Below are 57671 nucleotides of genomic sequence, written 5' to 3'. Positions count from 1 at the left end.
TTTTGCTTCGTCACAACCAGCAACATCGGCAAACGTCGTTTTAATCTGATCTTCGCTCATCAGCTTGGCTTTGCTCTTACCAAAGGACATAGCGCCTTTGCCACCGCCGCCTTGCATCTGGCGCATGAAGAAAATCCATACCCCGATAAGCAATAACATAGGGAACCAAGAGATGAAGATTTGGGTTAGGAACCCAGATTCTTCGGCTTCTTGGCCCTTCATGGTGATGCCTTTACGATCAAGATCATTAATTAAATCTTGGTCATATAACGGCATGATAGTCGTGAACTTTTCACCCGTTCGCTTAGCACCTTCAATAGTACGTTGGTCGCTTTTAACTTCAACAGTTGCGACCTGCCCATCACGGACATTATCTAAGAAGGTAGAATAATCCATCTTCTGCGATGACGAAGAAGAGGGGGAGTAACCCTGAAACACTGACATCAGCACAACGGCGATGACAACCCAGAGTATTAGATTTTTTGCCATGTCACTCAAATTACTAGACCTCATTAAGTCTTGCGATTATTAACGCTAGGTTACTACAACTTGTACCCAGTCGCCACAAGATAGACTTCACGGGAACGCGCTCGTGAAGAGTCTGGTTTACGTGTTTTAACGACTTTAAACACTGCTTTTACCGCTTTCATGTATTCGTCAAAGCCCTCCCCCTGAAAGACTTTTACCGCAAAACAGCCATTAGGAGCCAATACTTGATGGCACATATCTAACGCCAACTCCACTAAATACATGGCACGGGGTTGATCAACACTATCTGAACCACTCATGTTGGGCGCCATATCAGACAACACAACGTCAACCTTAGCATCACCGACGCGAGTAAGTAATGCTTGAAGGACTTTATCTTCACGAAAATCCCCTTGCAAAAAATCTACCCCGACGATGGGATCCATAGGCAAAATGTCACAGGCGATGACTTTACCTCTATCTCCCGCTAATTTAACTGCCACTTGAGACCAACCTCCTGGAGCAGCACCGAGATCAACCACAGTCATGCCTGGGCGAATCAGTTGATCCTTTTGCTGGATCTCCTCAAGCTTAAACGCAGCGCGAGATCGCAAGCCCATTTTTTGGGCGAGTTTGACATAGTGATCATCAAAGTGTTCTAGCATCCAGCGATTAGAACTGGCCGTACGTTTTATACCTGACATTTAAAATCCGCAACAATTGAGAGTTACACAAAGGCTATATAAGGGTAGAATAGCCGTTTTTCAACAGTAACTCAGCAAAAGTTGGTAGAAATGAACTTAACAACCAAACAAAAACAGCATTTAAAAGGTCTAGCGCATCCGCTAAAGCCAGTGGTGCTGCTTGGTGCCAATGGATTGACTGAAGGTGTACTCGCTGAAATTGAAAGCGCACTCGCTTATCATGAATTGATTAAAGTGAAAGTAGCCTCTGCCGACAGAGAGCTAAAAAATGCCATCGTTGATGCCATAGTACGTGAAACTCAATCCGCAAAAGTGCAACTTATTGGTCATATTCTGGTGATTTATCGTCAATCACCAGAAATGAAGATTGCTTTGCCAAAGGCAAAGTAATTTTTCTTGATTTTTATTGTGTTAACAAAGAGGCCACTCAATTGAGTGGCCTCTTTGTTTTTACTAAAAATTAAAATAAAGCACTAAGGCGTATCAGAAATCACTTGTTCCTTATAATGCTCAGGCGTTAAACCTAACAACTCAGGCAATGAGGTTCCAACAGAAATCGATGAGAATGTGCCGGTTAAAATACCGATAAACATCGCAATCGAGAATCCTTCCAGCGGCCCACCGCCCATGATCCACAGCGCACCGACCGTCATTAAGGTTGTCCCTGACGTCACCATAGTACGGGAGAATGTCGCCACAATCGCTTGGTTATTAATTTCTTGAATCGCAAGCTTTGGCTTAGCAATCAATAATTCACGAATACGGTCGGCAATAATGATCGAGTCATTTAACGAATAGCCTAAAATCGCCAGCACAGCCGCCAGTACCGTTAAATTAAACTCCATCTGCGTCAGTGCAAAAAACGCCAGTACGAACACAACGTCGTGTACCAGCGCAAACAAAGCGCCCGATGCGAGTCGCCACTCGAAGCGATAACTTAAATAGCCTAAAATACACAGCATAGCGACTAACAGCGCTAACCCGCCCTGCTCCGCCAGTTCTTGACCAATCTGCGGCCCAACAACGCTGCTGTTAAGGACTTGCACTTCAGAGTTAAGTGGCGCTAATGCCTGCTGAATATCGACATTACTTTGCTCAGTATCAGCACTCTTTATATCACCATAGCGCAGTACCCAACGGCCCGGCTCACTGGCCGAGATCACAGAGACTTCCTGCTGATAGGCAGCGTTAAGCAAAGGTTGTAACTCACTGCTGGTGATTTTTCTATCGAGCTGAACTTCAGTCACCACACCACCGGTAAAGTCTAGTCCCCAGTTAAAACCCTTTACACCTATGATGGCTAATGACGTTATCATCAATAAAATTGAGATAGCACTGGAGACATAACGCCATTTTGTTAGATTGATATTTTTCATGGTTATACCCTCACATGACGACTAGCATCACGTCCGTAAACTAAGTTAATCAAGGCTCTTGAAGCAAAGATACCGGTAAACATGCTGGTCAACAGACCTAGACCTAAGGTCAAGGCGAAACCTTGAATTGGGCCATTACCGATGGAATACAGCACGACAGCCGTGATCATAGTGGTGAAGTTAGCGTCGAAAATGGTCGAAAACGCACTATCAAACCCTGTATCAATTGCCAGCGCAAAACTGCGACCTTCTTTTAACTTGTCTTTTATTCGCTCAAAAATCAGCACGTTGGTATCGACAGCCATACCCACGGTTAACACTAGGCCAGCAATACCGGGTAAGGTCAGCACAGCACCAGGGATAAGCGCCAGTAGGCCAAACAAGATCACCATGTTAGAGATCAGCGCGATATTCGCTACCCAACCGAGACGACGATACCAAAGCGCCATGAACAACAAGGTAATCCCCATACCTAGACCAAGCGCAGCAAAACCGTTTTCAATGTTTTCAGCACCTAACGTCGGGCCAATAGTGCGCTCTTCTACAATCGTCACTGGCGCCGTCATAGAGCCCGCTCTCAGTAACAGGGCTAATTGTTGCGCTTCTTGATAGGTGCCCGCACCAGTAATGCGGAAGCGGTCTCCAAGCTGGGATTGAATGGTCGCAACGCTGATAATCTCTTGAGTTTGCTTAGCCTTACCTTGTTCATCGCGACTGTATTCGCTGTAAGACGTAGCCATAGGTTTGCCAATATTGGTTCGGGAAAACTCAGACATTTTCTGCCCGCCGATACGGTCGAGGTTAATGTTTACCTCGGCCATACCCATCTCACCTAAACTCGCTCTGGCATCGACAATGTGATCGCCACCCAGCACAGGCGTGCGGCTCACATAAATAGGCTTACCCGACTTATCGTTAAGCACCATGGCATTCACAGAGCCTGACTCTTTCACCTCGAAAAAAGCCAGACTCGCTGTAGCACCAATGACGTTTTTCGCGGCTGCAGGATCTTGCACGCCAGGCAACTCAATCCGAATTCGATGATCGCCTTGGCGCTGTACTAAGGCTTCTGTTATGCCAAGTTCTTCAATACGACTGCGCATAACTTGCAAGTTTTGCTGCACAGTCAAATTACGCAGTTTAGTTTGTTCCTCTTGACTCAACTTAATCTGTAAACCCGCGCCATCGGTATTGGATAATTGCCAATTTGGATAGGACTGTTTCATCATCTGACGCACGGCGGCGCGGGCGTCATTATCGGGCAGCGTCAGGTTTAACTGGTTAGTTTGGTCCAAATAGACGCTGGCACCACGGATCTTCTGCTCACGGATGAATTGACGTAGCGAATCAACTAACGCCTCACCCTGAGTTTGATACACAGGGTCAACATCCACATCGAGTAGAAACTGCACACCACCACGTAAGTCGAGCCCTAGTTTAATCGGCTGAAAACCTAAGTTTTGCAACCAACTCGGCGCGGCACTGGCAAGGGATAAGGTCAACTCTTTTGGCTCTGTCACCATAGACGAAACCAAGGTTTTGACTAAGGTTTGTTGGTTATCCGCATCGAGGACAATTAAGGTTTCACCATTTTTTTGGTCGATGCGTTTTACCGTCACGCCTTCAGCTTGCAGCTTATCTCTAAGGGCTACGGGCGTAAGTGTTAACCCAGCCTTAGCGCCCACTTGCACCGCGGCATTCTCACCATAAAATGTCGGCAAGGCACTGAATAACATCACTATGATGGTGACGATAAGAACTATATATTTCCAAGCTGAATAGTGATTTAGCAGCCGTTTATTGGGTTTTCTTTCCATGGGATTAACTCGCTATTTATCACCTAACTTTTAAGTCAAAAGCTAAGCGAACATATTGATATCAGTCCGAAACCTATCATTGAGTACCAGCAAATTTAGCCAGTTAGACTCAAGTCATCACAGCGAATATAGCCTCGATAGAGATGGTTTCGGTGAGAACAAAAATGCAATGGCATGCAAGTTCAACGGGAGTGGACTCCTGTCGATAGCACACCTAAATAGGTGGGTTAAGCGGCTTGTTGGCTAAATCGATATTGAAGATTTGAGACTTTCCAACCCGAAATTCGGGCGGGGGAAGATACAGCTGAAAGCGTCCAATCTGACGTGATATCCAGATCGGTCGGTTCAACGACATTGGGTGTCGGTTCGACGGTGAAGTCTAACGCGAGTAGATATACCGGTTTCACCTCACGCACATCGTGCTGGGCAAGACTGATAAAGCGCGGCGAATTTATTGGGGCAAAATTTAACTCGTCCGAATGACTCACGTAATCTGAGCTTGGACAAGGTATTGGCTGGGATGCTGAGTCTGAATTGACACGATTGGCATCATGACTATGCAATGAGCCGCAACTTTCAACGGTTTGCGCATCAGAATGTGAATGCGATTGAGCAATAGCATCGGGCAAACTTTGAGATTCAGCGCTTGGCTCTGCATCGGGAGTTGAACTATCAGGACTCACAGTGTGCATCTGGGCCGTTTGTTTTAGAGCCGTTTGCTTCAGAGCTGTGTGTTTCTGAGCATAATGGCGAGCGGCATCACTGCGTTGTTCTGAGGTTTTTGGCGTATAGCTAGCCGAGTGCGCAATCAGCATGATCGCCACGCAAACTAACATCAATCCCGTACGCCAGTGTTTTACCAAAGCGTGCCCTCTTATTAAAACGAAAAATAACCCCATTCATGCTTAGCATTTGCTATTTTACGTTAGGGTCTAAAATAAAAATCGCGCTAAATCAAACAACACTGAGTAATTACTGGTTAAGCTTGCTGATGAAGCTAGATTTGCAGCTTAAGTAAAAGTGCAGCAAGAGGCAAATTAATCTTTATCCATCTTTCGAGTTCCCCTCTGAAACGCGGTCTCTATCCATAGCTAAATCTTAAATCCATAGCTACATCTTAAATTCACATGCAAAACTCAATCTCTAAACATGCATGCCAACTGGATTTACAGATGACAAAAAAACCGCCCTAGGGCGGTTTTAGAACGAGCACAAATCATACTCTCGGCAAGACTTAGCAGACTCTGTAGCTAAATCGATTCGCTGATTATAAATACTGTACTGAGATGATTTCGTAATCTGTCATGCCACCAGGTGTGGTAATCGACACTTCATCACCTTCATTTTTACCCACTAAGCCACGGGCTATCGGTGAGTTCACTGAAATCAGGTTTTCTTTAATATTCGCTTCATCATCGCCGACTATGCGATAAGTCACTTCAACGTCAGTATCGAGATTTAAAATAGTCACAGTGGCGCCAAAAATAATACGACCGTTGTTCACCATCTTAGTGACGTCGATAATTTGCGCGTTAGATAACTTACCTTCAATATCACGGATACGTGCTTCACAAATACCTTGGTCTTCACGAGCCGCATGGTATTCCGCGTTTTCTTTCAGGTCGCCTAGCTCTCTCGCAGAGGCAATCGCTTCAGTGATCTTAGGGCGACGGTCAAACTTGAGAATATCTAACTCTTTACGCAGCTGTTCTGCACCGACAACTGTCATAGGAACCTTAGTCATAACTTCTTTCGTCTCCTTTAAAACAAAAGCAACCCGTGCCAACGCTAAGGTCAACACAGTCAAATGAGGGTGGAATTGCGCTATTCTAATCGTTATGCGCCTTTGATGCATCAAGAACAATGCATTGACGCAGCTTACCCAACCTTAAGCAGAGTTACCAGCAATGAAATCTAAATCCGCGAGCCAGATAGAATCATAGTTACTGCATTGATTAATAGCCGTATAGATAAAGGGTTTTGAATACAAAAATGCCCACTCGCCGTTTAGGTTGTGGGCATTTAACGGTGAACGTTACGTCATTTATAACGCTAAATCATTTATAACGAGTCACTTATAACGCTTACTCACTTGAGCGGAAGAGTGAATCCTATTCAAGTCCAGCTTCAAACGTAAGGAAAATCTCACTGACGGTTTTATCGGCAAGGGATGTGTCTGCATTCGGACGCTCAATAGATGCATGTAAAAGATAACGTCCCGCCGCAGGCAAGGTCATGGCCACTTTACCGTCTTTATCTGAGGTTAAAGCGATTTCTTCAGGCTTGTTTCGGTATAGGCTGCCGTCTTTCATAATCGCAACACTCACACCTGCAACGGGTTTGCCGTCATAAACAAACTGCAGTGTTGCAGGTTCGTTTTCAACGATATCGGCAGGATGGGTCACTGGGACTAGTTCCAAGTACTCACCCTTAGGAGCCAAAACCTTATCCGTCGGCTTATTTCGGGTTACGTAGGTTTCCACCCGCGACACATTTAAAGAACCTTCTAATTCAGAGGCGCCCTTTGGCATGACAGCGGCGGTCGCTTTTTTATCTAAACGACTGCGGACAAAGCCTTCTTTGCCTTTCACTTTATAGCGGGAGAAATAACGCGGCGTGACTTCTTTCTCGAACTTATAGGTGCCATCTTGCATTAACTGCACATCAAATACCGATTTACGGCCGCCGGTATAACTTGAGCTTGGAGAGCTTGAGTCGCCATTAGGCAGTAACACACGTACGTCACTGGCGCTGAAAGGTTTATCCATCATAAACACTTGATTACTAGCAGACACATCTGAAGTGATCCACACGGCCTCTAGGCTTTCGGCCGAAACGTTAAAGTGGCTAGGTAAGATCCATCTGTCGTGGCTGCTTGCCAACGGGCTAATACAAAGTGTGCTAAGTAATGCAATAAGACGTAATTTCATGCCTTTTCCTTAAGTTTAACGAGTAATGTACGGGCAATATGTTCATTTGAAGGCTCAGCGAGCCATGCCGCTTAAGCGTATGTCGATAACGCCGGTTTCGGTGGTGGCGGGTAACTGCACAGAGAAGTCCCCCGTGGTTAAATCGATATTTTGTCGCACGAGATCGCGACCACCATGCTCACGCACCACTTCAATAAACACAGTATAACGAGCGGGCTCAAGTGCTTTACCCGCCTCATCTTTTAAATCCCAATCGATTTTGTAATGACCCGCAGGGCGTGTGGCAGATGCAATTCCATCAACAAAACTCATATCGTCACGACCTGCTTTACGCCACCAACGGCGGATGTCTTTAAGCCATTTATGGCCTTCATCCCAAACCCAAAGGCTTAAGGTTTTTACCGGTTGTCCTTGGGCATCCTCAACCCATACCGCCACATAAGGTCTGTGATATTGGCCTTCGGTAATTTCCGGCAAGGTTAAATCGACTGTCATTTGTGGCACAGCAAACGCAGCTGAACTCACAAACAAAGCACTCACCGCAACAGTACGAATAAGATGACGCATACTCGGTCTACACTCCTTAGGGAACGAAATAAACATACACAAGTCCGCAACTACCGCTGACAAGTACCATGTATAACAATGACTTTTTGAGACGCTTGGTTTGAGGCAATAATAAGTAAGCCCCAGTAAGCGAAAATAAAATAATCAGTATGGCGCTAAGGTCGAGTATCCAAGCCCAAGCAATGCCTGTGTTGCGGCCCTTATGCAAATCATTCACTACGGCTACGACACCATAATCTAAGGTTTCGACATAGGCTTGGCCGTCGAGTAAGTCCAACGTCAGGCTTAGGTAAGTGCCGGGCCCTTTGCTGACTAAGCTAATTTCGTCTTCATCTATATCGGCAGTAGCCATATCCATAGCCCATTCACTTTTCAGCCAATGGCCCGTTGCCAAACGCCACTGCGCATCTTGAGTATCGACGGGTAATAAATAGGCAGGAATGGGCACTTGCTCCCGTTTAGGTTCCTGATCTGTTTGAGAAAACCAATTTGGGTGATTTAACGTTATGCCTGTCACCGCAAAAAACAGCATCAGCAGCAACAAGGCCATAGATACATATACATGGATAATTCGAGCAAAGGACAAAGACGACTTACTGACTCTTAATTTCAATGGTGCACTCTCAAAAGCAACCCGAAGAGAAATGCCTCCAGAATCGGCTTTCCCTATGCAGCCTAAGACTGAAATGAGCTGCATTAAACTAATTTAATGTGCGAGATTAAATGAGATCGATTATCAAATAGAACAAAGTTTACAAACTTTACATATTCAATACTGAAAAAGAAGCTGAAATATAGGATTGAAGAATAAGACTGAAAAATAAACCGCTTACAGGCAAATCTGCATTTAACACTCAAAAGCCATTATCTTTGATTAAATTAGCAGCAAGTTATTTACGGTATCATCTGTAAATATTCATTAGATTCATAGAGATAAAATCCAACATTCACGCTAACTTTTTGGCATAAAATTTACTTTACGCCCCCACTCGTTTACCTCATGCCAATCGGCTACAATCCGCCGCCGGCGACTTGCTGGTACTCCCAAGGAAATATTATCTTGAGTAAATCTCTGCTCAAAAAAATGCGCTGCCTGCATATTCTGTGGCTCGCGTTAATGCTCAACGCCTGTGTTGCTCCACTCTTATTAATGTCACCCCAAGGTCAACTAATGTGGGCCTTGCTCAAGCCCCTTGTCGGTTTAGATCCAAATGATGTCGGCTTATTCGAACAGCCACTCATTAAGAACCGTATGCAGGAATTGCTGGGTAAAAATTACGATACCACTCTATCGCTGCTCAAAACGGCCGATAAGATCCAGCAGGAAGGTCCACTTATTTATTTAGTGTCAACTTATACTCCTGTACCTGAAATGGCAGAAAAAGCCGGTCTGGTTTGGAACTCTGACACCAACCAAATGGCAGTCATGCTAATGAAAGGCGGCGCGCCCTCAGTGTTCTCTGAGCAATTTAGTAATCAAGCGCAAAAGCTGGTCCCAAGTTGGCCGAAGGAATTAGCCGACTATACCGATCCGCAGAAGTTACAACAAAAAGCCTTAGAAGCGGGCGCAAATCAAGTGCAGCAGCAGTTACCTAATCCCATTAAAGCAGTCGCCACCGGTGAGGTTAACGCGGCTCAAAGTGCCATCATTGAGAATACAGTATTACCGACTGCAATTACTGAAACGGCAGTAAAAATGGTCACACCTGCAATTCCAGCGGTTCCAGCAGAAATAAAATCGCTGCCTGTCGTGCCAGAAGTCAAAAAGCAATAACACAGATCACCACAGTGCCTAATCAACTGGCACTGTGGTATTCACTGTCGTCTTATAAAGTGCCAATTCCCCAGTTCGACATTCTGATCCAAGCCCAGCTTCTTATGCCTGCTATTATGCTAGTGCTTATGTTGGCTCTTATACTCACTCAAAGATTAGTTGTGCTTGCTAACTCTAAGCTTCACTCCACTCTCTGAATCCCAGAACTAAACAGATAAGGCTTATTCAGCTTGCTGACGACTTAAAATCCAATACATCATTATTGAGTTACCCAACCTATAAACGGCTTGATAAAAACAAACGACAGAAATTCAAGCCAGCTATAGCAAGGACATTGATAGAAAAGGGAAATGCTAAACGAAGAAAGCGAAAGAAACCAAACTGCGAATAATGCGAAAGCAGATAGAGAGTGAAAACGATTAGTAAGGATATAGTGAAAAACCAGAAAGCAAAAAGCCTGTCCGAAGACAGGCTTTTTAACTTTTGGCTGGGGTACAAGGATTCGAACCTTGGAATGCCGAGATCAAAACCCGGTGCCTTACCACTTGGCGATACCCCAATAAACTGTGTTTAATCTTCTTTCTGAAGATTGCATTTTGATGGTACGGGAAGAGAGACTTGAACTCTCACACCTCGCGGCACCAGAACCTAAATCTGGCGTGTCTACCAATTTCACCATTCCCGCATCAAAATGTACCAAAATTGTTTGTTCAACAGCTTTGGATTTTTCTCTGATAAATCACTTTAACAGAGTTAAATATGGTAGCAATGGCGGGACTTGAACCTGCGACCCCAGCATTATGAGTGCTGTGCTCTAACCAGCTGAGCTACATTGCCATGGCTGGGGTACAAGGATTCGAACCTTGGAATGCCGAGATCAAAACCCGGTGCCTTACCACTTGGCGATACCCCAATCAACTTGGAAACTGAGAAAAAATGGCTGGGGTACAAGGATTCGAACCTTGGAATGCCGAGATCAAAACCCGGTGCCTTACCACTTGGCGATACCCCAACTAACTCTGTTTCAAACATCCGCTATCGCCGATGTTTCTAAAAATGGTACGGGAAGAGAGACTTGAACTCTCACACCTTGCGGCACCAGAACCTAAATCTGGCGTGTCTACCAATTTCACCATTCCCGCACAGCTTCGTGTTTACATCTTGAAGAGATGCTAGCAATCAATGCTAGAGTAAAATCGCCGTCTATTTTATATAAGAATATGCTTCTTAAATAAAATGGTAGCAATGGCGGGACTTGAACCTGCGACCCCAGCATTATGAGTGCTGTGCTCTAACCAGCTGAGCTACATTGCCACTTCGATATTACGCGCCCCTCTCAGCGAGGAACGGGGCGTATTATGCTTATTCGAGGTATCGAGGTCAACAGCTTTTTTTCGCTATTTCCCTTAGGTTAAGCTGTTCGGCTATTACTTCACCAAACTGAGCAACAGATGTGCTAAATAACACACTGTTACTCGTACTTAGCTTAATTTATCAAGGTTTAGGGCTTGTCTAATCCTAGTTATACGTTAAACAAGAAATGCATCACATCGCCATCTTTAACGATATAGGTTTTGCCTTCCACACGTAACTTACCGGCTTCTTTCGCGCCCGCTTCACCTTTGTGAGCGATAAAGTCATCAAATGCCATCACTTGAGCACGGATAAAACCACGTTCAAAATCGGTGTGAATCACGCCTGCCGCTTGCGGGGCACTCGCACCGACTGGCACAGTCCAAGCACGCACTTCTTTCACGCCTGCGGTGAAATAGGTTTGCAAATTCAGTAATTGATAACCAGCACGGATAACGCGATCTAAACCAGGCTCTTCGATACCCAGATCAGCCATAAACTCATCGCGATCTGAGATGTCCATTTCAGCTAATTCAGATTCAATCGCGGCGCACACAGCAACAACGATAGCGTTTTCTGTCGCTGCAATAGCGCGAACAGCGTCTAAGTGTGGGTTATTCTCAAAACCATCTTCCGCCACGTTAGCAATATACATGGTCGGCTTTAAGGTTAAGAAGTTAAGGTAAGCAACGGCTTCCAGTTCTTCTTTAGATAATTCCATTGAACGCAGCATTTTCGCTTCGTCTAAAATTGGACGCATTTTTTCTAATACTTCCACTTCAAACTTAGCGTCTTTATCACCGCCTTTAGCACGTTTTTGCTGGCGTTGAACCGCGCGCTCTAAGCTGTCTAAGTCAGCTAAGGCTAATTCAGTGTTAATCACTTCGATATCGCCAGCGGGATCAACCTTGTTAGCAACGTGAACAATATTGTCATCATCGAAACAGCGTACTACGTGACCAATGGCATCGGTTTCACGGATGTTAGCAAGGAACTTGTTACCTAAACCTTCGCCTTTAGATGCACCAGCCACAAGACCCGCGATATCCACGAATTCCATAGTGGTCGGTAATATACGTTGTGGATTCACAATCGCAGCTAACGCATCCAGACGTGGATCCGGCACAGGTACAACACCCGTGTTAGGTTCAATGGTACAAAACGGGAAGTTAGCCGCTTCGATGCCAGCCTTAGTTAACGCATTAAAAAGCGTTGATTTACCAACGTTAGGAAGACCAACAATGCCGCATTTAAAACCCATATGCTTACCTTTCTCTCGATTATTGGCTAACGAGTCACACTCATCAGCGAGGTTTAGTCGTCCTGCCCTATGGCAGCACATTACTGAATAATTAAATCACTTTATACTTGGGTCTCGCCAAAGCAAAACCTACTCCGCTTTAAAGGAGTGTAATCTGTTCATGGCTTTCACCATGTCTTGCTTAAACAAAATCTCGGTACAACGCACAGCTTCATCTATCGCCGCATCGATAAGCTCTTGCTCTTTGGCAGGTGCTTTGCCTAGTACGTAACCACTGACTTGGTTTTTATCGCCGGGATGACCGATACCTAAGCGTAAACGGTAGAAATTTTTATCGTTAGCCAGTTTAGCAATAATATCTTTCAAACCATTGTGGCCGCCATGACCGCCACCGAGCTTGAACTTAGCCACACCGGGCGGCAGATCGAGTTCATCGTGAGCAACCAGAATCTCTTCCGGCGTGATACGAAAAAAATTTGCCAAAGCACCCACCGCTTTACCGCTTAAATTCATATAAGTGGTTGGGATCAATAAGCGGACATCTTTACCGTGTAATACGGCTCTGGCGGTAAAACCAAAATACTTACTGTCGGCGACTAAAGTCACACCGCAAATTCGTGCCAGCTCTAGAACGTACCAAGCCCCCGCGTTATGGCGAGTGTGTGCATATTCAGCACCTGGATTAGCCAGACCAACTATTAATTTTATTTCGCTCATGACACTCAATATCGTTATTTCGTCGATGGCAGCCGCGCAAAGTGCCGACTGAACTGACCATACCAGCTAAAAACGCGGCATTTTAGCACTCAAACCCCAAGTCAACAAATGCCACGTCATCGCACAGGAGCAGAACACAAGGTCAGAACACAGAACAACTCAGGATTAATTAAGCCCCATTGCATATTTTAGGACGGTCTTTTTGATCGGAGAATTGATGTTTGCCAACTTTAACGCGCCATTACGCAGCAGCTTAAGCGGCAAGATATCGTTGCTAAAACCGGCGTAAAACACATCCATCGCCGTCATCATCAGCTGGTTATCGCGATAACGTTTGTGCTGATATTGGGCCAGCACTTCATTCGACCACCAGGTATTATCTTGGGTTAATGCATCCTTGATGACCGCCAAAAATGCTTCGACATCCTTAAACCCAAGGTTCACCCCTTGACCGGCGAGCGGATTGATAGTGTGGGCGGCATCTCCTAAAATCACCACGTTCTGACTATAGTAGCGCTGGGCATGGCGACGAGTGAGGCCAAAACTGCCTTTATTCTCAACGGTGAAATCGGCATCTAAGCGCGCAGGGAAATGCAAACGTATCTGTTCGGCCAACTGTTTGTTGTTAAGCTGCATTAACTGTTTTATTCGATTGGCATCGTCGTACCACACCAGCGAAGCGTTATTACCGGGCAGAGGTAATAAGGAACGCGGTCCTTTAGGCGTAAACTGTTGCCAAGTGACATCTTGCTGGCCCTGTGCGGTGTTGATATTGATCAACATCGCCGATTGAGCATAATCCCACCCTGAAATACCAATCCCCGCCCATTGGCGTACCTGCGAGTGCGCACCATCGGCACCGACCAATAACTTAGCGTTAAGTTTACGATTCGATTGTAAGTGCACACTTACACCGTCGCTATCGCGGGAAAATGCCGCCACTTTATCGGGACAATATAAAGTGATGCCGGCCAATTGCGCCATCTGTTGCCACAGGGCAAGTTGGATTAATCGGTTTTCAACTATATGACCTAAATGACTGGCGCCAATTTGTGAACTGTGGAATTGAGTGATACAGCCATCGAGCTCCCAGGTTTCTAAACCAAGGTAAGGCACATTGCGCATTTTCAGCAGTGAGTCCAAGGCGCCAAGACGCTCAAGCAAACTTTCAGAAGCCACACTGATGGCCGAGACTCGAACATCTAACGGCTGCTCGGCTTGATAAGCCTCTGGCGCAAATGATTCAATCACCGCCACTTGCAAGCCCTGCTGGGCTAATCCAATTGCCGTCGCCGCACCGACCATACCGCCGCCGACGAGAATAATATCGAACTCAGCGTCTTCAACATGAATGCCTTTAACATGAGTGACGTCTGAATGAGTCACATCAACATAAGTGACGTCTGAATGAGTTGTATCGGATGTCATCGGTGCACTTGTTTCATCAATTTGGCTCATCTTACTTACCACCTTAGTTACCACCTTTATTGCCATGTTTATTGCCATGTTTATTGCTGCCCAAGCGACGTCTTTACACTATCTATGCGCCAGCTATTTTACCCAGACAGCATTGACCAAACCTATGCAGGAAAAAGCCACTCACTTTGTATCAAAAGTATGTCTCTTAGCACTCAAACGTGAGCAAATGTTGCTATCACCCCACCTGCTCACAGTTGCTTACAAAGACAAGACTTACCCGTTTCAACACTGACTAAACTCAAGTGGCACGGGCATCATAGCCAAAATCACTTAATCGCGATTTTGTGATTTGGCTGGCGTTATCCGTGCTGAACACTCTCACTTAACTAGCACCCAGCCCTAAGCCGTATTGGACGAGTTAACAAGTGAATCCACCGTATAAATTAGCGAGGATGTCATGAAAACACTGACTCTTTTACCCATAGCCAGCCGCTTATTAATTTGCAGCGCACTTACACTAGGCACAGCATTTACATTGGGCACAGCACTCACACTAGGTATTACACCGCTAGGCCAAGCCATGGAGGCTAACTCAGCAACTGACTCTGCCGCGAGCCCAAACATTGAAACCATCACAGTGACCTATCGCGACCCGCTCGATTATGCCTTATATCAACATACCACGGAAATGTTGAGCGCATTTCGACTCGAAATTCGTGAAGACATCGGCATTCAAGCACGCAATAGCTTGATGGAAATGGCCAAAGCTCAGCATGTTAACCGTCTTAACCTCGCCCAAGTACAAGCGAGTAATAAAAACCTAGCATTTGTATGGGTATCACCCTCGGCAAAAGCCAACAGGTAAAAGTGAGGACAAAGCTGGTCAGCAGCCATAACAGCAGGTAAAATGTCGCGCTATTTTTATTGGTCATCTTAGGGCGACACAACTGATGAGTAAGAAACTCCATATCAAGACTTGGGGCTGTCAAATGAATGAGTATGACTCATCCAAGATGGCTGATCTGTTAGGCGAATACCAAGGTTATACCTTGACTGAAGAAGCGTCTGAGGCAGACATTCTCCTGCTGAACACTTGTTCAATCCGTGAAAAAGCGCAGGAAAAAGTGTTCCATCAGCTAGGACGCTGGAAGACGCTTAAAGATAAAAATCCCAATTTGATTATTGGCGTGGGCGGCTGCGTTGCTTCACAAGAAGGCAAAGCGATTAAAGACAGAGCCCAATGTGTCGACATTATTTTTGGACCACAGACATTACACCGTCTGCCCGATATGATCGAGCAAGTACGCCGTGGTGACAAAGCGGTTATCGATATCAGCTTCCCTGAAATCGAAAAATTCGATCGCCTGCCAGAGCCACGCGCCGAAGGCCCAACGGCGTTCGTGTCTATCATGGAAGGTTGCAGCAAATACTGTTCATTCTGTGTGGTTCCTTATACGCGCGGCGAAGAAGTCAGCCGTCCATCGGACGACATCATCCTTGAGATCGCCCAATTGGCGGAGCAAGGTGTGCGTGAAGTGAACCTGCTTGGCCAAAACGTCAATGCCTATCGCGGCGCAACCCACGATGACGGCATCTGTACCTTTGCTGAATTACTGCGTTTTGTGGCAGCTATCGACGGTATCGATCGTATCCGCTTTACGACCAGTCACCCGATTGAATTTACACAGGATATTATCGACGTTTATGAAGATACCCCTGAGCTAGTGAGCTTCTTACACTTGCCAGTACAATCGGGTTCTGATCGTATTCTCACGGCGATGAAACGCGGTCACATGGCGATTGAATATAAGTCAATCATCCGCCGCCTGCGTAAAGCCCGTGAAGGCATTCAAATCAGCTCAGACTTTATCATTGGCTTCCCAGGCGAAACCAAAGAAGATTTTGCCGACACCATGAAGTTGATTGAAGACATAGGTTTCGACCACAGCTTTAGCTTTATTTATAGCGCGCGTCCGGGCACGCCAGCGGCGGATTTACCTGATGATGTTGATATGGAAGAGAAAAAGCAACGTCTCGCGATTCTGCAAGACCGCATCACCCAGCAAGCCATGCGCTACAGCCGCCATATGATGGGCACAGTGCAGCGTATTCTGGTTGAAGGTCCATCGGTTAAAAATCCAATGGAACTGCGTGGCCGTACCGAGAACAACCGTGTGGTGAACTTCGAAGGTCAGCCAAAACACATTGGCACCTTTGTGGATGTCGAAATCGTCGACGTTTACACTAACTCGCTGCGCGGTAAGTTTATCCGCGGTGAAGATGAAATGGATCTACGCCGTAGCCTACGTCCATCGGATATTTTGGCTAAGCACAAACAAGATGACGAACTGGGTGTGACGCAATTTAAGCCATAAGCTTTAAATCGGCTTAAACAGTACCTATATAGAGAAGGGCGACTTAGTCGCCCTTTTGCTTTAACGCACTTTTGTTTAAGTCTACCGAGGCAATTGTTATTTTCCGTTAGCAATTATCGGCTATGGCTCGTAAACTGAAATTATCTTGCAAGGGTTTAGCGACATCAACCTTGCTTTCTTATTCGCTATTGGGAGTGCTATTTGTCCAGTAAATTAACTACCATGAATCTGTATCTCGAACCCGCAGAAACCCGCCGTTTGGCTTCACTTTGCGGTCCATTCGATGACAATATCAAACAGATTGAGCGTCGCGTTGGCGTTGAAATCGTCCGTAAAAACAATCATTTTCAGATCACCGGACTGCCACGCAATTGTTTAAGCGCCAACAACTTACTCAAAGAGCTCTATATCGAGACCCAAACGGTCAAAGGCAGCACGCCCGATCTTGAGCCTGAGCAAGTCCATATCGCCATTCAAGAAGCCATCGCCCTAGAGCAAGAAGACGCGAGCGACGACAGCAGCATTAATATCAAAACCCGCCGCGGCGTCATTAAGCCACGCAATCCAAACCAAAGCCTATATGTGGCCAATATTGTGCGCCACGACATTACCTTTGGTATTGGTCCAGCGGGAACCGGCAAAACCTACCTTGCGGTGGCAGCGGCAGTGGATGCGTTAGAACGCCAAGAAGTGCGCCGTATTTTGCTGACTCGCCCAGCGGTAGAAGCGGGTGAAAAACTTGGTTTCTTACCCGGTGATTTAAGTCAAAAGGTCGACCCTTATTTACGTCCACTCTATGACGCACTATTCGAAATGCTCGGCTTTGAAAAAGTGGAACGCTTAATTGAGAAAAACGTCATCGAAGTGGCACCGCTTGCCTATATGCGCGGCCGTACCTTGAACGATGCTTTTATTATTCTCGATGAAAGTCAAAACACCACAATCGAGCAAATGAAGATGTTCCTTACCCGTATCGGTTTTAATTCCCGCGCGGTGATCACAGGCGACATCACCCAAACCGACTTGCCTAAACATCAAAAGTCCGGCCTACGCCACGCGATTGAAGTGTTAAGCCAAGTAGAAGAAATCAGCTTTAACTTTTTCGTCTCCCAAGACGTCGTGCGCCATCCTGTGGTTGCTCGTATCGTCGAAGCCTATGAGGCATTTGATTTAAAAGAGCAAACCTTAAAGGCTAAGAAAGAAAGCCAATACCAGAAACAACAGGAAGCCGCAGCACATGAGTCTTGATTTAGCCTTAGATATTCAACATGCCACCACCTGCGACTGGTTGCCAACGGACGAGCAATTCGCCCTTTGGGTCACGACCGCGATTGGTAATAGCATGGATGAAGCTGAATTAACCATACGTATAGTCGAAAGCCGCGAGAGTCAGATGCTCAATAGCACCTACCGCGGCAAAGACAAACCGACCAATGTGTTGTCATTTCCCTTTGAGGCACCGCCAGAAATTGAACTTCCTTTACTAGGAGATCTTGTCATTTGCGCGGCAGTCGTTGAAAATGAAGCCCGTGAGCAACAAAAAACCTTAGAAGCGCACTGGGCACACATGGTTGTACATGGTTGCTTGCATCTGCTAGGGTATGATCACATCGAAGATGAAGAAGCTGAAGAGATGGAGTCGTTAGAGACCCAACTCATTGAAGGCTTAGGCTTTACTGACCCATATAAGGAACAATAGTTAGCTAAGATAATCCCTATCAAAAGCTAATGAGAAAACTATGAGTGACGATATCCCCCCGAGTACGAACGCCCACAAGAAAGGTTGGTTTGATAGAGTAAGTCAGCTATTTCAGGGCGAACCTCAAAATCGCGAAGATTTAGTCGATGTGATTGATGGTGCAGAACAGCGCGATCTGATCACTCAAGACACCCGCGAGATGATAAAAGGTGTATTAGACGTTTCTGATATGCGTGTTCGGGATATCATGATCCCAAGAGCTCAAATTGTCGCCCTCCAGATAGACAACTCGGTCGAAGAATTACTCGCCACAGTGATTGGTTCAGGTCACTCGCGCTTCCCCGTCGTTAACGAAGATAAAGACCATATCGAAGGCATTTTGCTTGCTAAAGATTTGATCCCTTACGGTTTCTCCAACAGTGATGAGCCCTTCTCACTGGACCGCGTGATCCGTCCTGCTGTGGTTGTACCCGAAAGCAAACGCGTTGATGTATTGCTAAAAGAATTTCGCTCACAGCGCTACCATATGGCGATTGTGGTCGATGAATACGGCGGTGTGTCAGGTCTGGTGACTATCGAAGATATTTTGGAAGAAATTGTCGGTGAGATTGAAGACGAATTCGACCACGATAGCACAGAAGAAACCGAGATCCGCAAAGTCGGCAACACGGTTTATATGGTTAAGGCCTTGACGCCAATTGAAGATTTCAACGAAGAATTCAATACTGAATTCAGCGATGAAGAGTTTGATACCGTCGGTGGCTTAGTCTCACACGCCTTTGGCCATCTGCCAGAACGCAACGAGAGCATCATAATTGAAGGCATTGAATTTAAAGTTATCAATGCTGACACAAGGCGTTTAATCCAACTCAGAGTTAAACTCCCCGATCCTAATACTGGCGAAGACGTAGAATAATCACTCGTGCTAAAACAAATCCGGGCTTTTGCCCAACAAAAGTCCCGACCTAGTGCTTTGAGACTCGTACTGGCATTTGCCCTTGGCGCCAGTACGGCGCTTTCATTTGCGCCCTATTCCATTTGGATAATCTATCCGTTTGCCATGGCGATTGCCCTCTGGCATAGCCGAGCGCTTGACGCTAAGGCGAGCTTTTACTATTGGTTAAGCTTTGGGTTTGGCTGTTTTGCCGTAGGGATCAGTTGGGTACATGTGAGTATGGATACCTTTGGTGGTATGCCGCTCATCGCCTCTGTTGGCTTGATGGCCTTGTTGGCTTTGTACTTAGCCTTATATCCGGCACTAACAGGTTTAGCGCTGGCTTGGTTAACTAAAACACTCTGTAAAAATGGCGAAACCACGTTTAGCCTTTGGCGTAATCTCGCCCTGTTCCCCGCCCTGTGGACCTTGACCGAATGGGCTCGTGGCTGGGTGATGACAGGTTTCCCCTGGTTATGGGCAGGTTACTCGCAAACCCAAGGGCCGCTTAAACCCCTTGCCAGTATCATAGGCGCACTCGGGTTAAGCTTTGTGCTGGCCATGCTAGCTGGTGCATTAGCCCTTTGTTTTACTAAGCGTTATAAGAGTTTACTGCTTTTATTGCCACTCAGCATTCTGGCTGTTTGGGCTGCACCTAAGGTTTCCGACATTCATCCTACGGGTGAAAATGTTAAAGTGGCACTGGTGCAAGGCAATATTCCCCAAAGCATGAAGTGGGAACCCGACGCCCTGTGGCCGACCCTTTTAAAATACATGGATTTATCCCGCGAACATTTGGATGCCGATATCATTATTTGGCCAGAAGCGGCAGTTCCCGCGCCAGAATCTATGGTGCAGGACTTTTTAGATAACGCCAATAAAGTCGCCAATCTAAACCATACCTCAATCATCACTGGCATTATTAGCCATCAAAATAATGAGTTTTATAATTCATTGATTGTGCTTGGTAATCATAATCAGAAACAACAAGCTGGCCCTGACTATGAGGGCGATGGCAGCAATCAATTTAAGAAACATCATCTGTTGCCGATTGGCGAGTTTGTGCCGTTTGAAGCGCTACTTCGCCCGATTGCGCCTTTCTTTAATTTGCCTATGTCCTCCTTTGCCAGAGGCGAATACCAGCAGCCGAATCTAAGTGCCCTAGGCCATAAAATCGCGCCCGCCATTTGTTATGAAATTGCCTTCCCCGAGCAATTACGCGACAGCGTTAATCAAGGGACAGATATACTGTTAACTGTCTCAAATGACGCTTGGTTTGGTAGTTCAAACGGCCCATTACAGCATATGGAAATCGCCCAAATGCGCGCAGTTGAATTGGGGCGCCCTCTATTGCGGGCAACCAACAACGGCGTGACAGCGGTAGTCGATGAACAGGGCAATATCACCGCATCCTTACCCCAGTTTGAAACAGGTGTACTAAGCGCAACCATTCCCTTGGTGACAGGCCAAACTTGGTTCGCAATATTAGGCCAAACACCCCTGCTACTGCTCTGTGGTTTAATCGTTCTGCTTGGTCTTGCCCGACGTTTTAAAGCGCAATAGGATAGAGACCATGCATTACCCAATCAATAAACAAGATGCGGCTGGCTTTACCTTGATTGAACTGGTTGTGGTCATTATTGTGCTTGGGATCTTGGCTGTCATTGCCGCGCCTAAATTTATCGGTTTGAGTAAAGAAGCTCGGGTACAAACCTTGAGCCAATTACAGGCCAGCGTAAAAACTGCCAACACGCTGGCCTACTCAAAAAACCAAATGCCCAGCCTGCGAAGCCAAGCCGTTGCAGGCCGCGATGATATTATTGATATCGACCTCAATGGTGATGGCACGCCCGATACCAGATTGAAATGGGGTTACCTCGATAATACCGATGTGGAAAACTGGATCACCTCAGATGATAAGCTCATCATTCAATATCAAGGCGTTGATATCACTTACATAGGTTACGATCTTAACAACAATACCTTAGTAAATGACGATCAATGCTATTTCCGCTACACCCAAGCCAGCGATGCCAACACCCCGCCGCTATATGATATCAACACCCAAGGTTGTTAGGCTGACACTCAATTAACCTGTGTTATCCCGCAAATGTCTGCGAATACATTAGGCTGATTGCGCGTTCCACGTTAAGGTGAACGATTAGACGTGGCCTTATACCAATCATAGTTACTGTTACTGTTACTGTTGCTGTTACTGTTGCTGTGCCTGCATAGCCAATAGATTGGTACCATTACCTCGTTCCTTAACCAAGGTACACATCAAGGCAACTCTATGGCACTGCTTCGCGTGCGCTACCAAACCCACGAGTTTGGCGATCTCGATATTCATGTCAGAACCCTAAGAGACAATCAGGAATTTGAAGACATCGATGGCGAAGCCGAAAAGCTCGGTATTTCCTCCGCAACTTGGCCGTTATTTGGCATAGTCTGGCCATCGAGCCAAGTGCTCTCGCACCACATGGCAGACTACAAGATTGGCAATAAGCGGATTCTTGAGGTGGGCTGCGGTATTGGGCTCGCGAGTCTAGTGCTTAACCATAGGCACGCCGATATCACAGCAACCGACTATCACCCAGAATCAGAGAATTTCCTTAAGCAAAATGTCGATTTAAATCATGGCCGGGCGATCCCGTTTGTGCGCACTGGCTGGGCAGATGCAGAAACTAATTTAGGCTTATTTGATCTGATCATTGGTAGCGATCTTTTATATGAACAAGAGCATGCCGATCTGTTATCACAATTTATAGAACAGCATGCTAAACCAGTTTGCGATGTAGTCTTAGTCGATCCCGGCCGTGGTAATCATGCCAAATTCAGTAAACGCATGGTGGCATTAGGTTACGAGCATACACAACATAAACCCATTCACACTGAATTCTTATTGGCGCCTTTCGATGGCCAAATCCTCAGTTACTGTCGTACGAACAGTTGATATTGGCTGATTAACCGAGATAGCGGTGATTTCGGTTTAATTGAGCAAAAAAAACGACGCAGAAGCGTCGTTTTAATGGAATAGGATCATTAAGGCGTTAGCGGCTCGCGGGTAAATTCCTCGTGGTCACACTCTGGGCAGTCGGGTATAGGTCCCGGAAATTCAATACTCATTTCATTGCCACAGTTAGTGCATACCATGATGCCCTGATTCACTATGTCACCACTTTGATAGTAACCATGATGCTTAAAATCTTGCGCTAGCTCATGCCATTCAACTTGGCTGCGGTCGGTGATTTCACTCAGCCAATGCCAAAGTGTATTCTCCAAAGTAATCACTGTGGGGCTATGACTCAGACTATCTGCATTTTGTTCACGCAGAAAACTCGCTATATCACGCTTTAAGAATTGTTCGACTAAAGCGAGTTCATCTTCCCCTGCCTGTTGTTTAAGGCGTAAAAACTCCTTTCCTTGAGTGACAGATTTAAATAAATTCTTTGCAGTCAGCGTGTTATCTTCTGAAAATTGAGATTTAACTTCGGCAATTAAGGCTTGATACAGTCCTAGTAACACGTTACTTCTATCATTCATAATCAATACTCCTTCATACGAACCTTTTTAATGCATCGCTTCTAGTTTATTCTATGCAGATCTTACTCGCGCTGATATGGCGTTAGATCAAATAATAGGCGGCACTGCCGGAAATAGAGTGATGCAAGAGCAATATAATCCCTCAGAAATTGAAGCCTTAGTGCAAAAGCACTGGCATGACAACAAAACCTTCGAAGTCACTGAAGACGCAAACAAAGAAAAGTTTTATTGCCTTTCGATGTTTCCGTACCCTTCTGGCAGACTCCACATGGGACACGTACGCAACTATACCATAGGTGACGTAGTTGCACGCTTTCAACGTCTTCAAGGCAAAAACGTGCTCCAGCCTATCGGTTGGGACTCATTTGGCCTGCCCGCAGAAAATGCCGCGATTAACAACAAGACAGCGCCTGCGCCATGGACCTATGAAAACATAGAATACATGAAGAACCAGCTGAAACTGCTGGGTTTTGGTTACGATTGGAGCCGTGAAATCGCCACTTGTACCCCTGAATATTATCGCTGGGAACAATGGTTCTTCACTAAGTTGTACGAGAAAGGCCTAGTCTATAAAAAGACAGCTTCAGTCAACTGGTGTCCAAACGATGAAACCGTACTGGCGAACGAGCAAGTTCAAGACGGTTGCTGCTGGCGCTGTGATACCCCTGTGGAACAAAAAGAAATTCCACAGTGGTTTATTAAGATCACTGCCTATGCAGAAGAATTGTTAAACGATATCGATACCTTAGATGGCTGGCCTGAACAGGTTAAGACCATGCAACGCAACTGGATTGGCCGTAGCGAAGGTGTAGAAATGACCTTCGGCGTCGCAGGCCACGATAAAAGCTTCGATATCTATACCACACGTCCAGATACCTTAATGGGCGTAACCTATGTGGCGATTGCCGCAGGTCATCCATTAGCTGAAATCGCCGCGCACACCAATCCTGAGCTTGCCGCCTTTATCGATGAGTGCAAAAACAGCACAACATCTGAAGCCGAACTCGCGACTATGGAAAAACGCGGTGTCGCTACAGGGCTTTTCGCCATTCATCCGATCACTGGTAAGCAAGTCCCAATTTGGGCAGCTAACTTTGTGTTGATGAACTATGGCACAGGCGCTGTGATGTCAGTTCCAGGGCACGACCAACGTGACTTTGAATTTGCGAAAAAATACGGTCTAGCAATTGAGGCTGTGATCAAGCCAGTTGATGGCGACGTCGACATTAGCGAAGCCGCATATACCGAAAAAGGCGTACTGTTTAACTCGGGAGAGTTTGACGGTTTAGACTTTGAAGCAGGCTTTAATGCCATCGCTAACAAGTTAGTCGCCGAAGGTAAAGGCAAGCGCCAAGTCAACTATCGTCTGCGCGATTGGGGTGTTTCACGTCAGCGTTACTGGGGCGCACCTATTCCTATGGTGACCTTAGCCGACGGCACTGTGATCCCAACGCCAGCAGATCAACTGCCAGTATTACTGCCAGAAGATGTGGTGATGGACGGGATTCAAAGCCCAATCAAGGCCGATAAAGAATGGGCAAAAACCCAAGTCAACGGTCAAGATGCGCTGCGCGAAACCGATACCTTCGATACCTTTATGGAATCCTCTTGGTATTACGCCCGTTACTGTAGCCCGCATGCAGACGAAATGTTAGACCCCGCTAAAGCCAACTACTGGCTACCAGTGGATCAATACATTGGCGGTATCGAACACGCTTGTATGCATTTGTTATATTTCCGCTTCTTCCACAAGTTGCTGCGGGATGCGGGTCTGGTTAACTCTAACGAGCCAGCCAAACAATTGCTGACCCAAGGCATGGTGTTGGCCGATGCTTTCTACTACATCAACGAAAAAGGCGCCCGTGTATGGGTTTCTCCTTTAGATGTAGCGACCACAGAAAAAGACGACAAGGGCCGCATTACTAAGGCTATCGACAAAGACGGCAATGAGCTGGTTTATACCGGCATGAGCAAGATGTCTAAGTCGAAAAACAACGGTATCGATCCTCAAGTTATGGTCGAAAAATACGGCGCCGATACGGTTCGCCTATTTATGATGTTCGCCTCACCACCAGAATTAACTCTGGAATGGCAAGAGTCTGGCGTTGAAGGCGCACATCGCTTCATTAAACGTCTGTGGAAACTGGCAAACGAGCATGTGAACCAAGATAACAGCGAAGCCTTAGATGTCAGCACGTTAACAAGTGACCAAAAAGCGCTGCGCCGTGAAGTCCACAAGACTATTGCTAAAGTGACCGACGATATCGGCCGCCGTCAGATGTTCAACACTGCGGTTGCCGCCGTGATGGAACTGATGAACCATCTGCAAAAAGCGCCACAAACCACAGGTCAAGACAACGCCATTATCGGCGAAGCCTTATCCGCCATAGTACGTTTGCTGTACCCTATCATTCCGCATGTGAGCTTTAACCTGTGGAACGAGTTAGGCAACAGCAGCAACATCGAAGACAGCCAATGGCCAGTCGTTGATGAAGCGGCGCTCGTTGAAGACAGCAAACTCATCGTTGTGCAAGTTAACGGTAAAGTTCGCGCAAAAATCACAGTGGCCGCCGATGCTGATAAAGAATCAGTAGAAGCCTTAGGTATGGGTGATGAGCACGTGATCAAATACCTAGACGGCCTGACGGTGCGTAAAGTGATCTATGTGCCGGGCAAACTGCTTAGCATAGTTGCTAACTAACGGCTGCTAATAACTCGCTATACTCAAAGCTATTGAAGTTGCAGCATAGCTGCAACTTCAAGTCCGCAGGGTATACCACGAATAGGAAACCGCGAAATCTATGCTAATCAAACGCATATGCTTCGCAATCATGGCACTAGTGATTATGACTAGCGCCGGTTGCGGTTTTAAGCTTCAACGCAGTTATCAAATCCCCGATGTCCTCAATCATTTAAGTTTGAGCAGCGCGGATGAATACAGCGAACTCACCCGTTTAGTACGTGAACGCCTGCGCTTGAACAATATCCAAGTTGTCGACGCCGCCGATGACGTTCCAGTATTAAGGTTAATCACCGACTCTCTAGAACGCTCGACCTTATCTTTGTATCCCACGGGTAACGTCGCCGAGTATGAGCTGATTTATTTAGTCGAATTTGCTGTGGCATTGCCGGGCAAAGAAGCCCAGCCTTTCAAGGTTGAAATTCGCCGTGACTACTTAGACGATCCCCGTACCGCATTAGCAAAGAGTCGTGAAATGGAATTGCTGACGAAGGAAATGCGTATCCAAGCTGCGGATCGTATTCTGCAAGCGATGGCCAGTACTGAGGTGAATTAATGCGGGCCATCAATTCAATGCGGATAATCGACTAAATGAGAGTCTATCCCGATCAACTCTCCCGCCACCTTAACCAATTATTTCCTTGTTATCTGATTTTTGGTGATGATCCTTGGTTGATTGAAACCACCAAAGATCAGATCCGCCAATTCGCCAAGCGTCAGGGATTCGATGAAAAAGTCCAACTCATTCAAGAGACGGGCTTTAATTGGAACGACCTGACTCAGGAATGGCAGGCCATGAGCCTGTTTTCCAGTAAACGCTTAATTGAGCTAACGCTTCCCCAAGCTAAGCCCGGAGCCGAAGGTTCTAGCACACTGCAAGCCCTATTGCAGACGCCCAATCCCGATATGCTGTTGATTATCGAAGGGCCAAAGCTCGCCACAGAGCAAACCAACAGTAAATGGTTTAAGACCTTAGATGCCCATGGCATGTATCTGCCCTGCGCCACGCCTGAGGGCGATCAGTTTATGCGCTGGCTCGATGGCCGCATCAAGCACTTTAAGCTCAATCTGCAGCCGGATGCGCGTGCTATGCTGCATTCGCTGTATGAAGGCAATTTACTGGCTGCCGATCAAGCCATGCAGTTGCTGCAACTCCTAAGCCCAACAAATCCCGTCAGTGCCGATGAACTGAGCCACTATTTTGAAGATCAATCGCGCTTCACTGTATTTCAACTCACGGATGCATTACTGAATAATAAACAGGATAGCGCGCAGCACATGCTGGCCCAGCTCAATGGCGAAGGCACAGCCTTACCTATCCTGCTGTGGGCCTTGTTTAAAGAGCTCGGCTTGTTATTCAATTTAAAATGCGAGCAAGCCCAAGGCGTTGCACTGAGTGCACTCTGGGGTAAGCATCGTATTTGGGATAAGCGTAAGCCACTGTATCAAGCGGCGCTGCAACGACTTAGCCTTGAACAACTCGAACATATGCTCGCCCTCGCTTCGAAACTTGAGCTCAATTTAAAGCAGCAGGGTAAAGAGGATTGGACTGGGCTGAGCCACCTGTGTCTGTTATTTGATCCTCGAGCCCATCGGCATCTGGCACATATAGCCATAGACTAATCATAGGTTAACCAAAGATTTGATATGCGCATTGGTATTTTAGGCGGCACCTTCGACCCGATACACTATGGTCATATCCGTCCGGCGATTGAAGTGAAACACGCATTAGCCTTGGATAAAATCCTGCTAATGCCGAACCATATTCCGCCCCATAAACAGCAGCCCAACTTAACCACAGCGCAGCGGCTTAACATGGTTGCCGATGTCTGCTCGCAACTGGATGGCTTTGAGCTATGCGATATCGAGGCAAAACGCGACACGCCTTCCTACACAGTTATCACCCTTGAGCAACTGAAAGCCTTACATCCTAAAGACGAACTGTTTTTTATCATGGGGATGGACTCTTTCATCCAATTACAAAGCTGGCATGAGTGGCAACGCTTGTTCGACTTTGCACAACTCGTTGTCTGCCAGCGTCCGGGCTGGCAGCTCGATGCCGAGCATCCTATGCAGCAAATATTAACGGCCCGCAGTCAAGCGCCCCAAGAAACACAAGAAGAGCATGCTAAAAGTACCCATAAAAACAGTGGGCAGATTTTCCCTGTGACAATTACGCCACAGGATATTTCCTCGACTCACATTCGTGAACAACTAGCAAAAGGCGAAATCCCCGCCGATTTACTCATGCCCGTCACGCTAGATTACATCCAAAATCAACGACTTTACTTACCTTAGCTCGAAACGTAAGCAGATATCGCCCACTCAACTGCCAATGGCAATGTATTCCGGCAAGCAACACTGGTATACTACCGCGCTATTTAAAATTAATGAGGTACGCCAGCGTGCAGAGCGCGGAATTAAAACAGTTTGTTGTCGACAAGATCGACGACTTAAAAGCCAGAGACGTTGTTGTTCTGGATGTCAGCAAGCAATCTAACATCACTGACTACATGGTCATATGTTCAGGTACATCAAAGACTCACGTTAAAGCTATCGCTGAAAACCTTGTGGTTGAAGCGAAGCAAGCCGGTATTCCACCTTTAGGTGTTGAAGGCCGCGAAAGCAGCGAATGGGTTCTTGTGGACATGGGCGATGTGATCCTGCACGTTATGCAAGATCAAACCCGTGATTTCTACCAGCTTGAAAAGCTCTGGTCAGAAAAGCAAGACTGATGAAGTTACAGCTCATCGCAGTAGGAACACGGATGCCCGATTGGGTTACCCGTGGTTTCGAAGAATACCAGCGCCGTTTTCCCCGTGATATGGCGCTGGAGCTTATCGAAATACCCGCTGGAAAGCGGGGGAAAAATGCCGACATTGTCCGGATCCTTCAAAAAGAAGGCGAACAAATGTTGGCGGCCATTCCCAAAGGCAATCATATTGTTAGCTTAGATCTCCCCGGAAAAAACTGGACGACCCCCGAGCTTGCAACCGCGTTGACTAAATGGCAACTCGATGGTCGCGACGTCAGTTTACTGATCGGCGGACCTGAAGGATTAGCGCCAGCTTGCAAAGAAGCGGCAAACCAAAGTTGGTGCCTATCGGCATTAACCTTACCTCATCCCTTAGTTAGGGTTGTGGTCGCCGAAAGTTTGTACCGCGCGTGGAGCGTGAACACGAATCACCCCTACCATAGAGAATAGCGGGATCTTGATGTTAACGAGTGTCAACCACCCGTCATGGGATCAGCCGGAGATAGCATAAGTGTCGCCAAAAAAGCGGATAACAATGCATGATCACGCCGCCGAGGCGTCTCTTTTTAAGCGCCGAGCGCTATTCACTTTTTTTTGCGTTTTCGCCCTATTAAGCGTATTAGTCACCAACCTTTATCATTTACAGGTTGAATCCTATAAGGATTATGCAACTCGCTCGAATGATAATCGCATTCGTGTTGTTCCCATTGCTCCTAGTCGCGGCCTCATTTACGATCGTAACGGCGTGCTGTTAGCCGAAAACTTACCCTTCTATTCCCTCGATCTGGTTCCTGAAAAAATCAGTAACATGTCAGAGACCTTAGATGAGCTCGGCAAGTTAATTGAGATCAGTGAAGATGAACGCGAAACCTTTACCGAAGCGCTGAAATTTCATCGCCGCTTCAAACCACTGACGCTCAAAAACCAGCTCACCGAAGAGCAAGTGGCGATTTTCAGTGTTAACCAACATAAATTTCCAGGCATTTCCGTCGAAGCGGGTCTGAAGCGTAATTATCCCTACGGCGCGCAAATCACCCATGTGCTGGGTTATGTTGGCAAAATTAACACCCGAGACAGAGCCCAGTTAGAGCGCAGCGATCTGTGGAAAAACTATGCGGCCACCAAGGACATTGGTAAGCAAGGCATTGAAAAGTTTTATGAGTCCCTACTGCATGGCAAACCGGGTCACTTAGAAGAAGAAGTGAACAACCGCGGCCGCGCAATTCGTACCTTAAAAATAGTACCGCCAGAGCCGGGACAAGATATTTACCTGACCTTAGATCTCAAGCTGCAACAAAAAGCGGTTGAGCTACTCACAGGTTTGCGTGGTTCTATTGTCGCAATCGATCCCCGTGATGGTGGGGTTTTAGCTATGGTCTCGAGTCCAAGCTATGATCCAAACCAATTTGTGCAAGGGATTAATAACAAAGATTACAGCGCCTTGCTCAATGATAAATCACGACCTTTGATCAACCGTGCAACCCAAGGCCAATATGCGCCAGCATCAACCATCAAGCCACATCTTGGACTTTTAGGGCTTGATGAAAAAGTCATTACCGAGAGCACCCGCGTATGGGACCCAGGTTTTTGGCAGATTCCTGGTGTTGAACGTAAGTACCGCGACTGGAAACGCTGGGGACACGGCTGGGTTAACGTCTACAGTGCCATTACTGAATCCTGTGATACCTTCTTCTACGAACTCGCCTATAAAGTCGGTGTCGACCATATTGCTCGCTTTATGGAACAATTTGGTTTTGGTCAAAATACTGGTATCGATATCTTTGAAGAATCAGCTGGCAACATGCCATCCAAAGAATGGAAACGCTTGAAATACAATCAAGCTTGGTACATAGGTGACACCATTTCCGTCGGCATCGGCCAAGGCTATTGGACGGCAACCCCATTACAATTGGCGAATGCAGTAGGCATTATGGCGAATAAGGGCCGTCGTTTCCCGCCGCATCTGCTGAAGTCCATTAAAGACAATACTGCCAAAATTGACTCTCCGATTAATGAGTTACCACCAATCGAACTTAAAAATCCCCGTAACTGGAATATCATTAACGAAGCGATGCGCCAGACGGCACATAAGTCACGTTTCACTGATGCCACTTACACAGCCGCAATGAAAACCGGCACGGCGCAGGTCATTGGCGTGGCCGAAAATACCAAATATGATGCAAATAAAATTGCCGAACATTTCCGCGATAATGCCTTAGTTGTGGCCTATGCGCCCTTCGAAGATCCTAAAATCGTCCTCGCCGTCGTGATGGAAAACGCAGGATGGGGTGGCGCAAATGCTGGCCCAGTCGCCCGCGCCATGCTCGATGAATATATGCTTAGAGATACTTGGAAACCGCAGCCATGAGTAGCCATAGCCAATATCAAAACATCTGGCAACGCTTGCACATAGACTTGCCATTATTGCTCGGCCTATTGGCTGTCATGGGCTTTGGCCTGTTCGTCATCTATTCTGCCAGCGGCGAAGATTTAGAGATGATGGAGCGGCAGCTATTCCGTATGGTGTTGTCGCTCGGCATTATGTTCACTATGGCTCAGATCAATCCTGAGGCGCTTAAACGCTGGGCCCTACCCATTTATCTGGCGGGGATTGTCTTGCTGCTCGGGGTACATTTTTTCGGTGAAATTAACAAAGGCGCACAACGCTGGTTGAACTTAGGCTTTATGGAGTTTCAACCCTCAGAACTGATTAAGCTTGCCTTCCCCATCACAATGGCTTGGTATATCAGTAAGTTCCCTCTGCCGCCGAAGAAACGCTATCTTGCTGGTGCTGCTGTAATCTTACTGGTGCCGACTCTGCTTATCGCGAAACAACCCGACCTCGGAACCTCGATTCTGGTGGCCGCATCGGGGATTTTCGTGTTGTTTTTATCGGGCATGAGTTGGATCATTGTCGGCGGTTTTATCGCGGCAGTACTCGCCTTCCTGCCTATTCTTTGGTATTTCTTGATGCACGATTACCAAAGAACGCGGGTATTAACCTTACTCGATCCTGAGCAAGATCCATTGGGGGCGGGTTATCACATTATTCAGTCGAAAATCGCGATTGGCTCCGGCGGACTTTGGGGCAAAGGCTGGCTCGACGGTACACAATCGCAACTTGAATTTATCCCCGAGCGCCATACCGATTTTATCTTTGCGGTGATCGGTGAAGAATTTGGCTTAATTGGCAGTATCTTACTGTTAATTATGTATCTCTATATTATTGGCCGCGGCTTAGTCATCGCTTCACGCGCCCAAACCAGTTTCGCTCGACTACTGGCCGGTAGTATCACGCTAACTTTTTTCGTTTATGTTTTTGTGAATATTGGCATGGTTTCAGGTATCCTGCCCGTGGTAGGTGTACCACTGCCCCTTGTCAGTTATGGTGGAACCTCCATGCTGACATTGATGACAGGGTTTGGCATTCTTATGAGCATTCATACCCATAGACGTTTCGTAGATAGATAATTTTTAGGGACTTTTCATGCCTACTCTCCGAGCTTTTTTAGCTCCACTCGGTTTACTGTGTTTTAGTTCATTGTTAGTCGCCTGTACCACGGCGAACGAACCGACACCCGCGCAGGCACCCGTTCCAAGCACGCCAGTGGCGCCGGCCGCTGAAGTCGCGCCCACAATTCCCGCAGAACTCAAAGAAGAGTTTATCCAAGCTCAAGTAAAACAAGGTTTTACTCGTGCAGAAGTGCTCGCTTTTCTCGACAAGGCAAAATACAACCAAGGGGTTATCGATGCAATGACCCGCCCATGGGAAGCAAAACCTTGGCATGTGTATTATCCCATCTTCTTAACCGAGAAACGCCTCGACGCTGGTCTCGCCTTTTGGAAAAAACACGAGAAAACCATCGCGAAAGCCGCGGCTAAGTACAACGTTGACCCACAGATTATTGTCGCCATTATCGGCATTGAAACCTTCTACGGCCAATACACGGGTAATTATCCTGTGATTGATGCCCTCTATACCTTAGGGTTTCACTATCCGCCGCGCGCCACCTTTTTCCGTAAGGAATTTGGCGAGTTAATGAAGTTAGTGAAAGAAGAACATTTAGATATCGATACCCTCAAGGGCTCCTACGCGGGTGCTATGGGTTATGGGCAGTTTATTCCCTCAAGTTACCGCCATTACGCGGTTGATTTCGATGGCAGCGGCAATCGCGATCTATTACAAAGTCCAGAGGATGCTATCGGCAGTGTGGCCAATTATTTCCATGAACACGGTTGGCAAGCCAATGCGCCGGTCGCTTTACCGTTAGCCAATAACAGCAAAGCAGCACCTAAAGCGAAAGTGTGGGCAGGTGAAAAGCTGAACTATAAAGTTGCAGATATTTTAACGCCGACCTTAGCCCTCGCCGATGCGCGGGACTTAGATGTTTCGCAAAAAGCCTTATTGATTGAGCTAGAACAAGCCGATCACAGTGAATACTGGCTTGGCTTAAATAACTTTTATGTGATCACTCGCTATAATCGTAGCCCTTTGTATTCAATGGCCGTTTATCAATTTAGCCAACAATTAAAAGAACAGCATGCCTCTAAAAAATAATCTTTTACAGCTTGCCGCCTTAGTTATGTGCTTCGCCCTTGCGGCGTGTTCTTCGAGCCCAAACAACGCCAGCAAGAAAAATATGGACCCGAACAAGGGCCGTTATTCGCTGAAGAATGACAAGCTGCCACTGAACCCACCGAATGTGGATAATGTGCCGAACGCGACGCCTAAGTACGAGCCCTATAGCCGCCGTGGCAACAAACCTTATACGGTTTACGGTGAGTCCTATACTGTGATGAACACGGGCCAAGGCTTTAGTGAAACTGGCCGCGCCTCTTGGTATGGTGAAAAATTCCATGGCTACGAGACCTCTAATGGCGAGCCCTATGACATGTATTCTATGTCTGGCGCCCATAAGACACTGCCACTGCCGAGTTACGCTCGGATCACTAACTTAGAGAACAATAAGCAAGTGATCATTCGCATCAACGATCGTGGGCCATTCCACTCAGATCGCATTCTCGATGTCTCCTACGCCGCCGCCTATAAACTCGGCATGCTCGGCAAAGGTACGGCGCGGATCAAACTGGATGTGGTTTATATTGGCAGTGTTGCGGCCACTAATTCGGCCGTAGCCAGCGCTCAAGATACGGGTAATCATTACATTCAGTTAGTGGCCTCCAAAGATAAAGCCAAACTCAATGCCATGGCGAAGAATCTTGAACAGAAATATCAGGTCAAGACCCGTGTACAAGCGGCAAACAATATGTTTAGACTACAGCTCGGCCCCATAGGTCAGCCTGAGTTAGCCGACAAGCTGCTCAATAACGTCAAGCAAAATGGGTTTCCTGAGGGCTATATCGTCCATGAATAATGACCGTTTGCTCTGATCAGAATTGATTTAAAAATAGAGATGAAGGAACCTTCACTAAAACCCACTGTCGGAAAGTGGTACACTGTTGAAGATCTTCTCGAATCCTTTCCATTTCATACAACTAAAAGACGTGCCAAGTTAATGATGAATTTTGTAAAAAGTCCCATTAAAACATTGCTGCTAATTTCCAGTGTCTCTCTCCCCGTTTATGCTGCGCAGCCTATTATTACACCTGATGCACCTTCAGTAGCCGCCAAAGCGTTCGTATTGATGGATTATAATTCGGGCCAGATTATCGCTGAAAGTAACGCTTACGAAAGCCTTAACCCAGCCAGTCTAACTAAGATGATGACCAGTTACGTGATCGGTCAAGAAATCAAAGCGGGCAATGTCTCCGTTGATGATGATGTGACTATCAGTAAAAATGCTTGGTCTAAAAACTTCTCTGACTCTTCTAAGATGTTCATTGAAGTCGGCACTACGGTTAAAGTGGGCGATCTAAACCGCGGTATCATTATTCAATCGGGTAACGATGCATGTGTGGCCATGGCCGAACACATAGCCGGTACTGAAGGCGCCTTCGTTGACATGATGAATTCATGGGCCAAACAACTTGGAATGCGTGATAGCTACTTCGAAAACTCCCACGGTTTGGATGCAGAAAATCACAAATCTACCGCCTATGATATGGCATTACTGGGCGCCGCGTTAATTCGCGACGTACCAGAAGAATACCGCGTCTACAGCGAGAAATTCTATACCTTCAATGGTATCAAACAATACAACCGTAATGGCTTATTGTGGGATAACAGCATGAACGTGGACGGCATTAAAACCGGCCACACCTCAGGTGCAGGCTACAACTTAGTGGCATCGGCCACCAAAGACGGCATGCGCTTAATTTCAGTGGTAATGGGCACGCAAAGTGAATCAGCCCGTAAAGCTGAAAGTAAGAAATTACTGACCTATGGCTTCCGCTTTTTCGAAACGGTAACCCCCTATAAAGCTGGCGACAGCTTTATTACTCAGCCGATTTGGTACGGTGACAAGAGCACGGTTGATTTAGGCGTAGCAACTGATACTCCTATCACTATTAGCCGTGGCCGTGGTAAAGACTTAAAAGCCAACTTCGAACTGACTAAACCATTAGATGCTCCTTTGAAGAAAGGCGAAACGGTTGGCCGTCTATTCTTCCAACTTGACGGTAAAGATATTGCCCAGTTCCCACTGGTGACATTGCAAGAAGTCAACGAAGGCAGCTGGTTTAGTAAATTAGTTGATTACTTTAAACAACTGTTTTCTGGTTGGTTTAGCTAAGCTAAACCATATAAATAAAGCCACCTCAGGGTGGCTTTATTTTTTTGGCTGCCGCCGCCCTTGAATCGGGTATAATAACCACCATATAGACTTCATTGAAACAGCTAAGAGTACTGATTATGTTAGGCACTAAATTTGATGAACTGATGGATTTCCCCTGCGCATTTCCTTTCAAGGTCGTCGGCGAAGCCCATGAAACGCTAACTGACAAAGTCGTGGCTGTGGTCCAAAAACATGCACCAGGTGATTATTCGCCATCGACCAAAACATCGAGCAAAGGTAGCTATCACTCCATTACTATCCGCGTGACTGTGACCAGCAAAGACCATATCGAAATTTTGTACACAGAACTTGCCGCCATAGAAGGCGTACGCCGCGTACTATAAATATTCCTCAAGGCCATGAAATGTGATCTGTCTTACATTTATGGTCAAGAGGCGTATAATAGCGCCACTCAATTCTAAGGGGAGAGGTTGCCCTTGCAAGACACGACTTTGCACATTCGACATCTTGGAAAACAAGATTACGAATCAGTGTGGCATGCGATGCAGCATTACACGGATACGCGCGACAGCGAAAGCCATGATGAACTGTGGATTGTCGAGCATCCGCCCGTGTTTACCCAAGGCCAAGCCGGCAAGAGCGAGCATATTTTAAATGCTGGCGATATTCCGGTTATCCAAGTGGACCGCGGCGGTCAAGTCACTTACCACGGCCCAGGTCAACTAGTGGTATATCCTCTTCTCGATATAAAACGTAGTAAAGTCGGCGTACGTCAACTCGTCACCCATATAGAGCAAAGCATTGTCGATATGCTCGCCAAGTATGGCATTAACGCTTATGCCAAGGCCGATGCGCCGGGCGTATATGTGGATGAACGCAAAATCGCCTCCCTAGGATTACGCATTCGTAAAGGCTGTTCATTCCATGGATTAGCCCTCAATGTCGACATGGATCTGGCGCCATTTCGCCGCATCAACCCTTGTGGTTATGCCGGTCTTGAAATGGTGCAATGCAAAGCGCTTGGCGGACCACAAACCGTGATTGAAGCGGGCGAGCAACTCACCATTACTTTTAGCCAATTACTGGGCTATCAACACCTAGTTCATCATCAAGGATTAGCAGCGTCATGAATAGGCCTGAACGTTTACAACCCGGAGTCAAATTAAGAGATGCCGATAAAGTGTCTCGTATTCCGGTCAAAATCGTCCCCTCAGAGCGCGACACTATGTTGCGTAAACCCGATTGGTTACGGGTTAAACTGCCGGCATCGAATCAACGCATTTTAGATATCAAGCAAGCGCTGCGTAAAAATGGCCTGCACTCGGTCTGTGAAGAGGCTTCTTGCCCTAACCTCGCGGAATGCTTTAACCACGGCACTGCGACCTTTATGATTTTGGGTGCGATTTGTACCCGTCGTTGCCCATTCTGCGACGTAGCCCATGGTCGTCCGCTTAAGCCTGACGCCGAAGAGCCGGTTAAATTAGCGCAAACAATCCGCGATATGAAGCTGAAATACGTGGTCATTACCTCGGTAGATCGTGATGATTTACGTGATGGTGGCGCCCAGCATTTTGCCGATTGTATCCGCGAAATTCGTAAACTGAATCCAGATATCAAGATCGAAACCTTAGTGCCTGATTTCCGTGGTCGTATCGATGCCGCCTTAGATATTTTATCGACTGAGCCGCCTGATGTGTTCAACCACAACTTAGAAACAGCGCCAATGCATTATCGTAAAGCGCGCCCGGGTGCAAATTACCAATGGTCGCTCGATCTGCTCAAACGCTTTAAAGAACGTCATCCAAATGTGCCGACTAAATCTGGCCTGATGATGGGACTGGGTGAAACCAATGAAGAAATCGCCCAAGTGCTACGTGACCTGCGTGAGCACAAGGTTGAAATGCTGACCTTAGGCCAATACCTACAACCGTCTAAGTTCCACTTGCCGGTTGAACGTTATGTGCCACCAGCAGAATTTGACGAGCTTAAAGCCTTAGCCGATGAGTTAGGTTTTACCCATGCAGCCTGTGGCCCATTAGTGCGCTCAAGCTACCATGCGGACCTGCAAGCCCAAGGTAAAGAAGTGAAATAACCTTCTTGCTTAGATGTAGAGCTCAAGTGATGTAGAGCTCAAGTGATGTAGAGTTCAGGGTGATTAAAATAAAAAAACAGCGCTTAAGCGCTGTTTTTTTTATGAAATGTTTTATAGCTGTTGTTTATAACCACTACTCAACTAGCCATCGTTTTACAACATGAACGCTAATGCTCAGCTTATTCTTGGATTATCGCTAAATCCATCAAGATAGCGTCTTCTTTACCGCCTGCTATTGGGTAGTAACCTTTGCGACGTCCCGACTCAATAAAGCCAGCCTTTTGATATAAAGCACGGGCGGCAAGATTGGATTCTCGCACTTCTAGCATAAGCACCACGGCGCCCGAAGCCTTGGCCGAAACTACCACAGCCTTAAGTAATAATTTGCCGTAACCTTTGCCCTGCTGGCTTGGTAATAGGCAAATATCCAACAAAGTCACTTCATCGACTATCTGCTGCACTATCGCAAAGCCTAAAAGACCATCGACCGAATCCGAAACTGAATCTGCGTTAGGTTTCGCCTGCTTTAAACCTAGAACTCGGTATAAATGCCCGAAACAATCAGCAAGATTGCCCTCACTCATGGGGTGGCTATGGGCCATAGATTCAAGCTGCGCCATTTGAGGAACATCTTTAAGCGTGAGTGCCACAAGCTCAACAGGCAAACCTGCTGTCAATTGTGCTGCGAAGGGTGTTGTGAATAGACTATCTACTGGTGGGATGTTCAACGCTGGTATTCCAAAGTATTGATTATTAATGATATTTACGAGTAAAGATCAAGACTTGCTTGGAGCTTGGCCACTCACTTGCTCGCGCCATTGGTAAATCTGCTGCCAGAGCGCGCTTTTCGCCTGCCAACCTACTAATAAATCGGCTAAGGGTTCAGATACTAACCATGCGGTGCGTGGCCTCACTTTATGGCGTCGCAAATCCCAGACAATCTGTTTACCCGTATGGGGCTCACAGTCAAAATCACATTCTTCGCGTTTGACGTCGATAAGCTTTAGCACAGCGTCGATAAGCGGTTCAGCCTCGGGTAACTCACCGTTTTCATCCCAAATCACTAAATAAGGTTTCACCTTAGTGTCGCGCACTCGCCAAGTTGTCACATTCATGGCGGTTAAATAGGCTGATTTATTCATTAGGGTCAGTTTTATTCAATTCAAGTATCGACTCACAATATGCCGCTAGGATAGCAGTTCTGCCTAGGCATTGTTACTGCCACGCGGTTAATGGAGCTGATATCAAGCCGATTAATGGCTGCACCATTACGGCGTTTAACGCAGGAATGTTCAATCGGATTTATAGATGTATAAAATCTAATTTACTCATTTTACATTTAATATCAGAAGATTAGACTGAACACACTCAGTAAGACAATAGCAGGAGAACGCCATGATAAACATAGGTATCAATCAAGCCAACAGAGAAGAAATCGCCGCTGGCCTCAACCAACTCTTGGCCGACAGCTACAGCCTGTATCTGAAAACCCACAGCTTTCACTGGAATGTTACCGGCCCCATGTTCACTAGCCTGCATTTGCTATTTGAACAGCAGTATACCGAGCTTGCACTTGCGGTTGACCTTATCGCAGAGCGGGTGCGTGCACTAGGCGCCAGAGCGCTAGGGTCCTATTCGGCCTATGCCGCGCTGACCGAGATTAAAGAAGATCAGGGCGTCACCAAAGCCGAAACCATGATCCGCGAACTGTTAAACGATCAAGAGTTAGTGATCCGTAATGCCAGAGCCCTGTATCCACTGGTGAATCAAGCCAATGACGAAGCGACTGCGGATCTGCTTACCCAACGTATCCAGCTGCATGAGAAAAATGCCTGGATGCTACGCAGCTTATTAACGGAATAATTCGCTAGCCGTATTATTTCGCTAACCAAAACAAAAAAGTCGCCAAGCGGTTACGCTTGGCGACTTTTCCTTTAAAGCGATATCACTCAAGTTTAGAAGTGCTTAGATTTAGAGGCACTTAAATTAGAGGAACTTAAATTTAGAGGTACTTAATCCAAGCCTGAGTGCTGTGTTTTTTATACTCGCTAAATCGCTTAACGGGATAATACAGCGCGATGACTAACACGCCCGCGATAAACCAAACCCATGTTGCTCACGCCAAAGTACTCACCATGGTTTGCGCCAAAGATGAATTTCGCTAAGCGATAAAGCAGTAACAGAACGTACAAATGTAAGATATAGAAGAACATAGGGACTGAGCCAAACACAGACAACCCATGGCCGACTCGCGCTAATCTCTCACTACCACTCTCGCCCGCTTTTCCTGCTGATGAAAAGTGTCGCTCAAACACCACCAAGCAGAAAAACATGCCGCCTAAGGTCACCAGTAAAAAGCTTAATGATGGTGGGTATTTGGTTAAGTTGAATACCGACATCAAGGTTTCACCCAGGTGTGCCCCCGCCTGCCAAGGCAAGGTTTCGCCATAGAGGTTAAACCCGCGTAGCACAGCAAAAAGTCCCCAACAGCTTATCCCTAACCTCAGCAGTGTTTGCTGGCGCTGCGAGGCTTCAAGCAGATTACTATTCAGTTTTTGACTGAAAATAGGCCCAGCCACATAACCCAGTAAAATCACGCCCATCCAAGGCAGCGCAGGATAACTCACTTTGATCTTAAGCGCCCCTTCACTGACAAGATATCCGCGGTCGTGAAATATGGTCCACAGGCTATAAGCCCACTCATTGGGTTGAAAATGAATTGGCGTCAACAGATTATGACCAAAGACAATCGCGAAACCTAAAACAGCCATCCAAGATCTAGGCAGATTTATCAGCGCCGCCAGCGTTAACATGCTCAGGCCGATCACCCAAATGACCTGCAACCAAAGCGTATGGTAGTTACCCATCCAAGAGATGTTGATCACTAAGATTTCGAGCGCGATTAAAAATAAGCCACGTTTAATCAAAAACGCCCGCGCTGAACGCGGCTGTCCATGACTGCGATTGGCATAAAGCCATGCAGAAACCCCTGTTAAAAACACAAACACTGGCGCACAAAAATGCGCGGCAAAGCGGCTTAGAAACAGTCCCCAAGAGGTCGAACTCAAATCCATGGGATCGCTCACCTGCATATGCAGGAAAAACCTTTCCCGCACATGGTCGAGCAGCATGATAAGCATCACTAGGCCGCGCATCATATCGATACTATTGATACGACTCTTGATACCAGTTCGGACGATAGCTGGAGTCGATTCTTGCTCGGCAAAACCTGACGGTAATTCAGGACTTGTGTTTATATTCGAGCAGATATTAGAACTGATATTAAAACGGCTAATGTTAGAACTCATAGCTGACACTCACTTTAATGCTACGTGGCTCACCCGGTACCGCCCAAAGTGCCGAATAACTGCTGGCGATATAGTGCTCATCCAATAAGTTGTCCAGATTGACGCCAAGGATGACGTTGTCGCTCAGGTGAGTATTCATAAACACTCCAAGCAACTGATACGACGGTAACTGGAAACTTGGCTCGGCAGAATCACCCAGACGTGAATCCACATAACGCCAACTCATGCCTAAATGTCCATCGATAGAAAACGCATTCAGATCCCGCTTCAGCATCACACTCGCGGTATGTTTGGGCACATTCACCAATGGACTGCCTGCAGGGATAAGCACGCCCCAGTCGGGATTCAAGCTGTCGTTGGCTGTGCGGGTATTCAAATAGGCGTAGGATAATTTGGCCTGCAAATCCTCCGTCAGCTCGGCAACTAAATCGAGTTCAACCCCGCTACTTTTGGCTTTACCTAAGGTGGCAGAAAAACCAACATTGATAGGATCTGAGGTCAAAATATTGCTCTTTTGCGCATCGAACACGGCTAAACTACCGTTTATAGGAAGATCGTTTAGCCAAGTACCATTAAACTTTATTCCTAGTTCAACCGATTTGCTCTCTTCGGCTTCGAAGGGTTTACCCGCAAAGTCGGTTCCCGAAAGCGGTAAAAAGCCTTCAGAATAAGAACTATAGAAACTTAGGGCATCGGACCATAAATACACCAGACCCACCTTGGGGCTAACCCTACTATCGGTTTGCTCTGATAGCGTGTCTTTCGCGACTTCACTGATATCCTGCTGATAACTATCGAACCTTAACCCAAGATGCAGCTTCCACTTTTCAGTGAGATCCATTTGATCTTGCAGGTAAGTTCCCCACGCCTTTTGAGTTTCGTTATTCTCATACAGCAAACTCACCTCTGGCTGAGGCCCGCCGTATTGAGGCGCATAAATATCGATGGCATATTCACCTTTTTTGCCTCGATAGCGATACAACCCCGTCTTTAAACTGTAGTGATAAGCATCGGCGCCGAGCAGCAAATTGTGGCGAATAAAACCGGCATCCATATGGCCACTTAACTCTAGGCGTAGTGAATTATCCTCGGAGGCATAGTCACGATATCTGTGCTGCCGGGTTAGCGTGCGGCCATCATCAAATAGCGATTGCCGCCCCTTGGCCAACTCAGCATCGGACGAATAGCCCTTTAAACTAGAATCACGATAGTTGTAGCCCGCGGTTAATGACCAATCATCATTTAATTCATAGTCATAGGTCAGCTGGTGCCCAGTAGCATTCACCACAGTTGCGCCATCATTAGGCTCACCTAAATAACGCGAGCGTGGCACAGTATTGATATCGTTATTGAGCACTATAATGCCGCGATCGAATAGCTGTTCCTGCTTGAGGTATTCCATTTCATAAAGTAACGAGGCTTTATCGGAAATCTGCCAACGCACTGACGGCGTGACGATTTTTTTATCGCTGAACACATAATCACGAAAACTATCGTATTCCTGCCACGCGCCATTAATCCGAAATGCCAAGTTGTCGGTTAAACCTGAGGTTACATCTCCTTCTAATCGATATTGATCGAAACTTCCTACCGACGCCTTTAAGTAACCACTGGTTTCATACTGAGGTTTCTTAGTCACTATATTGACCGTACCACCGGGCTCAGAGCGGCCATAAAGCGCCGAACCAGGGCCTTTTAAGATCTCAACATAGGCGACATTCGATAAATCCCTATGGCCACTAAAACCTCGACCGCCATTAAAGCCATTGATTAAATAGCCCGATGGCATGTTCTCGTTACCCGGAAAACCGCGCAGGGAAAAGCTATCCCATAAACCGCCGCCATTGTTTTGCCGCGCCACACTGGCGGAATAATCCAGCACATCTTGAAACCGCGTCAGCCCCGCGTCTTTGATCAATTGCTCATCTAACACACTGATCGCTTGGGGAAGTTCAGTTGCTGACACATTGCCACGGTAAGCTTGGCGATAGTGGATACTTAAACGTTCAATGTCAGTCTCTGCGATAGGATCACCAGATTGAGCATCCTCCGCAGCCAGCAGCATTGAAATAGGATTGAGTGCAACCAAGGCACCCAGCAAAAGCGCAGCGCGCTTGGGAATATAAAAAGAGGTCATTTTCACTCCGAAAATAAACAGCATCGACGCCTTCGCTAAGCCAAGGCGCTCAAAGTTAATTAAGATAAATTGAATAAACAGTAACTTATGCTGTTATGGGCGGAGCACGACTATTGAAGAAACGACTAAAAGGTCGTTTAAAGGAAATGGCGTGGAACTCAACCGAGATATAACTCTGTTGAGTGAGTTGGAAATGAAAGGGCGTACTGGTTATCGCATGTTGCAACTGGTGCTGATGTAAGCACAGCGAACAATGGGACTTAGGGTCTTCGTTAGCATGGGAAATACTGTGAACAGCAATGGCCACAGACAATAGCACCAACATGGCAGTAAGCCATATCGCTAGGGTGCGTCTTGTTTGCATCACACTATTCAAACCCTACTTCCTCACATAATTTGGCAGGCGATTGTATGTTAAGCACAACTAAAGTTGCAAACCGATTTACCTAAGCCGCAGGGCTTAAATGTTACAAGAGGTATACGACAGTTTTGTGAGAAACAGTATTTGTGAGAAATGGCGATAACCGCGAATGAATAGAGAGGGCGCTGAATATATTGAGGCTAAATGGCAGACAAAATAAAACGGCTCGCATATTTCTATGCAAGCCGTTGTTTTATTTGGCAGGGGTGGCAGGACTCGAACCCGCAACCATCGGTTTTGGAGTCCAGACGTAAACAATCGAATATCAAGTCTTTATCGTGTTACTTAGAAAAAGACACTGAGTGAAAAATAAAATAACCCTATGATTTAATTAATTTAAAAATTTACTTTTCTAACAAGTTTATTCACTATTTTGACTAAATAACGCATTTATCTAGTGAATCATTAGCTGGTGTAAGTCAACGACTTACAGCCAGCGGCTCCTTTACATAGCCCTTTAATACATCATCAATAATGATGTTAAGGGATGTTATTCCGGCCCCTGTGATATACCAAGCCTCAGGATCTACAAAAATGATGTTCCCCGTCTTCCAAGCATTCGTCTCACGCAAGAGAGGGTTATCTATGGACTGTTTATCCAATACAGGGCTTCGCTCCATTACTGCGGTTCTGTCTACCACGTAAATGATGTCAGGATTGTTTTCAAGAATGAACTCGCTTGACACGGGTTGGCCATGCAATCCCATCTGCTCTGATAAACTAGCGGGTTTAACCCCTAGCCCACTGTAAATGAACCCATACCGAGAACGAATACCTAAGAATCGAAAAGCACCATTATTATGTAACACCACGAGTGCTTTCTCAGGCCTATCCTGAATAACCATTCTGGCGGCTTCGATCTTACTTTCCAGTTCATCCACTTTATGTTTTGCCAAGGTTTGCTTATCAAATACTTTCCCCAGCACCAACAAGTGTTGTTTGACTATATCAAAGTAATCGCTGTTGCTGTCTTGATAATCAATATCCAAATGAATGGTCGGAGCCAAATTCGAAAGCGCCTGATAATGAGTTGCTTGAATAGATGACATCAGCACCAAATCGGGTTTAAGTGCATAAATACGTTCCATATTGGGCTGAACTATGGCGCCTAAATCAACGATATCATTGTTGTTGCTATAGTCCTGCAGGTAGTAAGGAACAAAATCCTTTGGCATGCCGATAATGGGAATATCAAGCTGTTCGAGATAATCGACTTCATTCATATCGAGGGCTGCAACGCGTACCGGCCGTTTTGTAATAACTGTAGTGCCCAACTTATGGGTTATTTCAACAGGTGTAAAATTTGACTCGCTAGTATCAGACGTTGCAAGAATCGTCTGCTGTACTGGCTCGCTTTTATTGTCGCAGGCCAGCAAAAAAGCCGAGCTAAATAACAGAATCGCCATCACTTTAGTACCGCTTTTACATTTCGACGTCACTTGTATTCTCCTTGTAAGTTGAAGTTGAAATAGTTACAAACTGTTCCTTGGCTCGTTTTCAGCACTTCAAGATCCAGTTCGTACAGTGCTTTTAACCTTTGTGCTGTAACAACCTCTTCAACGGGTCCTTCGCAATGCACAGCGCCTTGCTTCATGCCGACAATATAGTCGGAGTAATTAGCCGCAAAATTGATATCGTGAACCACTAACACTACCGTTCGCTTGAAGTCGTCACACAGATGGCGAAGCGCCCGCATTATGCTAACGGCATGTTTCATATCCAGATTATTGAGTGGTTCATCTAACAATAAATAATCTGTTTGCTGTGCAATCGCCATTGCCAGAAAGGCCATTTGGCGTTGTCCGCCGCTAAGCTCATCGATAAATGCATTAGCTAATGACTGTAAGTCTAAAAACGACAGAGCTTCATCAATGGCACAATGATCTGCCTTTGTGAGTGTGCCTCGACTATAGGGAAAGCGACCAAATGCCACTAACTCCCTGACCGTCAGGCGTAAATTGAGGCTGTTAAACTGACGCATGGTTGCCACTTGCTTGGCGTAATCCTTCAGGGGAATGTTGTGGATAGCAGTACCTTTGAGTAATACCTCGCCCTGCTGGATATTCAGTAACCGACCAATCGACATCAATAAGGTACTTTTGCCAGCGCCGTTGGGACCAATGAGTGATGTAATCTGATGTTCGGGAAATTGCGTGGTAACATTTTTAAGCACAGGTTTCGCGCCATAAGAATGATGTAAGTTATTGACGGTAATCACACTGCGCTCCGAGGTTTAAGAATTAATACAAAGAAATAGGCACCACAAAATAAGTTAATTAACAGCCCAACACTGGTTTGATAATTAAACAGGTGCTCAACAAGTATTTGTGCGATAAGAAAAACTGAGATAGCAACGGCGCATCCTGTTATCAAGGTAAATGAGTGCGACGGATGCCTTGCCAGTGTATAGGCCATATTCGCGACAAATATCCCCATAAAGGCCGTAGGCCCTACTAAGCTGGTTGATATTGCGACCAATACCGCGATAAGGCCTAATAACAGGCGGACCACTTTTTGATAATCAATACCGAGAGAAATTGCCGGCTCTCGTCCCATCAGTAATACATCGAGCACAGCTCGCGATCTCCAAGCGACAATACACACGGCACCGACAAGCACTAAAGAAATAAGTAATTGCTCTGGTTGAGCGCGGTTGAACGACGCTAGGCTATAGCTCTGGAAAATTGAAAATTCACCAGGACTGATAGAATATTGGATTAACTGAGTAAAACTGCCTAACACCACAGTAAGTACTAAGCCAACAAGCAGTAGGAAGAATACATCATGTCGATCTCCGCTAAATAGCCAACGATGAATCGCCATTGAGTAAAGCAACATCACTACGACTGAAACAAAGAAATTACTGTTAGCGGTGATCAAAATACTGCTGCCCGTCCCTAAGATAAGGATCAGCAGTGCCTGCAAAATCAAGTAAACCCCTTCATACCCCATGATAGATGGCGTTAAAATGCGATTTCCAGCTAAGGTCTGAAACAGTATCGAGGAAAACGCAATACAGACACCACCAAGGCAAATTGTACCCAAACGCACCAATCGATTAGGTATGACATAGTCAAAATCAAAACCTGAGCCCATCAATAAAAATGTGACTGCTAATATTACAAGCAGCCCCCAGCTCAAAAAATGCCATGCACTGTTTTTCATTTGATTTTCCAAACGATAACTAAAAAGATGAGCCCACCTAAACAGCTTGCCGTTAGACCTATAGGAATTTCAAACGGATATAAAATAAGCCGACCAAGTAGGTCACAGATAATCAATAGCGTTGCGCCAGCAAAGGCGATAATAGGCAAAGTACGTTTTAAATTATCGCCGTAACGCATAGCGACAAGGTTAGGAATAATTAAACCAATAAATGGAATACTCCCGACTGTGATAACTGTGGTGGCTATGGTTAGGGAAACCAGTACTAACCCTAAGATAACGAGACTGAAATAACTCAGTCCTAGTGTGGTAGCCAAGCCTTCGCCCATTCCTACAATGGTAAAGCGCTGTGCATAAAGGTAGGTCAGCATGACTATGGGAAGGATCAGATAGATGATTTCGTAGTTACCTTGCACTATTTTTGAAAAATCACCCAGCATCCATCCCTGCATACTCTGCATCATATTGTTTTGATAGGCATAGAGTTCCGCTATCGCACTGAGTACACTGCCAAACATAATCCCAATAATTGGAATGAGCACCGGACTCTTATACCGAATACCACGAATAATCAGAATAAAGGCTAAGCTCGCAAGCAGGCAAAAAACCAAAGCGCCTAACATTCTGGCGGTGACACCCATACTTGGAGCATGAATGATTGAAATTAATATGCCTAGTTTGGCGGCATCAAGCCCGCCACAAGTAGCAGGTTCAACAAACTTGTTTTGCACAATCTGCTGCAAAATCACACCACAGACAGCGAGCCCTGCGCCTGAGCAAATCAAGGCAAAGAGCCGCGGCAGACGACTTGCAGATAACACCAACCAGACATCATCCGAGAACGTCAGCATCTGCGTCACAGAGGCATACTTTGCACCTAGCAGCAGTGAGGCGAAACAAAGCACAAAAAAGCACGTCAGTGCATAAACTACCTTCACAAGCTGATACTTCCTATACGCAATAAATCTTGTACTAATCTGCAGCCGCTATGAAATGTTCATATCGATGCACTATGTTTGAACCTTATCGGATCCCCCTGCCTTTTGAGCATGGGTAACGGCAATACCCGCTAACACTAAGTCACGTTTTCGCTCCCACCATTTGCGGGCGCCAACCTTCATGATGTCTACCATCGCATTTATCTGCTCAGCTTTATCAGGGAGCTTGGTGGCTTCATCTTCCCAAATTGCGATAATTCGCTCTTTACGCGTTCGGCCATCGGCTTCTGGTTTAGTGGTTGACCACCATCCCAAAAAACACTCCCCCACCATGTCAACTAAGATATCAACGGCAAGCACTGCCTCATCGAGGGAAAAGCCTTTTTGTTGTAGCTTTTCGACCGACTCAGCAAAAGAACGTATACCCGATGACGGGGTAACACTGGCCTGATGAATAGATTCAGCGAGGCCAGGATGACGCTCATAGAGTGTCCAAATGGCATCGGTCAATATGATCAATTCACTCCGCCAATCGGTGGCTGCTGGCGCTCGCCAGTCCAGCTCATTAATTGCAAGCTCAGCGGCAATGGAGATAACGTCATTTCGACCTGCTACGTGATGGTAGAGGGAAGAATGATCGACCTTTAAATGCGCCGCTATAGCTGGGATAGTCGCTTGATCAACCCCAATCTCCAACGCAGCTCTGGCGATAGCCTCACGGGAAATACGGCTAGGTCTGCCTCGCTGGCGTTTTTGAGTCGGTTGATCCGGTACTTGTGTCATATCGATAAGGTTTCCAAGGCAAAAATGCCATTCTAACCGCTCTTGCTACCCGCTGCATGGCAATACCCAATACAGCGGGTAGAAGCTAGCCGCTAAAACTTCGCCCTAACGCCCACGCCTATTTCTCGTGGTTCAAGTAAATATGCATCCACGCCTCCGGTACTTCTGTCAGCCATTTTTGCCACAGGAGCACGTTCATCCAGTAAATTGCGTGCATAAACAAAGGCTTCAAAATATTGATTGATTTGATAGGAAGAATTCAGGTTTACCGTTGTGTAAGACCCCACTCTTAACTCAGGCTCATTGGTATCCGTTGAAAAGTATCCATCCGTATGACGCACATCACCGCTCACTTTAAAGGCGTCTGTGATCGCATAGTCAAACCCAAGATTGAACATATATCCTGGCGCTTTACTAAACTCGTTGCCGACAAACTCCTCGCCACGGTAGTCATTAAATTCACTTATCTCAGTTTCAAGTAAACCCAGCCCACCATATAAGCTAAAACTATCGGCAACTTTAAAGTTCCAATCTAATTCAATCCCATAGCTTTGCGCTTCATCAGCATTAATAATGACAGAACCAAAGGGTCGTCCATCTAGGTAGTCAGTAACTGAACGTTGTGAATCATTAAAGCGGGTGTAAAAGAGATTGCTATTTATGATCAAGCGTTGTTCAAGCAGATCGATACGGGTAAAAAGTTCATAGTTCCATGCTGACTCGGCATCGAATGTATAATATTCGCCACCGCGGAAATTAATGCCTGTACCACCAGGAATATTGCCTTCACTGATCATAGCGCCGATTAGGACGTTATCAGTCAGATCATAGGACAGGGCAACCTTAGGTAATAACGCCGTAAACGTCTCTTCATATTGATGGCGCACACCTGGGATGTAGCTGGCAATACCATCGTGGCTAATTTCATCAGACTGATAACGAAGTGCGCTGGTGAATGCCCACTTAGGTGAGAAGCGCCATATCACTTCACCGTAGGGGGCAAAACTGGTATGCCTCAGATCGGCGTCGGCATTACCAAATACGTTGTTCAACTTGTTATTCGTTTTATCGTCCCAGTAGAAGACACCGGCAACCCCACTAAACTCTGAACTCTTGTCACCAAAGTTCAGCCTTATATCATTCGAAAAGTTTTCATTATCTCGTTTTGCGATCCCTTGATAAGGTGCTGCAAATCGATAATCAAACTGCCCTTCTGAGTACTGCAGTTGGTTATGCAACTTCATACCATTGTCGAACACATATTCAAGATCAAAAATCCCGACATGATTACTGACTTCTTGATTGTCCTGAAAAATTGAACGATTTTCTAAGTCATCATAGGGTTCTGATACCACCTCATTTCTGGGACGTTTAGCCTCAGTGGAGGAATAAGTCAGCATGGCGGAAAAGTTACTGTATTTTTCTGGTTCCCATAGCAACTTCGCCCGTAGATTTTGGTTTTTAAACTCAAAATCCAAATCATGGGCAGTAAATTCTGGATTAACGTAATCAACAAAGGTATCTCTAGCGCTGTAATCTGCGCTAATTCTTGCGGCAAAGTCATTGCTTAGCGCACCGGACGCCATGACCGAAAAGCGCTTCTTATTCCGACTGCCATAAAGTGCTTGCGCTGCAAATTCTGGCGTATAAGTGGGGTTATGGGTATGAATGACTACGGCGCCAGCAATACTGTTGGCTCCTTGACTGGTCGTTTGCGGACCACGATAGACTTCAATAGACGACACATCCCACACGCCTGCGGCGCCTAAATCCAGTTCTGCGGGGCTCAGATATTTACCATCAACACTGATAGTTGCTCCGGGTACAGGCTTAGATAAATAGGCATTACCCGCTGCTACAGGCCCTTTGGTATCCGTGCCGCGGATAATGGGCGCATCGGTATTTCCGGCATAAATTAAATTTGGTGTACCGCCGAGAATTTCTGAAATCGTTGATTGGTCCGCATTTTTCCTCAACTGTTCTTCAGTGATGACCGTCACTGAACTCGCAGTTTCTTTCAACGTTCGCTCGATTTTCTGGCCGTAAACTGTGATGACTTCAATATTTCCCGCTGCATCTTGTTGCTTGGATTGCTTATCTGGAGCAGTTCCACTGTCAGCAATAGTTGAGCCTGAAATAGCGCTAAGCCCCAGCGCAAGAGAACCGATAACCCACTTTGATTGTGGGTAAAACTTACCAAATCGGGGCATGTTTAATAACTCCTTATACGAAAGATTTGTTGCCAATGAGAATAGTTATCAATTATATTATCGCCGTTCAAAACATTTATCAACACCATGTTGATAAATAAAAATGACCGCTTAATATGGTCGCCATCTCAAGATGGTTCAATTTTTATGAAACAAGGAATTTGGCTCGTGGATGTTCATTTGCCCATAAAATCTGGCACTCAGACTATTTTTTACTCCGCAATATCAAGACTTCATTACTTAATTTGGCTTGTGCTAAGCACGCATTCCAGACAGAAGCCCGGCCTGATCCACTTCGATTTTTTTAGGTGAACATTAAAATGCAGTTACTTTTCAGCCCCCATTCAAAACTAGCTTTGGCCTTACGTCCGGCGATTCCCGCACTCACTATCGGAACATTACTAGCGGCTGGTACCGGCGTGATGGCACTAAGCGCACTCTGGTGCGTAATACAGCTTATTGCTGGGTATCATTCATTTTGGTTAGCGGGTGCGCTCATATTTTGGATATTGTCGGCACTGCTTTCTGGTAGCGCCTCTTGGATTAATCACAATGCTGAGGCGCAATTTTCTGGAAGATTAAAGCGTGATGTTGCAGCGCATCTTGTTAGGCTGCCACCAAGTACTTTGGCAAAATATAAGGGCGAAAAGTTAAAGCGATTAATGGTCGATGACATAGCGTCATTGCATCATATGATCGCGCATTTACCCTCAGAATTAGCGACCTTTATCATTGTCCCTGCCATTACTATCGGTTTGCTGATCTTAAGCACGGGCCTAGTATCATTACTTGCCCTTATCCCAGGCCTCGTCGCCGCGCTTTTCTATTTGGTGGTAGTCCCAAGGCTTGCTGCAAAACAGGGTGAAGCACGAGTTAATGTGATGGGAAATATCACAGCTGCAGTGGATGATTACTCGCGTGGTGCACCAGTATTTAGAATTTATGGCGATCAAACTGGCGCAATAGCCGACTACCAAAAGGCAACTAAGCATTTTATTGAGGAGATCATTGAGCGGGTAAGCAAGGTATCCACTTCAGTCGCAGTGGCCACATCACTACTACAGGCTGTTTGCACTTTTGCGATTGTCTATGCCATCGGGTATGAATGGCCCCCAGAAAAGCTTGCTGCAGCCTTGTTCTTCAGTCTGGCCATTGTCACGCCAGCCCTAAAGCTCGGGCATGGGCTTGATTATCTTGCCACGGGCCGCGCTGCAGCTAAGCGACTAACAGATTTTCTTGAGCAGTCGAGAGTCCCTGTTGGTAGCGGTAATATTGAGCTTAATACACCTATGCCGCTCACTCTCACCGATGTCGTGCCTTCACTGTCTACAAGCAGTAAAACAGTGCCCATTAACTATCAATTTAGATCTGGCAGAATCACGGCAGTGACAGGGATCAGTGGTGTTGGCAAATCCACATTACTGCGCTTATTAGCTGGCATGGAGCCACTACATGCCGGAGATATTCGACTCGCTGGTATTGCACTCAATAAGTTGGATGAAGCCTCAATTAATCGCGCGATCATGTTATTACCGCAAAGTGCGGGACTACTGGCAACCTCCATCGCCGGCAATCTCGCGCTCACCGCACCTGATGCCACGGATGAAGATTACTTAGTGGCATTACACTGCACACAATTGGATAAATCCTTAACTACTCATGCAAGCACCTTGTCTGGTGGCGAAATACAACGGGTTAATCTTGCCCGTGTGTTTCTTACTCCCGCTCGCGTGATATTGCTTGATGAACCCACATCGGCCCTAGACAGCGAAACGGCATTTAACGTGTTCAAAGCGCTAAGCCATCACGCAAAAACAAACCACAAAACGATCGTGATGATTACCCATGACTTAACGCTTTCTGAGCTGGCGGATGACAAGCTCGCACTAAAGCATCACAGGGAAGGAGAAGGCCAATGATAAATCGTCCCCAAGATTACGCCGCCATAAAACACTTAATACCTGTTGCCTGCGGTTGGGCTGTGGCGGCCATATTGGAAGCGGCATGCTACATTCAACTGGCTTTAGCCATTATTGAGCAGCAATCACCACAAATAGTGCTATTCATTGCCGCGATAACCATACTCACCACAATACTGGCTTCGCGTTCTGGTTTTTGGGCTGGCGCAAGGCTAGCTAATGCGCTCTACAGTGCCCTAGGCGCGACTATGCAACAAGCTAAGCTCTCTTGGTTTACAGCCAGTGTCAGGACACTACTCATAGAAACCGTCTCTCGGAGTATTCCTGGCTTTATGAGTATTCCGGCACATCAATTTCAGGTCTTTATTCATGCACCGCTTATTCCGCTCTGCATTACTTTCGGCATCGGATTGATCGGTGGCATACCACTGGTAATGATGTTGGCTAGCTTGTTGCTCATATCATTTGTGATTCAGAGTATGGCGCAACGGGCCCTTGCCCGCGCAGATATGGACCGAAACAACGCTGAACTGGCAACGAATCAATCCACTCTTGAACTTATAGATCACGTAGAATTACTCCGTACAGCAGCGGGATACAATCGTGCGACCGAGCGTTTAGAGCAAAACTGGCAGGCGCAAGAAATCGCACTGGGTCGAACTAATCGCGCCGCCGCTATAGCAACATTACTGTCGGCTATCGCCAGCTTTTTACCTATTGCCGGCATGGCTCTCTATCTCGTGTTATCAGGCGTAAACAATACGACAATGCTGCTCGCTGTCTTGATGTTGACCATGCGCGCATCAGCGCCACTTGAGACTCTCGCCGTGGCGGCAATAGGCATTAATGATCAGTTAGCGGCTATTAAACACTATCGACAAGCGACTAATGCGCCAACGCTCAAAGAGCCAAGCCAAGCGCAACAAAAGACACCGCACAATCATACAATCGAACTGAATAACGTAACATTTCCCCCTGCGGTGCAAAATATCAATGCCATTATCGAACCAGGTGAACGCGTACTGATTTGTGGCCCTAGCGGTTCTGGAAAAACAACCCTACTTAAGCTATTAATGCGCTTTGATGATCCCACCCTAGGCCTGATCAATTTGGGCAAGGTACCACTCACGTCAATCCCTGCTGCTGAACTTGCCCGCTTTTTCGCCTATGTGCCGCAGGATCCACTCATCTTTACAGGCACCATTGCCAGTAATATTCGCATTGGTAACCCTGATGCCGACGATCAAGCCGTAGATAAAGCGGCACGCCAAGTGGCACTGGATGAAGTATTAGACAGATCAGAACTGGGCATATACCAAGAAGTCGGCTTACAAGGTGCGGGGTTATCGGGAGGGGAACGCCAAAGGCTTGCCTTAGCACGCGCGCTTATCAAAAATGCATCGATTCTGATAATGGATGAGGCCACCTCGGCATTGGATGAGGAGACGGAAAAGCGCGTTGCCAAAGCTATTTGCGAACAAAGCTGCACACTGGTTGTCGTTTCGCACCGAAACCAATCAGTTTGGCAGCCAACTCACATTATAGAATTTGCTCAATCGCTTGCCTTAAAGTAAGAATTGCTTGTGCATTAGAAATTCTGAATTAAAGATGTACAGCCTATTATTTTTCTTTACCCAAGCTTCTAATGAAGAATGTATTACAGCCGAGATGACGAAAGTCATTTCGGTACTGCACTAGCTGAAAGTACAAAATATCATGAGCATCGTAATAGAACTAACCAAGAGTTCATCGCATATCTCACTCTGATATCGGCCTCATTCAACAAAGATCAAAGGATCACAAAATCGATCTGTTGAAGTTGGTATATCCGAGCACACCTATTTTTTGAACTACTGAAAAAATTAGAATAATAAGCAAATAAAATCAATGCTATAGATAGCGTTCAAAATTATGAACGCCCCCTAAAAGCCCGTTAATAAAACAACAACCAAGCTCTCTAAAATCCTCATATGTAGTGAAGCACTGCGTGTCGCTGCCCCCGCAATCAACCGCGCCAGAAGGACCCGTGATGATAATGGTTCGCATCTACATCGAGTTGAGAGTGATTCTCATCACCATAAGGTGTCGCGTTCGCCTTCAATCAAACCGTGAGCATCGGCGAGACGCAAAATCCGCCCATCAGAAAGTCTAAATTCCTCATAATTGCACATGATCATCTCTCCCTTTCTATCTATGCAGGATGACTAATATAGGTAAAGTGGTATTCGGCTAAAGTAAGCATAGGCCTAGACAGCAGCTATTCACCTAAAACCGTCTAAAACCTTGGCTTTTACCCTCTTCACCCTATCGCCAACAATTAACACCAAAGCAACAAATACACGCCGTTGCATCCTTCCTTAGGGTTGATGCAATGACTCGTCTGTGGCCCTACTGCAGCATGGGCTAGAGTGCTCCCAACTTTTTGAGGCTATCTAGGGATTATCTAGGCCGCATAGAAAAACGGTTGAACCATATTGGTGCAACACACTGAACAACACCCATTGAATAGAAACATATCAATAACAATTAAGATTAAGGCCGCATGAGCCTAAAAACGCGTTCAATCACCCAGAAACAGTGTGCAGATCATCCCAGTTCGCCTGCTTTCGATGACTAAAAACGGGGAGCGGATAACGCCTTAGCAGGATGAGGCCGCGACCGAAACAGTGAGCCGAATAGAAGGATCCATTTGTGCGCCATCAATTCACCCAGAACTACCAAAAAACTCACCTTTTGCCCTCCCCTTTACGCCCTTGAAGCGTTAACACAAAAGCAACAAAAGCGAGCCGTTGCATCCTCCTCTAGGGTTGATGCAACGACTCGCCTGTAGCCCTACTGCTGCATAGGTTTGAGTGCTCCCAACTTTTTGAGGGGATCTAGGGATTATCTAGGCCGCACCGAAGAACTGTTGAACCCTAATGGTGTAATACCCCTATCACCACATAACATATCAGCAATAACTGCAACTAAGAAAACGTGTAGAATTCTCACTTGTCATCGTCGCACAGCACGTCAATATCTGCCCTATCAATGCAGGCTGCACCCACAGACATTAGCAAATGCCTAAACGACTAATACATCTGCAGGTAAAACAGCTGGCAAACGTAATACGCCTTAGTGGAGGCTTGAGCCGTATGCTGTGAAAGTTGCACGTACGGTTCTTGGAGAGCGGCACTAGGTAACAAGTGCCGCTTATCCGACCAAAGCTTGCTAACGTAAGTACTCTATTAACGTAAAAAACACGCCGTTGAAAGGCGTGCTTCTTAACGAGAAGTTAAGTATCAGCTAAGCATCAACGAACAAGACTTCACCATTGATAAAACCATCAACTGACCTTTCAAACGCCTTACCTACTAGTTTACCTGGCACTGGCTCGAAGCCAGGCATCATTTCACCATAAACCTCCCATGCTTCCTCAAGTACAGTAGGATTTACGACGTTGATTCGCGTCCCTCTTGGCATTTCGTGTGCGACACACTTAACAAAGGTATCGATTGCACCACTTGTTGTTGCATCCGCAATTGCATAAGGGATTGGTTTAACATTTAAAATGCCGCTAATTAGAGTGAATGAACCATTATCTGCGATATAATCTTGCCCAATACGAACAAGGCTTATTTGTCCCATCATTTTGCTCATAACCGTTGCCATCCATTGTGACTCTGTCATATCGGCAAAAGTGGCATATTCACAAAAACCAACCGTGTTTACTACAGCGTCAAAGTGACCTACTTTCTCGTATAAGGCTCTGATAGAGTTTTCATCTGTAATGTCAACGATATGATCTACATCACCAGAGCGTCCTGCGGTAATAACTTTATGGTTACCTAAACCAGATAAAGCAGCTTGTCCCATCTTACCTAAAGCGCCAATTAGAATTACTGTTTTCATGACTCTCTCCGTCTTGCTGATTTGTTTCGGCAAGGGCTATGTTAGTGCGAGATAAAAACAATTAGAAACAACGTTTCTTTGTAAGTGATACAATAAAAATTGGTAATGAGTTGTTCAGCAAGAAGGGGACTCGAATGAACAAGCTTGATAGGTTGGATATTAAACAGCTCAGAGTTTTTCAGGCGTTAATTCGTGAGCAAAGCGCATCGAAGGCAGCTAGTCAGCTAGGGCTTACCCAACAAGCCGTTAGTGAGCAACTTAAGAAATTAAGGGACGTATTTGAAGATCGATTGTTTCTTCGAAAAACTAATGGTTTTGTACCAACGCCTTTAGCAGAAGAATTATCGCGAGAAATCGACAAACTGCTTAGAGGATTTCAGGAGCTTCTGTCTCCCAAAGTATTTGATCCAACAACGGTTTTAGGAACCTATGTCATAACAGCAACAGACTATGCACAACAAATCGTTCTACCACAGTTAATTGCGACATTGAGACTTAAATCGCCGAACTTAAAAATCATTGTTAGAGATTTTGAATTAGATAGGTTAAATGACTTAATGGAAAGCGGGAAAGTGAACCTAGCGATAGCATTTCCTGACTATATACCTAAACCTTACCCAGTAATTAAGTTGTTTGAAGAACACCATATATGCATAACATCAAATCATTCAACGATTTCTAAAGTAAATCCCTCATTAAAAGAGATAGCAAGCTATCCGACGATTATTGCTTCACCATCCAGACCTAATTTTAAAGGATCAATAGATGATTGGTTCAAGCAGTTTGGTTTAGAGCGTAATGTCGTTGTATCTGCACCTTGTTTTTCCGTAGTTCCACTTTACCTTGAAACAACGGATTCTATTGCTTTCTTGCCTTCTAGAGCGGTAGAAGGATTAAACGTGACACAAATAGTAATGAGCGAGTCACCTGAGCCATTTGATGTTATCGCTGCATGGCATCCCAGGTATAGCAATGATCCGCTACAGAAATGGATTGTTTCTCTGTTAAAGGAAAAATATCTCACATAGGTTGCACTATCTTCTAATGATGGACAACTAACACGCTTATATCCCGAGGTATTGTGTAGATTGAACGATTGAGCGCTTAGAGCTCACACTAGACAGCTCAAAATCTCGCAATTCCCCTGACCTATTCGAGCGGAAATAATTAACATCAAAAAAACAAAAACACGTCATTGCATCCTCCTGTAGGGTTGATGCAATGACTCGCCTGTAGCCCTACTGCTACATGGGTTTGAGTGCTCCCAACTTTTTGAGGAGATCTAGGGATTATCTAGGCCGCATCGAAGCACGGTTGAACCCTAATGGTGCACCCCCCCTATCCCCAAATAACATACCAGTAACAACTAAGGCTAAGAAAACGTGCGCTATTCTCACTCGCCATCGTCGCACAAAGCCCTATCAATGCCAGCTGCACCCACAATCATCAGCAAATGCTTGAACGACTAACGCACCTGCAGGTAAAGCAGCTGACAAAACGTAAACATGCACATTGATGCTAGGTATCAACACTTATCCGCCTAACTAAATCTCCCTGCCTCACAAAGACTATTTAGCCAGCGTGAGATTAGCGGACACATCGGCAGGTAAACACAGCAGGATCATAGGACCAGACGGAACAACACCCTTAGGTACCGGCGACATAGATCACCGGCATTAA

Annotated in this window: 52 protein-coding genes, 7 tRNA genes and 1 pseudogene (1 of these 60 running past the window's edge); 28 read left to right on the top strand and 32 right to left on the bottom strand. The window is 46.1% G+C overall.

The features are described from left to right. Window positions 1-513 carry the 5' end (the start) of an ATP-dependent zinc metalloprotease FtsH gene (gene ftsH, locus Q4Q46_RS15390; RefSeq protein WP_011847519.1) on the bottom strand. It extends 1461 nt beyond the left edge of the window, so only the first 513 of its 1974 coding nucleotides appear in the window; the start codon lies at window positions 511-513; its stop codon lies beyond the left edge, outside the window. Window positions 514-542: 29 nt separating this feature from the next. Beyond that, on the bottom strand, window positions 543-1172 hold the full coding sequence (gene rlmE / locus Q4Q46_RS15385; protein ID WP_006082724.1) for a 23S rRNA (uridine(2552)-2'-O)-methyltransferase RlmE: 630 nt from the start codon (window positions 1170-1172) through the stop codon (window positions 543-545). Window positions 1173-1262: 90 nt separating this feature from the next. Here rlmE and yhbY point away from each other — a divergent pair, with 90 nt between their 5' ends. After that, window positions 1263-1562: a ribosome assembly RNA-binding protein YhbY gene (gene yhbY, locus Q4Q46_RS15380; RefSeq protein ID WP_006082725.1), complete on the top strand. Its 300-nt coding sequence runs from the start codon at window positions 1263-1265 to the stop codon at window positions 1560-1562. An 83-nt stretch (window positions 1563-1645) separates the two neighbouring features. On the opposite strand, the gene secF is transcribed toward yhbY, so the two are convergent. From secF to Q4Q46_RS15345, 7 genes are all read right to left on the bottom strand, one after another. Next, window positions 1646-2548, bottom strand: coding sequence for a protein translocase subunit SecF (gene secF, locus Q4Q46_RS15375; protein ID WP_006082726.1), 903 nt, complete (start codon window positions 2546-2548; stop codon window positions 1646-1648). A 2-nt stretch (window positions 2549-2550) separates the two neighbouring features. Further along, the gene (gene secD / locus Q4Q46_RS15370) at window positions 2551-4365 is read right to left on the bottom strand and encodes a protein translocase subunit SecD (protein ID WP_311906390.1); all 1815 of its coding nucleotides are present in this window, start codon (window positions 4363-4365) and stop codon (window positions 2551-2553) included. 227 nt (window positions 4366-4592) lie between these two features. After that, on the bottom strand, window positions 4593-5201 hold the full coding sequence (locus Q4Q46_RS15365; RefSeq protein WP_311906411.1) for a hypothetical protein: 609 nt from the start codon (window positions 5199-5201) through the stop codon (window positions 4593-4595). A 431-nt stretch (window positions 5202-5632) separates the two neighbouring features. Then, entirely contained in the window at window positions 5633-6109 is a 477-nt protein-coding gene (greA, locus tag Q4Q46_RS15360; protein ID WP_006082729.1) for a transcription elongation factor GreA, read from the bottom strand. Between the two features lie 367 nt (window positions 6110-6476). After that, complete coding sequence (locus Q4Q46_RS15355; protein ID WP_261272694.1) at window positions 6477-7295, bottom strand: DUF4198 domain-containing protein; 819 nt, start codon at window positions 7293-7295, stop codon at window positions 6477-6479. A 54-nt stretch (window positions 7296-7349) separates the two neighbouring features. Continuing rightward, window positions 7350-7862 (bottom strand): DUF2271 domain-containing protein, encoded by a 513-nt coding sequence (locus Q4Q46_RS15350; protein ID WP_261272695.1) that lies wholly within the window; start codon window positions 7860-7862, stop codon window positions 7350-7352. Window positions 7863-7878: 16 nt separating this feature from the next. Then, window positions 7879-8475, bottom strand: coding sequence for a PepSY-associated TM helix domain-containing protein (locus tag Q4Q46_RS15345; protein WP_261272696.1), 597 nt, complete (start codon window positions 8473-8475; stop codon window positions 7879-7881). A 471-nt stretch (window positions 8476-8946) separates the two neighbouring features. Between Q4Q46_RS15345 and Q4Q46_RS15340 the strand changes: the two genes are divergently transcribed. After that, entirely contained in the window at window positions 8947-9636 is a 690-nt protein-coding gene (locus tag Q4Q46_RS15340) for an Ivy family c-type lysozyme inhibitor (RefSeq protein ID WP_261272742.1), read from the top strand. Window positions 9637-10120: 484 nt separating this feature from the next. Here Q4Q46_RS15340 and Q4Q46_RS15335 read toward each other — a convergent pair. From Q4Q46_RS15335 to Q4Q46_RS15290, 10 genes are all read right to left on the bottom strand, one after another. Next, window positions 10121-10195 (bottom strand) — tRNA-Gln (locus tag Q4Q46_RS15335). Between the two features lie 41 nt (window positions 10196-10236). Continuing rightward, window positions 10237-10321 (bottom strand) — tRNA-Leu (locus Q4Q46_RS15330). A gap of 75 nt (window positions 10322-10396) precedes the next feature. Further along, window positions 10397-10473, bottom strand: a tRNA-Met gene (locus Q4Q46_RS15325). 1 nt (window position 10474) lies between these two features. Next, window positions 10475-10549: transfer RNA gene (locus Q4Q46_RS15320), tRNA-Gln, on the bottom strand. A 24-nt stretch (window positions 10550-10573) separates the two neighbouring features. Then, window positions 10574-10648 (bottom strand) — tRNA-Gln (locus Q4Q46_RS15315). Between the two features lie 45 nt (window positions 10649-10693). After that, window positions 10694-10778, bottom strand: a tRNA-Leu gene (locus Q4Q46_RS15310). A gap of 95 nt (window positions 10779-10873) precedes the next feature. Next, window positions 10874-10950 (bottom strand) — tRNA-Met (locus tag Q4Q46_RS15305). Between the two features lie 208 nt (window positions 10951-11158). Next, window positions 11159-12250 (bottom strand): redox-regulated ATPase YchF, encoded by a 1092-nt coding sequence (gene ychF / locus Q4Q46_RS15300; RefSeq protein ID WP_106651360.1) that lies wholly within the window; start codon window positions 12248-12250, stop codon window positions 11159-11161. 129 nt (window positions 12251-12379) lie between these two features. Beyond that, complete coding sequence (gene pth / locus Q4Q46_RS15295) at window positions 12380-12967, bottom strand: aminoacyl-tRNA hydrolase (RefSeq protein ID WP_311906389.1); 588 nt, start codon at window positions 12965-12967, stop codon at window positions 12380-12382. Window positions 12968-13132: 165 nt separating this feature from the next. Then, complete coding sequence (locus Q4Q46_RS15290) at window positions 13133-14425, bottom strand: FAD-dependent monooxygenase (protein WP_311906388.1); 1293 nt, start codon at window positions 14423-14425, stop codon at window positions 13133-13135. 418 nt (window positions 14426-14843) lie between these two features. Here Q4Q46_RS15290 and Q4Q46_RS15285 point away from each other — a divergent pair, with 418 nt between their 5' ends. The 8 genes from Q4Q46_RS15285 to Q4Q46_RS15250 all read left to right on the top strand — a co-directional run bounded on the left by Q4Q46_RS15285 (window position 14844) and on the right by Q4Q46_RS15250 (window position 22347). Then, the gene (locus Q4Q46_RS15285) at window positions 14844-15251 is read left to right on the top strand and encodes a hypothetical protein (protein WP_311889921.1); all 408 of its coding nucleotides are present in this window, start codon (window positions 14844-14846) and stop codon (window positions 15249-15251) included. 85 nt (window positions 15252-15336) lie between these two features. Then, window positions 15337-16761 (top strand): tRNA (N6-isopentenyl adenosine(37)-C2)-methylthiotransferase MiaB, encoded by a 1425-nt coding sequence (gene miaB, locus Q4Q46_RS15280; RefSeq protein WP_106651363.1) that lies wholly within the window; start codon window positions 15337-15339, stop codon window positions 16759-16761. 201 nt (window positions 16762-16962) lie between these two features. Continuing rightward, window positions 16963-18009, top strand: coding sequence for a PhoH family protein (locus Q4Q46_RS15275; RefSeq protein ID WP_006082740.1), 1047 nt, complete (start codon window positions 16963-16965; stop codon window positions 18007-18009). After that, complete coding sequence (ybeY, locus tag Q4Q46_RS15270) at window positions 17999-18460, top strand: rRNA maturation RNase YbeY (RefSeq protein WP_311889916.1); 462 nt, start codon at window positions 17999-18001, stop codon at window positions 18458-18460. The genes Q4Q46_RS15275 and ybeY overlap by 11 nt, the downstream gene beginning before the upstream one ends. Window positions 18461-18500: 40 nt before the next feature. Further along, window positions 18501-19376 carry a CNNM family magnesium/cobalt transport protein CorC gene (gene corC / locus Q4Q46_RS15265; protein WP_006082742.1) on the top strand — a complete coding sequence of 292 codons (876 nt, stop codon included), beginning with the start codon at window positions 18501-18503 and terminating at the stop codon, window positions 19374-19376. Between the two features lie 6 nt (window positions 19377-19382). Then, complete coding sequence (gene lnt, locus Q4Q46_RS15260) at window positions 19383-20957, top strand: apolipoprotein N-acyltransferase (RefSeq protein ID WP_311906387.1); 1575 nt, start codon at window positions 19383-19385, stop codon at window positions 20955-20957. A gap of 10 nt (window positions 20958-20967) precedes the next feature. Then, the gene (locus Q4Q46_RS15255) at window positions 20968-21471 is read left to right on the top strand and encodes a pilus assembly FimT family protein (RefSeq protein ID WP_311906386.1); all 504 of its coding nucleotides are present in this window, start codon (window positions 20968-20970) and stop codon (window positions 21469-21471) included. A gap of 216 nt (window positions 21472-21687) precedes the next feature. Next, a complete protein-coding gene (locus tag Q4Q46_RS15250) occupies window positions 21688-22347 on the top strand; it encodes a class I SAM-dependent methyltransferase (protein WP_311906385.1) in 660 nt (219 codons plus the stop codon). 89 nt (window positions 22348-22436) lie between these two features. Here Q4Q46_RS15250 and Q4Q46_RS15245 read toward each other — a convergent pair whose 3' ends face one another. Beyond that, window positions 22437-22937 carry a zinc ribbon-containing protein gene (locus tag Q4Q46_RS15245; protein ID WP_106651367.1) on the bottom strand — a complete coding sequence of 167 codons (501 nt, stop codon included), beginning with the start codon at window positions 22935-22937 and terminating at the stop codon, window positions 22437-22439. Window positions 22938-23058: 121 nt separating this feature from the next. Here Q4Q46_RS15245 and leuS point away from each other — a divergent pair, with 121 nt between their 5' ends. The 14 genes from leuS (at window position 23059) to lipA (ending at window position 37219) form a co-directional block, all read left to right on the top strand. Further along, window positions 23059-25638 carry a leucine--tRNA ligase gene (gene leuS, locus Q4Q46_RS15240; protein ID WP_311906410.1) on the top strand — a complete coding sequence of 860 codons (2580 nt, stop codon included), beginning with the start codon at window positions 23059-23061 and terminating at the stop codon, window positions 25636-25638. A gap of 100 nt (window positions 25639-25738) precedes the next feature. After that, the gene (locus Q4Q46_RS15235) at window positions 25739-26233 is read left to right on the top strand and encodes an LPS-assembly lipoprotein LptE (protein ID WP_006086960.1); all 495 of its coding nucleotides are present in this window, start codon (window positions 25739-25741) and stop codon (window positions 26231-26233) included. Between the two features lie 35 nt (window positions 26234-26268). Next, the gene (holA, locus tag Q4Q46_RS15230; protein ID WP_311906384.1) at window positions 26269-27300 is read left to right on the top strand and encodes a DNA polymerase III subunit delta; all 1032 of its coding nucleotides are present in this window, start codon (window positions 26269-26271) and stop codon (window positions 27298-27300) included. A 24-nt stretch (window positions 27301-27324) separates the two neighbouring features. Then, window positions 27325-27975 carry a nicotinate-nucleotide adenylyltransferase gene (gene nadD / locus Q4Q46_RS15225; RefSeq protein WP_311906383.1) on the top strand — a complete coding sequence of 217 codons (651 nt, stop codon included), beginning with the start codon at window positions 27325-27327 and terminating at the stop codon, window positions 27973-27975. 107 nt (window positions 27976-28082) lie between these two features. After that, complete coding sequence (rsfS, locus tag Q4Q46_RS15220) at window positions 28083-28412, top strand: ribosome silencing factor (protein ID WP_106651371.1); 330 nt, start codon at window positions 28083-28085, stop codon at window positions 28410-28412. Continuing rightward, window positions 28412-28882, top strand: coding sequence for a 23S rRNA (pseudouridine(1915)-N(3))-methyltransferase RlmH (gene rlmH, locus Q4Q46_RS15215; RefSeq protein ID WP_006082752.1), 471 nt, complete (start codon window positions 28412-28414; stop codon window positions 28880-28882). The genes rsfS and rlmH overlap by 1 nt, the downstream gene beginning before the upstream one ends. Before the next feature lie 61 nt (window positions 28883-28943). Continuing rightward, window positions 28944-30800, top strand: coding sequence for a penicillin-binding protein 2 (mrdA, locus tag Q4Q46_RS15210; protein ID WP_311906382.1), 1857 nt, complete (start codon window positions 28944-28946; stop codon window positions 30798-30800). Further along, the gene (rodA, locus tag Q4Q46_RS15205) at window positions 30797-31903 is read left to right on the top strand and encodes a rod shape-determining protein RodA (RefSeq protein ID WP_106651373.1); all 1107 of its coding nucleotides are present in this window, start codon (window positions 30797-30799) and stop codon (window positions 31901-31903) included. The genes mrdA and rodA overlap by 4 nt, the downstream gene beginning before the upstream one ends. Before the next feature lie 16 nt (window positions 31904-31919). Then, on the top strand, window positions 31920-32990 hold the full coding sequence (gene mltB, locus Q4Q46_RS15200) for a lytic murein transglycosylase B (RefSeq protein ID WP_311906381.1): 1071 nt from the start codon (window positions 31920-31922) through the stop codon (window positions 32988-32990). Next, complete coding sequence (locus Q4Q46_RS15195; RefSeq protein WP_220590935.1) at window positions 32974-33807, top strand: septal ring lytic transglycosylase RlpA family protein; 834 nt, start codon at window positions 32974-32976, stop codon at window positions 33805-33807. The genes mltB and Q4Q46_RS15195 overlap by 17 nt, the downstream gene beginning before the upstream one ends. Window positions 33808-33948: 141 nt before the next feature. Then, window positions 33949-35124 (top strand): serine hydrolase, encoded by a 1176-nt coding sequence (locus Q4Q46_RS15190; RefSeq protein WP_106651376.1) that lies wholly within the window; start codon window positions 33949-33951, stop codon window positions 35122-35124. 119 nt (window positions 35125-35243) lie between these two features. Further along, window positions 35244-35510: a DUF493 family protein YbeD gene (ybeD, locus tag Q4Q46_RS15185; protein ID WP_063883373.1), complete on the top strand. Its 267-nt coding sequence runs from the start codon at window positions 35244-35246 to the stop codon at window positions 35508-35510. A gap of 93 nt (window positions 35511-35603) precedes the next feature. Next, window positions 35604-36257, top strand: coding sequence for a lipoyl(octanoyl) transferase LipB (gene lipB, locus Q4Q46_RS15180; RefSeq protein ID WP_063883405.1), 654 nt, complete (start codon window positions 35604-35606; stop codon window positions 36255-36257). Continuing rightward, complete coding sequence (gene lipA / locus Q4Q46_RS15175) at window positions 36254-37219, top strand: lipoyl synthase (RefSeq protein ID WP_028761485.1); 966 nt, start codon at window positions 36254-36256, stop codon at window positions 37217-37219. Before lipB ends, lipA begins: the two co-directional genes overlap by 4 nt. A gap of 179 nt (window positions 37220-37398) precedes the next feature. Here lipA and rimI read toward each other — a convergent pair whose 3' ends face one another. Together rimI and Q4Q46_RS15165 are read right to left on the bottom strand one after the other, a co-directional pair. Further along, on the bottom strand, window positions 37399-37947 hold the full coding sequence (gene rimI / locus Q4Q46_RS15170; RefSeq protein WP_371824896.1) for a ribosomal protein S18-alanine N-acetyltransferase: 549 nt from the start codon (window positions 37945-37947) through the stop codon (window positions 37399-37401). A gap of 48 nt (window positions 37948-37995) precedes the next feature. Next, complete coding sequence (locus tag Q4Q46_RS15165; protein WP_311906380.1) at window positions 37996-38361, bottom strand: hypothetical protein; 366 nt, start codon at window positions 38359-38361, stop codon at window positions 37996-37998. Window positions 38362-38614: 253 nt separating this feature from the next. On the opposite strand from Q4Q46_RS15165, the gene dpsA reads away from it, so the two are divergent. Continuing rightward, complete coding sequence (dpsA, locus tag Q4Q46_RS15160) at window positions 38615-39082, top strand: DNA starvation/stationary phase protection protein DpsA (RefSeq protein ID WP_006086968.1); 468 nt, start codon at window positions 38615-38617, stop codon at window positions 39080-39082. Window positions 39083-39221: 139 nt separating this feature from the next. Here the strand turns inward: dpsA and Q4Q46_RS15155 are convergent. The 9 genes and pseudogenes from Q4Q46_RS15155 to Q4Q46_RS15115 all read right to left on the bottom strand — a co-directional run bounded on the left by Q4Q46_RS15155 (window position 39222) and on the right by Q4Q46_RS15115 (window position 50181). Then, window positions 39222-40527, bottom strand: a pseudogene (locus Q4Q46_RS15155) (acetyltransferase domain-containing protein). Further along, on the bottom strand, window positions 40517-42664 hold the full coding sequence (locus Q4Q46_RS15150) for a TonB-dependent siderophore receptor (RefSeq protein ID WP_311906379.1): 2148 nt from the start codon (window positions 42662-42664) through the stop codon (window positions 40517-40519). The pseudogene Q4Q46_RS15155 and the gene Q4Q46_RS15150 overlap by 11 nt, the downstream one beginning before the upstream one ends. Window positions 42665-42749: 85 nt before the next feature. Continuing rightward, entirely contained in the window at window positions 42750-43040 is a 291-nt protein-coding gene (locus Q4Q46_RS15145) for a DUF2946 domain-containing protein (protein ID WP_311906378.1), read from the bottom strand. Window positions 43041-43504: 464 nt separating this feature from the next. Beyond that, complete coding sequence (locus tag Q4Q46_RS15140) at window positions 43505-44524, bottom strand: siderophore ABC transporter substrate-binding protein (RefSeq protein WP_012089960.1); 1020 nt, start codon at window positions 44522-44524, stop codon at window positions 43505-43507. Then, window positions 44521-45303 (bottom strand): iron ABC transporter ATP-binding protein, encoded by a 783-nt coding sequence (locus Q4Q46_RS15135; protein ID WP_012089961.1) that lies wholly within the window; start codon window positions 45301-45303, stop codon window positions 44521-44523. The genes Q4Q46_RS15140 and Q4Q46_RS15135 overlap by 4 nt, the downstream gene beginning before the upstream one ends. After that, on the bottom strand, window positions 45300-46250 hold the full coding sequence (locus Q4Q46_RS15130; RefSeq protein WP_012089962.1) for an iron chelate uptake ABC transporter family permease subunit: 951 nt from the start codon (window positions 46248-46250) through the stop codon (window positions 45300-45302). The genes Q4Q46_RS15135 and Q4Q46_RS15130 overlap by 4 nt, the downstream gene beginning before the upstream one ends. Then, window positions 46247-47188 carry an ABC transporter permease gene (locus tag Q4Q46_RS15125; protein ID WP_063883358.1) on the bottom strand — a complete coding sequence of 314 codons (942 nt, stop codon included), beginning with the start codon at window positions 47186-47188 and terminating at the stop codon, window positions 46247-46249. Before Q4Q46_RS15125 ends, Q4Q46_RS15130 begins: the two co-directional genes overlap by 4 nt. A 72-nt stretch (window positions 47189-47260) precedes the next feature. Beyond that, a complete protein-coding gene (locus tag Q4Q46_RS15120) occupies window positions 47261-47971 on the bottom strand; it encodes a TetR/AcrR family transcriptional regulator (protein WP_063883357.1) in 711 nt (236 codons plus the stop codon). A gap of 92 nt (window positions 47972-48063) precedes the next feature. Then, window positions 48064-50181 carry a TonB-dependent receptor gene (locus tag Q4Q46_RS15115; protein ID WP_012197537.1) on the bottom strand — a complete coding sequence of 706 codons (2118 nt, stop codon included), beginning with the start codon at window positions 50179-50181 and terminating at the stop codon, window positions 48064-48066. 320 nt (window positions 50182-50501) lie between these two features. On the opposite strand from Q4Q46_RS15115, the gene Q4Q46_RS15110 reads away from it, so the two are divergent. Both Q4Q46_RS15110 and Q4Q46_RS15105 read left to right on the top strand, forming a co-directional pair. Further along, a complete protein-coding gene (locus Q4Q46_RS15110) occupies window positions 50502-52100 on the top strand; it encodes an ATP-binding cassette domain-containing protein (RefSeq protein WP_311906377.1) in 1599 nt (532 codons plus the stop codon). Next, the gene (locus Q4Q46_RS15105) at window positions 52097-53674 is read left to right on the top strand and encodes an ABC transporter ATP-binding protein (protein WP_311906376.1); all 1578 of its coding nucleotides are present in this window, start codon (window positions 52097-52099) and stop codon (window positions 53672-53674) included. The genes Q4Q46_RS15110 and Q4Q46_RS15105 overlap by 4 nt, the downstream gene beginning before the upstream one ends. A gap of 1711 nt (window positions 53675-55385) precedes the next feature. On the opposite strand, the gene Q4Q46_RS15100 is transcribed toward Q4Q46_RS15105, so the two are convergent. Next, window positions 55386-55991 (bottom strand): short chain dehydrogenase, encoded by a 606-nt coding sequence (locus tag Q4Q46_RS15100; protein ID WP_012196891.1) that lies wholly within the window; start codon window positions 55989-55991, stop codon window positions 55386-55388. A gap of 134 nt (window positions 55992-56125) precedes the next feature. Here Q4Q46_RS15100 and Q4Q46_RS15095 point away from each other — a divergent pair, with 134 nt between their 5' ends. After that, window positions 56126-57019 carry a LysR family transcriptional regulator gene (locus Q4Q46_RS15095; protein ID WP_012196890.1) on the top strand — a complete coding sequence of 298 codons (894 nt, stop codon included), beginning with the start codon at window positions 56126-56128 and terminating at the stop codon, window positions 57017-57019. Window positions 57020-57671 lie beyond the last annotated feature (652 nt).

The sequence above is a fragment of the Shewanella vaxholmensis genome (assembly GCF_031932135.1).
Lineage (GTDB): Bacteria > Pseudomonadota > Gammaproteobacteria > Enterobacterales > Shewanellaceae > Shewanella > Shewanella hafniensis.
The sequence above is the reverse complement of the archived record's forward strand: the minus strand, read 5'-3'. Positions and strand labels throughout refer to the sequence as shown.

Excerpts from the sequence above, each read along its gene's own strand:
- dpsA (WP_006086968.1), top strand. The coding sequence starts at position 38,615 with ATGATAAACATAGGTATCAATCAAGCCAACAGAGAAGAAATCGCCGCT.
- Q4Q46_RS15165 (WP_311906380.1), bottom strand. The coding sequence starts at position 38,361 with ATGAATAAATCAGCCTATTTAACCGCCATGAATGTGACAACTTGGCGA.
- nadD (WP_311906383.1), top strand. The coding sequence starts at position 27,325 with ATGCGCATTGGTATTTTAGGCGGCACCTTCGACCCGATACACTATGGT.
- Q4Q46_RS15290 (WP_311906388.1), bottom strand. The coding sequence starts at position 14,425 with ATGAGCCAAATTGATGAAACAAGTGCACCGATGACATCCGATACAACT.
- Q4Q46_RS15365 (WP_311906411.1), bottom strand. The coding sequence starts at position 5,201 with ATGTTAGTTTGCGTGGCGATCATGCTGATTGCGCACTCGGCTAGCTAT.
- greA (WP_006082729.1), bottom strand. The coding sequence starts at position 6,109 with ATGACTAAGGTTCCTATGACAGTTGTCGGTGCAGAACAGCTGCGTAAA.
- rlmE (WP_006082724.1), bottom strand. The coding sequence starts at position 1,172 with ATGTCAGGTATAAAACGTACGGCCAGTTCTAATCGCTGGATGCTAGAA.
- secF (WP_006082726.1), bottom strand. The coding sequence starts at position 2,548 with ATGAAAAATATCAATCTAACAAAATGGCGTTATGTCTCCAGTGCTATC.
- ybeD (WP_063883373.1), top strand. The coding sequence starts at position 35,244 with ATGTTAGGCACTAAATTTGATGAACTGATGGATTTCCCCTGCGCATTT.
- Q4Q46_RS15110 (WP_311906377.1), top strand. The coding sequence starts at position 50,502 with ATGCAGTTACTTTTCAGCCCCCATTCAAAACTAGCTTTGGCCTTACGT.
- Q4Q46_RS15350 (WP_261272695.1), bottom strand. The coding sequence starts at position 7,862 with ATGCGTCATCTTATTCGTACTGTTGCGGTGAGTGCTTTGTTTGTGAGT.
- Q4Q46_RS15235 (WP_006086960.1), top strand. The coding sequence starts at position 25,739 with ATGCTAATCAAACGCATATGCTTCGCAATCATGGCACTAGTGATTATG.
- Q4Q46_RS15340 (WP_261272742.1), top strand. The coding sequence starts at position 8,947 with ATGCGCTGCCTGCATATTCTGTGGCTCGCGTTAATGCTCAACGCCTGT.
- ybeY (WP_311889916.1), top strand. The coding sequence starts at position 17,999 with ATGAGTCTTGATTTAGCCTTAGATATTCAACATGCCACCACCTGCGAC.
- Q4Q46_RS15250 (WP_311906385.1), top strand. The coding sequence starts at position 21,688 with ATGGCACTGCTTCGCGTGCGCTACCAAACCCACGAGTTTGGCGATCTC.
- lipA (WP_028761485.1), top strand. The coding sequence starts at position 36,254 with ATGAATAGGCCTGAACGTTTACAACCCGGAGTCAAATTAAGAGATGCC.
- Q4Q46_RS15115 (WP_012197537.1), bottom strand. The coding sequence starts at position 50,181 with ATGCCCCGATTTGGTAAGTTTTACCCACAATCAAAGTGGGTTATCGGT.
- Q4Q46_RS15120 (WP_063883357.1), bottom strand. The coding sequence starts at position 47,971 with ATGACACAAGTACCGGATCAACCGACTCAAAAACGCCAGCGAGGCAGA.
- Q4Q46_RS15100 (WP_012196891.1), bottom strand. The coding sequence starts at position 55,991 with ATGAAAACAGTAATTCTAATTGGCGCTTTAGGTAAGATGGGACAAGCT.
- Q4Q46_RS15355 (WP_261272694.1), bottom strand. The coding sequence starts at position 7,295 with ATGAAATTACGTCTTATTGCATTACTTAGCACACTTTGTATTAGCCCG.
- Q4Q46_RS15195 (WP_220590935.1), top strand. The coding sequence starts at position 32,974 with ATGCCTCTAAAAAATAATCTTTTACAGCTTGCCGCCTTAGTTATGTGC.
- secD (WP_311906390.1), bottom strand. The coding sequence starts at position 4,365 with ATGGAAAGAAAACCCAATAAACGGCTGCTAAATCACTATTCAGCTTGG.
- Q4Q46_RS15245 (WP_106651367.1), bottom strand. The coding sequence starts at position 22,937 with ATGAATGATAGAAGTAACGTGTTACTAGGACTGTATCAAGCCTTAATT.
- miaB (WP_106651363.1), top strand. The coding sequence starts at position 15,337 with ATGAGTAAGAAACTCCATATCAAGACTTGGGGCTGTCAAATGAATGAG.
- Q4Q46_RS15150 (WP_311906379.1), bottom strand. The coding sequence starts at position 42,664 with ATGACCTCTTTTTATATTCCCAAGCGCGCTGCGCTTTTGCTGGGTGCC.
- rlmH (WP_006082752.1), top strand. The coding sequence starts at position 28,412 with ATGAAGTTACAGCTCATCGCAGTAGGAACACGGATGCCCGATTGGGTT.
- ychF (WP_106651360.1), bottom strand. The coding sequence starts at position 12,250 with ATGGGTTTTAAATGCGGCATTGTTGGTCTTCCTAACGTTGGTAAATCA.
- yhbY (WP_006082725.1), top strand. The coding sequence starts at position 1,263 with ATGAACTTAACAACCAAACAAAAACAGCATTTAAAAGGTCTAGCGCAT.
- Q4Q46_RS15190 (WP_106651376.1), top strand. The coding sequence starts at position 33,949 with ATGATGAATTTTGTAAAAAGTCCCATTAAAACATTGCTGCTAATTTCC.
- Q4Q46_RS15285 (WP_311889921.1), top strand. The coding sequence starts at position 14,844 with ATGAAAACACTGACTCTTTTACCCATAGCCAGCCGCTTATTAATTTGC.
- corC (WP_006082742.1), top strand. The coding sequence starts at position 18,501 with ATGAGTGACGATATCCCCCCGAGTACGAACGCCCACAAGAAAGGTTGG.
- Q4Q46_RS15130 (WP_012089962.1), bottom strand. The coding sequence starts at position 46,250 with ATGAAAAACAGTGCATGGCATTTTTTGAGCTGGGGGCTGCTTGTAATA.
- rodA (WP_106651373.1), top strand. The coding sequence starts at position 30,797 with ATGAGTAGCCATAGCCAATATCAAAACATCTGGCAACGCTTGCACATA.
- Q4Q46_RS15255 (WP_311906386.1), top strand. The coding sequence starts at position 20,968 with ATGCATTACCCAATCAATAAACAAGATGCGGCTGGCTTTACCTTGATT.
- Q4Q46_RS15095 (WP_012196890.1), top strand. The coding sequence starts at position 56,126 with ATGAACAAGCTTGATAGGTTGGATATTAAACAGCTCAGAGTTTTTCAG.
- leuS (WP_311906410.1), top strand. The coding sequence starts at position 23,059 with ATGCAAGAGCAATATAATCCCTCAGAAATTGAAGCCTTAGTGCAAAAG.
- pth (WP_311906389.1), bottom strand. The coding sequence starts at position 12,967 with ATGAGCGAAATAAAATTAATAGTTGGTCTGGCTAATCCAGGTGCTGAA.
- mltB (WP_311906381.1), top strand. The coding sequence starts at position 31,920 with ATGCCTACTCTCCGAGCTTTTTTAGCTCCACTCGGTTTACTGTGTTTT.
- holA (WP_311906384.1), top strand. The coding sequence starts at position 26,269 with ATGAGAGTCTATCCCGATCAACTCTCCCGCCACCTTAACCAATTATTT.
- Q4Q46_RS15105 (WP_311906376.1), top strand. The coding sequence starts at position 52,097 with ATGATAAATCGTCCCCAAGATTACGCCGCCATAAAACACTTAATACCT.